General features: G+C 45.4%; 34 protein-coding genes and 4 tRNA genes. 23 read left to right on the top strand and 15 right to left on the bottom strand.

Features of this window, described 5'->3' with window-relative positions; genetic code table 11:
• The first annotated feature begins 72 nt into the window (after positions 1–72).
• The 4 genes from ACFQ1C_RS12420 to nadA all read left to right on the top strand — a co-directional run bounded on the left by ACFQ1C_RS12420 (position 73) and on the right by nadA (position 1,948).
• A tRNA-Val gene (locus ACFQ1C_RS12420) sits at positions 73–148 on the top strand.
• A 53-nt stretch (positions 149–201) separates the two neighbouring features.
• Positions 202–277 (top strand) — tRNA-Val (locus ACFQ1C_RS12415).
• A 38-nt stretch (positions 278–315) separates the two neighbouring features.
• Positions 316–391: transfer RNA gene (locus ACFQ1C_RS12410), tRNA-Lys, on the top strand.
• A 495-nt stretch (positions 392–886) separates the two neighbouring features.
• Complete coding sequence (nadA, locus tag ACFQ1C_RS12405; protein WP_379558932.1) at positions 887–1,948, top strand: quinolinate synthase NadA; 1,062 nt, start codon at positions 887–889, stop codon at positions 1,946–1,948.
• A gap of 133 nt (positions 1,949–2,081) precedes the next feature.
• Here the strand turns inward: nadA and rdgC are convergent, their stop codons facing one another.
• On the bottom strand, positions 2,082–2,990 hold the full coding sequence (gene rdgC / locus ACFQ1C_RS12400; RefSeq protein ID WP_379558931.1) for a recombination-associated protein RdgC: 909 nt from the start codon (positions 2,988–2,990) through the stop codon (positions 2,082–2,084).
• A gap of 169 nt (positions 2,991–3,159) precedes the next feature.
• Here rdgC and ACFQ1C_RS12395 point away from each other — a divergent pair, with 169 nt between their 5' ends.
• From ACFQ1C_RS12395 to ACFQ1C_RS12370, 6 genes are all read left to right on the top strand, one after another.
• Positions 3,160–3,642 carry an N-acetyltransferase gene (locus tag ACFQ1C_RS12395; protein WP_379558930.1) on the top strand — a complete coding sequence of 161 codons (483 nt, stop codon included), beginning with the start codon at positions 3,160–3,162 and terminating at the stop codon, positions 3,640–3,642.
• 60 nt (positions 3,643–3,702) lie between these two features.
• Positions 3,703–4,392 (top strand): phosphate regulon transcriptional regulator PhoB, encoded by a 690-nt coding sequence (gene phoB / locus ACFQ1C_RS12390; RefSeq protein WP_379558929.1) that lies wholly within the window; start codon positions 3,703–3,705, stop codon positions 4,390–4,392.
• A gap of 13 nt (positions 4,393–4,405) precedes the next feature.
• Positions 4,406–5,734, top strand: coding sequence for a phosphate regulon sensor histidine kinase PhoR (phoR, locus tag ACFQ1C_RS12385; RefSeq protein WP_379558928.1), 1,329 nt, complete (start codon positions 4,406–4,408; stop codon positions 5,732–5,734).
• A gap of 186 nt (positions 5,735–5,920) precedes the next feature.
• Positions 5,921–6,892, top strand: coding sequence for a PstS family phosphate ABC transporter substrate-binding protein (locus ACFQ1C_RS12380; protein ID WP_379558927.1), 972 nt, complete (start codon positions 5,921–5,923; stop codon positions 6,890–6,892).
• Between the two features lie 274 nt (positions 6,893–7,166).
• Entirely contained in the window at positions 7,167–7,628 is a 462-nt protein-coding gene (locus tag ACFQ1C_RS12375; protein WP_379558926.1) for a GNAT family N-acetyltransferase, read from the top strand.
• 904 nt (positions 7,629–8,532) lie between these two features.
• The gene (locus ACFQ1C_RS12370) at positions 8,533–9,852 is read left to right on the top strand and encodes a tyrosine-type recombinase/integrase (protein ID WP_379558925.1); all 1,320 of its coding nucleotides are present in this window, start codon (positions 8,533–8,535) and stop codon (positions 9,850–9,852) included.
• 304 nt (positions 9,853–10,156) lie between these two features.
• On the opposite strand, the gene ACFQ1C_RS12365 is transcribed toward ACFQ1C_RS12370, so the two are convergent.
• Positions 10,157–11,107 carry a hypothetical protein gene (locus ACFQ1C_RS12365; protein WP_379558924.1) on the bottom strand — a complete coding sequence of 317 codons (951 nt, stop codon included), beginning with the start codon at positions 11,105–11,107 and terminating at the stop codon, positions 10,157–10,159.
• A gap of 414 nt (positions 11,108–11,521) precedes the next feature.
• On the opposite strand from ACFQ1C_RS12365, the gene ACFQ1C_RS12360 reads away from it, so the two are divergent.
• From ACFQ1C_RS12360 to ACFQ1C_RS12335, 6 genes are all read left to right on the top strand, one after another.
• Positions 11,522–12,139, top strand: a complete 618-nt coding sequence (locus ACFQ1C_RS12360) for an inovirus Gp2 family protein (RefSeq protein ID WP_379558923.1) — start codon at positions 11,522–11,524, stop codon at positions 12,137–12,139.
• A 111-nt stretch (positions 12,140–12,250) separates the two neighbouring features.
• Positions 12,251–12,454: a helix-turn-helix transcriptional regulator gene (locus tag ACFQ1C_RS12355; protein ID WP_379558922.1), complete on the top strand. Its 204-nt coding sequence runs from the start codon at positions 12,251–12,253 to the stop codon at positions 12,452–12,454.
• Between the two features lie 128 nt (positions 12,455–12,582).
• Entirely contained in the window at positions 12,583–13,536 is a 954-nt protein-coding gene (locus tag ACFQ1C_RS12350; RefSeq protein ID WP_379558921.1) for a DUF932 domain-containing protein, read from the top strand.
• A gap of 264 nt (positions 13,537–13,800) precedes the next feature.
• Positions 13,801–14,325 carry a lecithin retinol acyltransferase family protein gene (locus ACFQ1C_RS12345; protein ID WP_379558920.1) on the top strand — a complete coding sequence of 175 codons (525 nt, stop codon included), beginning with the start codon at positions 13,801–13,803 and terminating at the stop codon, positions 14,323–14,325.
• A gap of 46 nt (positions 14,326–14,371) precedes the next feature.
• Positions 14,372–14,869, top strand: coding sequence for a RadC family protein (gene radC, locus ACFQ1C_RS12340; protein WP_379558919.1), 498 nt, complete (start codon positions 14,372–14,374; stop codon positions 14,867–14,869).
• A 4-nt stretch (positions 14,870–14,873) separates the two neighbouring features.
• On the top strand, positions 14,874–15,125 hold the full coding sequence (locus tag ACFQ1C_RS12335) for a DUF7249 family protein (RefSeq protein WP_379558918.1): 252 nt from the start codon (positions 14,874–14,876) through the stop codon (positions 15,123–15,125).
• 45 nt (positions 15,126–15,170) lie between these two features.
• Here ACFQ1C_RS12335 and ACFQ1C_RS12330 read toward each other — a convergent pair whose 3' ends face one another.
• Positions 15,171–15,572: a hypothetical protein gene (locus ACFQ1C_RS12330; protein ID WP_379558917.1), complete on the bottom strand. Its 402-nt coding sequence runs from the start codon at positions 15,570–15,572 to the stop codon at positions 15,171–15,173.
• Positions 15,573–15,842: 270 nt separating this feature from the next.
• On the bottom strand, positions 15,843–17,759 hold the full coding sequence (locus ACFQ1C_RS12325) for a DNA/RNA helicase domain-containing protein (RefSeq protein WP_379558916.1): 1,917 nt from the start codon (positions 17,757–17,759) through the stop codon (positions 15,843–15,845).
• Positions 17,760–17,957: 198 nt separating this feature from the next.
• Between ACFQ1C_RS12325 and ACFQ1C_RS12320 the strand changes: the two genes are divergently transcribed.
• Both ACFQ1C_RS12320 and ACFQ1C_RS12315 read left to right on the top strand, forming a co-directional pair.
• Complete coding sequence (locus tag ACFQ1C_RS12320; RefSeq protein ID WP_379558915.1) at positions 17,958–19,952, top strand: DEAD/DEAH box helicase family protein; 1,995 nt, start codon at positions 17,958–17,960, stop codon at positions 19,950–19,952.
• The gene (locus tag ACFQ1C_RS12315; protein ID WP_379558914.1) at positions 19,912–21,846 is read left to right on the top strand and encodes a DEAD/DEAH box helicase family protein; all 1,935 of its coding nucleotides are present in this window, start codon (positions 19,912–19,914) and stop codon (positions 21,844–21,846) included. The genes ACFQ1C_RS12320 and ACFQ1C_RS12315 overlap by 41 nt, the downstream gene beginning before the upstream one ends.
• A 42-nt stretch (positions 21,847–21,888) precedes the next feature.
• Here the strand turns inward: ACFQ1C_RS12315 and ACFQ1C_RS12310 are convergent, their stop codons facing one another.
• The 9 genes from ACFQ1C_RS12310 to ACFQ1C_RS12270 all read right to left on the bottom strand — a co-directional run bounded on the left by ACFQ1C_RS12310 (position 21,889) and on the right by ACFQ1C_RS12270 (position 34,898).
• Complete coding sequence (locus ACFQ1C_RS12310) at positions 21,889–22,056, bottom strand: hypothetical protein (RefSeq protein ID WP_379558913.1); 168 nt, start codon at positions 22,054–22,056, stop codon at positions 21,889–21,891.
• Between the two features lie 14 nt (positions 22,057–22,070).
• Positions 22,071–22,778 (bottom strand): zeta toxin family protein, encoded by a 708-nt coding sequence (locus tag ACFQ1C_RS12305; protein WP_379558912.1) that lies wholly within the window; start codon positions 22,776–22,778, stop codon positions 22,071–22,073.
• 5 nt (positions 22,779–22,783) lie between these two features.
• Positions 22,784–24,832, bottom strand: coding sequence for a BREX-1 system phosphatase PglZ type B (pglZ, locus tag ACFQ1C_RS12300; protein ID WP_379558911.1), 2,049 nt, complete (start codon positions 24,830–24,832; stop codon positions 22,784–22,786).
• 1 nt (position 24,833) lies between these two features.
• Positions 24,834–25,490, bottom strand: coding sequence for a DUF4276 family protein (locus tag ACFQ1C_RS12295; RefSeq protein ID WP_379558934.1), 657 nt, complete (start codon positions 25,488–25,490; stop codon positions 24,834–24,836).
• A 41-nt stretch (positions 25,491–25,531) separates the two neighbouring features.
• Positions 25,532–26,620 (bottom strand): AAA family ATPase, encoded by a 1,089-nt coding sequence (locus ACFQ1C_RS12290; RefSeq protein WP_379558910.1) that lies wholly within the window; start codon positions 26,618–26,620, stop codon positions 25,532–25,534.
• Positions 26,613–29,816: an Eco57I restriction-modification methylase domain-containing protein gene (locus ACFQ1C_RS12285; RefSeq protein ID WP_379558909.1), complete on the bottom strand. Its 3,204-nt coding sequence runs from the start codon at positions 29,814–29,816 to the stop codon at positions 26,613–26,615. Before ACFQ1C_RS12285 ends, ACFQ1C_RS12290 begins: the two co-directional genes overlap by 8 nt.
• Positions 29,817–30,106: 290 nt before the next feature.
• Positions 30,107–33,580: a BREX system P-loop protein BrxC gene (gene brxC, locus ACFQ1C_RS12280; protein WP_379558908.1), complete on the bottom strand. Its 3,474-nt coding sequence runs from the start codon at positions 33,578–33,580 to the stop codon at positions 30,107–30,109.
• A gap of 9 nt (positions 33,581–33,589) precedes the next feature.
• Positions 33,590–34,135 (bottom strand): DUF1788 domain-containing protein, encoded by a 546-nt coding sequence (locus ACFQ1C_RS12275; RefSeq protein ID WP_379558907.1) that lies wholly within the window; start codon positions 34,133–34,135, stop codon positions 33,590–33,592.
• A gap of 1 nt (position 34,136) precedes the next feature.
• Positions 34,137–34,898: a hypothetical protein gene (locus ACFQ1C_RS12270; RefSeq protein WP_379558906.1), complete on the bottom strand. Its 762-nt coding sequence runs from the start codon at positions 34,896–34,898 to the stop codon at positions 34,137–34,139.
• A 323-nt stretch (positions 34,899–35,221) separates the two neighbouring features.
• Here ACFQ1C_RS12270 and ACFQ1C_RS12265 point away from each other — a divergent pair, with 323 nt between their 5' ends.
• Positions 35,222–36,874 carry a hypothetical protein gene (locus ACFQ1C_RS12265; RefSeq protein ID WP_379558905.1) on the top strand — a complete coding sequence of 551 codons (1,653 nt, stop codon included), beginning with the start codon at positions 35,222–35,224 and terminating at the stop codon, positions 36,872–36,874.
• On the top strand, positions 36,874–38,382 hold the full coding sequence (locus tag ACFQ1C_RS12260) for a hypothetical protein (protein WP_379558904.1): 1,509 nt from the start codon (positions 36,874–36,876) through the stop codon (positions 38,380–38,382). Before ACFQ1C_RS12265 ends, ACFQ1C_RS12260 begins: the two co-directional genes overlap by 1 nt.
• Positions 38,383–38,897: 515 nt before the next feature.
• On the opposite strand, the gene ACFQ1C_RS12255 is transcribed toward ACFQ1C_RS12260, so the two are convergent.
• Positions 38,898–38,974, bottom strand: a tRNA-Pro gene (locus ACFQ1C_RS12255).
• A gap of 185 nt (positions 38,975–39,159) precedes the next feature.
• On the opposite strand from ACFQ1C_RS12255, the gene tadA reads away from it, so the two are divergent.
• Complete coding sequence (gene tadA, locus ACFQ1C_RS12250) at positions 39,160–39,654, top strand: tRNA adenosine(34) deaminase TadA (RefSeq protein ID WP_379558933.1); 495 nt, start codon at positions 39,160–39,162, stop codon at positions 39,652–39,654.
• 367 nt (positions 39,655–40,021) lie between these two features.
• Here the strand turns inward: tadA and ACFQ1C_RS12245 are convergent, their stop codons facing one another.
• A complete protein-coding gene (locus ACFQ1C_RS12245; protein ID WP_379558903.1) occupies positions 40,022–40,531 on the bottom strand; it encodes a glycine cleavage system protein R in 510 nt (169 codons plus the stop codon).
• A 245-nt stretch (positions 40,532–40,776) separates the two neighbouring features.
• Between ACFQ1C_RS12245 and pdxH the strand changes: the two genes are divergently transcribed.
• Together pdxH and ACFQ1C_RS12235 are read left to right on the top strand one after the other, a co-directional pair.
• Positions 40,777–41,412 carry a pyridoxamine 5'-phosphate oxidase gene (pdxH, locus tag ACFQ1C_RS12240; protein ID WP_379558902.1) on the top strand — a complete coding sequence of 212 codons (636 nt, stop codon included), beginning with the start codon at positions 40,777–40,779 and terminating at the stop codon, positions 41,410–41,412.
• Between the two features lie 225 nt (positions 41,413–41,637).
• A complete protein-coding gene (locus ACFQ1C_RS12235; protein ID WP_379558901.1) occupies positions 41,638–42,138 on the top strand; it encodes a GNAT family N-acetyltransferase in 501 nt (166 codons plus the stop codon).
• The last annotated feature ends 98 nt before the right edge of the window (positions 42,139–42,236 follow it).

The raw sequence follows: 42,236 nt of genomic DNA, 5'->3' as shown, positions 1-42,236 counted from the left end.
AATCAATTGGTCGCAGGTTCGAATCCCGCATGCCCCACCATCTTTAGCGATAAAGAGTAAGAAGAAGTCCCAGGGTGATTAGCTCAGCTGGGAGAGCACCTCCCTTACAAGGAGGGGGTCACTGGTTCGAGCCCAGTATCACCCACCACTCTTTTTGAGTAGAAAGTGAAGTAAATAGTAGTGAGTAGTAGAGAAGTCCCAGGGTGATTAGCTCAGCTGGGAGAGCACCTCCCTTACAAGGAGGGGGTCACTGGTTCGAGCCCAGTATCACCCACCAGATTATTTTTGAATAGACAGTGTAGTAACCGATTTATCGGGGCATTAGCTCAGTTGGTAGAGCAGTTGACTTTTAATCAATTGGTCGCAGGTTCGAATCCCGCATGCCCCACCATCTTCTTTAGTTTTATCTCCCCCTGTTTTATACTTCTTTGTTTATAAATATCTTTATACCCAAGCCGCGCTGCGGATTTTTGCGTTTCCTGCATTTGATCACACTCTTTTGTAGGCGAACGCTTGCTCTCGCATTTTGCCGCAGACGGAATTCTTTAAAAAGATAACCCCACCGGAAGGGCTAAGTAGGCTGCCGCTTTAGCTGGCAGTCCCGCCTCAGCGGGATTTTAAAACATTTTTCGCAACGGAAGAACGCGGAACCCACGGAAAAATAGGGATCAGATCTGAAAGGGAGCTTGATGGTAAGGGCTAAAACAAAGTTTTAAGCCGTACGTTACGTTCCAAAAACAACCTAAACCAGAGCGCTGTCTATCTTTAGCTGATCGCTTAAAGCTGAGAGCTTCCGGCTTTGTTCCTACTAGATTTGGGTTACGGCGCTAGGGGGGCTATAATGTTTGCCCTTGACGCTATCCGGACGGATTACTGGAACCAAGTTATGACTGAAGCTGTTGATATTTACGAATTCGATTATCCTTTCCCCGCCAAGCCGGCAGCGCTGACGGTTGATCAGCAGCTGGTGTTGAGAGATGAAATTAAAGGCCTGCTACAGGCGCGCAATGCCGTGCTGGTTGCGCATTACTATACTGACCCCATTATTCAAGCGCTGGCCGAAGAAACCGGCGGTTGCGTGTCTGACTCGTTAGAAATGGCCCGTTTTGGCAAAGAGCATGAGGCCCAAACTTTGATTGTGGCTGGGGTGCGCTTTATGGGCGAAACCTCAAAAATACTGAGCCCAGAAAAAACCGTACTAATGCCAACACTTGAGGCCGAATGTTCACTCGACTTAGGCTGCCCGGCAGACGAGTTTAGCCAGTTTTGTGACAATCACCCCGATCATACAGTCGTGGTTTACGCCAACACCTCTGCCGCAGTAAAGGCCCGCGCCGACTGGGTAGTGACCTCGAGCATAGCGCTAGAAATAGTGGAACATCTCGACAGCGAAGGCCATAAAATTATTTGGGCCCCAGATCGTCATTTAGGTGCCTACATTGAAAAAGAGACCGGCACCAAAATGTTGCGCTGGCAGGCTGCGTGCATTGTGCACGACGAATTTCGGGCTAAGGCGCTTAAAGAGCTAAAAGCACAAAACCCCGATGCTGCCGTATTAGTGCACCCAGAGTCACCTGCGGCAGTGATTGCGTTGGCCGATGCGGTAGGCTCGACCAGTCAGTTAATTAAAGCGGCGCAAACCTTGCCGCAAAACAAGCTGATTGTTGCTACCGATCAAGGTATTTTCTATAAAATGCAGCAAGCCTGCCCCGATAAAGAAATGGTAGCAGCTCCTACTGGCGGTAATGGTGCTACCTGTCGTAGCTGCGCCAGCTGTCCTTGGATGGGCATGAATGGCCTAGTCGCCATTCGAGATGCGCTAAAACATGGCGGTAAAACCCATGAAATTCAAGTAGACGAAGCCACCCGTATTAAAGCCATGATTCCCTTAGAGCGGATGCTTAACTTTGCTGCCGAGCTAAAAATGAAAGTGCAGGGAAACGCCTAACGGCGAGCTTTCAGCAATAAGCGGTCAGCTCAAATAAAACCGGCGCCGAGAGTTATCTCGGCGCCGGTTTTATTAGTGTTGGTTTTCACTTTTTGTCAGTTTTTAACTGATAGCTTAAAGCTGACCGCTGTGGTTAGCGGTTTTCTTCCCCACCTAAAGCTTCTAATAAGTCGGGTACAAAGCGGGACAGTTCGCCGGTGACCAGCGCAAAGTCGGCATCAAAGCGGGCGGCGGCATCTTCACTGGTGACGTCGTCGTTTTGCTCGCGTAACTCTTCCGAAAACTTCAGACGTTTAACGCTCATGTCGTCGCTAAGGATAAAGCTGATGGTCTCGGCCCAGTTAAGGGCTAACTTGGTAACCAGTTTATCTGCTTCTAAATGCACTTTAATCTCTTCGCTGAGCAAGTCTTGCTGCTTGGCGCGAATAATACCGCCATGCTCAAGTGCCGAACGCAGCTCTGCTTCGTCTTCCAGAGCAAAGCCTTTGGGGGCCGCGCCTTCTTTTAACCATTCGGTAAGCGTGAGCTCGGGCGGAGTGGTCATGGCCAGAGGCACGACGGGCAGCGAGCCAATACTCTTGCGCAGCAAGGCTAATAGGTCTTCTGCGCGCTTGGCTGAGCTGGCGTCTACGGCAATAAAGCCGTCTTTAGGATTGATCCAGGCAAAGGTTTGCTGAAAGCGACTAAAAGCACGGGGCAGTAGGTCGACGATAATTTCTTCTTTAATGGACTCTTTTTCTTTTTTCTTCAGTGCCCGACCGTATTCTATTTCCAGCATTTCTGCTTTTTCGGCCACCATGTCGTTAATGACCGAGCCTGGCAGCATCTTTTCTTCTTTTTTTGCACAGATCAAAATTTGATCGTCGGCGATATGAGTCAGTGCCTGGCCTTGCTTGCCTAAAGGCGAAACCCAGCCAAATTTGGCCTGTTCTTGGCTACCACAAGGGGTAAAAGGCAGAGCCTCAAGCTGCTTTTCCAAGTCTTCAAGAGAAACATCAAAAGGGCGGGTAAAACGATAAATCTGCAGGTTCTTAAACCACATAGCATCCTCGATAACGAGCCACAAAAACGCATTGTACTGCAAAGCCGCTTTGTGATCAGGCAGTCATTATCAATCAACACTCACGATCTGGCTCACAGAGCGATATTAAAGCCAAGGTGCGCCGGATTAAGCTATGTACACTCAAATAAACGGCAGCCGGAGAAATGTGATGATACGACACGCTATGCCCAACGATGCCGATGCCATTTTGAATGTATGGTTGTTAGCATCGTTGCAGGCACACGACTTTATACCTGCAGCTTTTTGGTGGCAGCAGCAAGAAGCTATGCGTGCTCGTTATTTGCCGCTGGCTGAAATATGGGTATACGAGCGCCAAAACGAAGTACAGGGTTTTGTGGCGTTGGTGGATAATTATTTGGCGGCCTTATTTGTGCGGCCAGATTGTCAGCAAAGCGGCATTGGACGAGCTTTGCTCGACAGGGCTAAACAGCAACGAAACCAGCTGTCGCTTAAGGTATTTTGTGAAAATGACATTGCGGTTAACTTTTATCGCACCCAAGGGTTTAGCGTGATTGCCGAGGGCACAGACGCGGCCACCAGCCAGCCAGAGTTATATATGGAGTACAAGTCATCCGCGAATAAACAGCAATTAGACTATTTATGCCAACATACAAGTGCTATCAATTCATAAAACTGTCACACTTACTGCCAATAATGGTCATACACAAGTAAGGCCGTAAGGACGTAAACAATGACACGGAAAATACTGGTAGTAGAAGACGAAGTCGCCATTCGCGATATGTTATGCCTGGTGTTAGAGCAAAAAGGGTTTACTACAGACTCGGCAGAAGATTATCAAGAAGCGCTGGCGCTGATCAAAGAACCCTATCCCGAGCTGATTTTAATGGACTGGATGTTACCCGGTGGTAGCGGTATTCAGTTAATTAAGTATTTAAAGCAAAATGAATTAACGCGCCAAATCCCGGTGATTATGCTGACCGCTCGCGCCGAAGAAGAAGATAAGATCAAAGGCCTAGACGTGGGTGCCGACGATTATATTACTAAGCCTTTCTCTCCCAAAGAGCTTACCTCTCGCCTTAATGCCGTGTTGCGTCGAGTTGCACCTACTGCAGTCGATGATGTGATAGAAGTGCAAGGCTTGAGGCTGGATCCGGTTAGCCACAGAGTGAGCGCTCATGAGCAACAGCTTGAGTTAGGCCCTACCGAATTCAAATTATTACACTTTTTTATGACCCACCCCGAGCGGGTATATAGTCGCGAGCAGCTGCTGAACAATGTGTGGGGCACCAACGTGTATGTTGAAGACAGAACCGTTGATGTGCACATTAGGCGATTGCGCAATGCCGTATCTGGTGCGGGGCACGATAAATTGATTCAAACAGTGCGTGGCGCCGGTTACCGTTTCTCAACACGCCTTTGAGGCTAGCCCTAGTATGCAATTACAAGAATCGAGTCGTGGCTTGTGGTGGCGTTTAGTTTTGTATTACTGCAGCTTTTTTCTGCTTGGCTTGAGTGTTGGAAAAATAACACTGGGGTTGCTGTGCGCCACCGTGCTGCATTTGTTATGGCATTATCGTTTTCAGCATAAATTAAAAATTTGGCTATGGCGGGATCGCAGCCTGATCCCGCCGCACGGCAAGGGCAGTTGGGAAGCCATTTTCAACGGCCTGTATCGATTACAGCAACGCCAGCGTTCACGCCGGCGTGAGCTGGCTCGGTTGATCCGCCGGTTTCGCCAAGGTGCAGAGGCGCTACCCGATGCGGCAGTGGTGATCCGTCGAGACGGTAATATTGTGTGGTGTAACAAGCTGGCTCAGCAGCTATTGGGATTTCGTTGGCCCGATGATGCAGGCCAGCACATTGGTAACCTGATCCGCACCCCGTTGTTTATTGCCTATATGGAGCGAGGTGAATTTCTAGAACCTCTAGAGCTATCTGCCCCGCAGCGCGAGCAAACACTGCTGGAGTTTCGCGTAATGAATTATGTCGAAGACCAACTGTTGCTGGTGGTGCGTGATATCACGCGCCTGCGGGGCCTTGAGCAAATGCGCAAAACGTTTGTGGCCAATGTGTCTCACGAGCTACGTACACCACTCACGGTACTTAAAGGCTACCTCGAACTATTAGAAGAGCCCCCCGAACCGGCTATGTGGCATAAAACCCAAGCGGTGATGTTAGATCAAACCCTGCGTATGGAGGCACTGGTAAAGCAGCTGATGACGCTAACGCGCATCGAAGCTTCTGGCTCGCAAGATATCCATCAAGTGGTTGATATTCCGACCATGCTGAACATGCTAGAGCAAGAAGCACTGGCGTTAAATGGCGAAAAAAGCCATGAGCTTTGTTTTAGTGTTGATAGCCACCTTAAGGTGCTGGGCGATGAAGAGCAGCTGCGCAGCATCTTATCTAACTTGGTATTTAACGCCATTCGTCATACCGCTGCTGGCGCGCGGATTACGGTGGAATGGACGATGGAAGGACAAAATGCCCGTTTTGCGGTGACCGACACCGGAGAGGGTATATCACAACAGCACCTCACCCGCCTAACCGAGCGTTTTTATCGTGTCGATAAGGCACGTAGCCGCGATACTGGGGGCTCGGGCTTGGGATTAGCGATTGTTAAACATGCACTGGGCCACCACGACACGCAATTAAATATCGCCAGCCAGCTCGGCGAAGGCAGCTGCTTTAGCTTTATCGTGCCTGAACATCGGGTGATTACCGAACAAAGAGCAGGGGAAAGTATTAAGCGTGAAGAGTGAAGTGGCCAACATAAAGACTGTGCTGTGGGGGAAGTCTGTGCCACTTTACTCTTTCCCCATTCCCCATTCCCCATTCCCCATTCCCCAATGCCTGTCACTGGTTTGTCATGTTCATTTCATCTCATTGTCATCTAAGTCGGTAATACTGACATCGTCTTAAGGAAGCTAACTCAGATGGAGAAAAGTATGAAACTGAATACCCTGGTTACCGCTCTTGGTTTAACGGCCGCGTTAGCGTCTGCCAATGTGCTGGCTGCGGTGGATAGCACCTTGGCCGATTATGAAAAAGTAAGTGGTATTTCTGGCAACCTGTCTTCGGTTGGCTCAGACACCTTGGCTAATATGGCCACGCTATGGGGTGAAGCTTTTACCCGTCATTATCCTAGCGTTAATATTCAAATTCAGGCGGCAGGATCATCTACCGCACCAGCAGCGCTTACCGAGGGTACCGCGCAGTTTGGGCCCATGAGCCGCGCCATGAAAAGCAATGAAGTAGAATCATTTGAAAAACGTTATGGCTATAAGCCGACACCCGTGCGCGTTGCCATTGATGCCTTGGCGGTATTTGTTCATAAAGACAACCCTATTGAAGGTCTGAGTATCGATCAGGTAGACGCTATTTTCTCTAGCACCTTAAGCTGTGGTAATGCCGAGCAAATTACCCAATGGGGTAAAACCGGTCTAACAGGTGATTGGAGTCAGCGCGATATTCAGCTTTATGGCCGCAACTCAGTATCGGGTACTTATGGCTACTTTAAAGATAAAGCACTGTGCAAAGGTGACTTTAAAAATAATGTGAATGAACAGCCAGGATCTGCCTCTGTAGTGCAATCAGTATCTTCTTCACTTAATGCTATTGGTTACTCAGGCTTAGGTTACAGCACCTCTAGTGTGCGCGCAGTGCCGCTGGCCGACGTTGGTTCAAGCGATTATGTCGCGGCCAATGCAGATAATGCCATTAGTGGTGATTATCCATTATCACGCTTCCTCTATGTCTATGTTAATAAGCACCCCAACAAACCATTGGGACCAATGGAAGCCGAATTTGTTAAATTAATGCTGTCTAAGCAAGGACAAGACATAGTTAATAAAGACGGTTATGTGCCCGTTCCGACTAGTGTGATTGATGCGGATTTGAAAAAGTTAGGTTTGAAGTAACTCGTTAACGTATCCACCGTCATTTTTTATTTCCCGAGCCTTGGCTCGGGTTTTTTCGTTTTAGCAAAGTGGTTTTCACTATACTTTTTTGCCTTGCAAAGTGATGCACCCCTACTGAGGTCTATTTTCTCTTTAGGCGCGAATAAGCGGCTAAATATGAGTAAAGTTACCTATATAAGTAATAAATATGGCTAAGTAGCAGTTATGCTACTTTTTTATTATGGATAAGTGTGGCTATATAGAGGGTAGGTATTGGGTATCGGCAGGAGTTAGAATGGAAATCAGAAAAATCCGCAGTGGTGAGGCTGGCAGCATTTGGCGTTTGCTCCACGATACCGTGCATCGCATCAACCAGGCGGACTATAGCCACGAAGAACTCGTGGTGTGGGCACCCGATGAATATGATGCTCCCCATTGGGTCAGTCGCTTCATTCGTACTCATCCGTTGGTGGCGACCGAGGGGCGTGATCTATTAGGGTTTGCAGAATTAGCAGAAGATGGACGCATCGACTTGTTCTATGTACATCATGCCCATCAGGGGCAAGGTATTGGCCGCGCCTTGATGCAAAGACTAAGAGCCGAAGCCGCCTCTCGTGGCCTACATCAGCTGTATTGCGAAGCGAGTATTACTGCTCGGCCATTTTTTGAGAACATGGGCTTTGAGTATGTAGAACAGCGTGAATTAGAACGCAAAGGCGAGAAAGTGCCGGTGCTATTGATGAAGAGTAAGTTGTAAGCAGCAGGAATGAATGCGTGAAGAGAACGAAATAACACCCGCCCCGAGCTAAGCATAAAGCACAGCCCCAAGCTGTCAGAAAACCACCTAACCCAGCAATAGAAAGATACCTGCATGACGGACAATGCGGTGTTTGTCTGTAAGTAATCATGCATAACTGATGTGGTGGATTCTGTAGATAGCTTCGGCTTACTTTAAAGCTAAAGACCTTTCGCAACGGAATCCACGGAAAAATAAAGATAAGATCGGAAAAATTGATTTGTAAGATCTTAATCAAAGCAGTGCCAAGCTACCCTGGCTGCTAGATTTTGCTCTTACCAATAAGATTTTTTGGACTTTTTCGTTCTTATCTCAGCTTAATATTTCCGTGTTCTTCCGTGGGTTCCGTTGCAAAAATTATTGGTGTAAGGCCTTTAAGGGGCAGCAGTAACCCTGATCTATGTTTCCACATTAGTTACGACGAGCTACTTAGCTGACGGCTTATACCTATTACACTAAACAAATGGTCTGATTTTATTTCATGTAGATGTACTCGTAGCGTGTCATGGGAGACGGCTGTGTTACCTCAGACGTTCCGACCCAACACCTGACCAAATACTTAATGTGATTGGTATTATAGCTATGTTTGGGCTGGTTTTCAGGCAACAAAAAAACCACCAAAGGTGGGTTTTTTTGATTTGGTCGGCGTGAGAGGATTCGAACCTCCGACCCCTAACACCCCATAAAGGTTGAGTAGAGTCCATCCTAGTCTATTGCGGTTTACTACCGTCCACGATTTAATTATAAGTCTTTGTAATGTAAGGTTTTATTTCGATGACTCTTCCATTCCCGTCTACAGCTGTCTATTATTAGCTACGTCCAATTCACTACCAATTCACTACCAGGATCTAGGCGGTTATCATTTATGGCTAATATCACAGATAAATCACTAAGAGCTAAACCTACTGAAAAAAACCAATGGCTACGCGAGTCTATGATCTGGGGACATGGTTCTCTACTAGCAAGAATCACCCCTGCAGGAGAGCGGCTTTTCTATTTTGAATACACAAACTCCAACAAGAAAAGAGTGACCTTACCTATTGGTACGTTTGGATCTCAAGAGGGTTTAATTAGCTTGGCAGTTGCCAGACAGAAAGCCATGCAGTTGGCATCACTTCACAAAGATGGATACGTTGACCTTAAAGAGCACCTTGAACAGGAAGAGCAGCTTCAAGCCATTGCTCGTGAATCACAACTTGCCCAAGAAAGGGCAGAACGAGCTGCCTCTGAGGCACAGGTCACTGTTAATGAGCTGTTCGAGCATTGGTCTCAGATTGTGTTGGTCAATCGTAAAGATGGCGGTGCAGAAATACGCCGGATGTTTGATAAGGATGTGTTACCCATCATAGGTGACATATATGTCGCTGACGTTAAAAAGGGCCACATCACTTTAGTAACCGATAAGCTACTAGCCAGGCAAGTAAACAATACTGCCAAGAGGGCTTTGGCCTTAATGAGGCAAATGTTTCGGTTTGCGGTTGATAGAGACATCATCGAGCACGATCCTACGGCTAGCCTTCGTAAAGCGAGTATTGGTGGGAAGACGGTAGAGCGAGACCGTATTTTAAGTGAAGATGAGATCCAGCTCTTAGCTATGAAGCTACCCAAAGCTAACCTCTTACTGACTTCTCAAACTGCAGTTTGGCTTAGCCTATCTACTTGCTGCAGGATTGGTGAATTACTATCAGCCAAGTGGGAGCATGTAGACTTTGATAAGGGTACCTGGACCATTCCTCCTGAGAATAGTAAGAACGGCAAGCTGCACACAGTTTACCTATCAGAATTCAGTAAGCAGCAGTTTCTAGAGTTAAAGCGTATCAATGGCGGCTTTGTTTATTGCTATCCAAACCGTGCTGGCGATAACCATATCTGCACTAAGACGGTGACCAGACAGTTAAGTGATAGACAAAAGCAAGGCGACCAGGAAGCTTATTCAAACCGCAGCCAGCATAAAGATGCATTGGTTTTATCACATGGTGGCAAGTGGACACCGCATGATCTAAGACGTACTGGTGCAACGCTAATGACTGCTTTAGGTGTATTGCCAGAAGTAGCAGAACGCTGCCTTAATCATACCGATGACAATAAAGTTAGACGTATTTACCAGCGCTATAGTTACCAAGATGAGATGGCCGCCGCTTGGCGGTTGTTAGGTGAACATATTAGTAAATTAATTCATACGTAACTAATTTAAGCAGATGTACTGTTAATTTTTTATTTGTAAATTTACATCCGTAATGTTTATTTTATTTTAAATAGTATTTTTAAATCTACATAATCAATTAATTATAACAGATGTGGAAACCTAAATATCAACGTCAACGCTGCGGGATCAGCACAGACCGATCCTTGTCACGGAAGTTATGTGCCAATACTTATGTAGAATTAAAGTTTAGATCACAACTTAAATATAATTACTCACTTCACACCTATGCAATGTGGGTGTTGAGTGAATGTTTCCACACCTGTTTTAATAGGTGTTTTAGTAATTATTTGTTTTTGAATTTTTTATATTCATTTCTAATGGCTAGTTCAATTACTTTAGTTATTGTTGAGCTATAACTCACAGCAAGCTCTTCTAATTGTTTCCCTACTTCTGGGGCAACACTTACATTAATTCCTCTTAAGTTTTTCTTTACCTTATTCAATCTACTTTTTTTCTGTGCCCAGGAGTTTTTCATCTGTAAGAAAAATAGTTTCTTACTTGAATCTGTGTCGAGCCAAAACACATAAAATCCAAAGAACATAATGTACTTCTCCTGCGGTGAGACTACTCCTTTTGTTATGTTTTTAAATGCAGCTAGGGCTCCTTTTTCAATAACCTCCTTGTTGAAATAATTCCAAACCCATTCGCACTGAGTTTCATCTTCCTTTTTTAGCCATTTTACTATAGGGGTTAAGTTTTCACTGTTATCCCAGACATTGTTCATTATTTTTATAATTTCAAGTTTCGCGTATATATCGAGGCAGAACCGATCTAAGTATTGTTGTATTACGTATAATCTTTCCTTGTGATTTGACGGTGTAAATCCTAGATCTAAGTTAAGTTCGTTATAGCTCTTTAGTGTTATATGGTTGGTGTTAAATTCGCAAGATTCTAGTAGTTGTAATAAATCACTATTTTTTATGCCGTCAGATATTATTATTAACCATAGCCAAGTACATGCAATATTGTCATCTAACCAAGATAAGTAACCATCAGCGACATACTGACCTGAACATTCAGCGTGCATGTTGTTAATGAATTTTATCCGTTCATCTAGCGAAGGTATATTATTTATAAGTGCGTTGTTTATCTGGCTTTCTAGATAATCCACATCATTAGAAATGGGTGTGTTATTTATTATATTAAAGGCTTCAGATAAATAATGCTGGTAAAGATGTAAGTATCTTGGGTTGTTATTATTAACTTTGCCGTCTGGCGGAATGTGAGCTGCCACTTAGACTCTCCTAAAAAATTGATACATAAGGCTTCTCCAGCACAATGATTTCATAACTTTTATGGCGTAAATTGTATAGCATTAACAAGGCGCTTACAAAAAGTTTTTTGATGTTTTTTAGGGGGTTTACCTAAGTTTTACAAGTGTTATATTCACGCTTAGATCCAGTTTTATGCCCTGTAGGGTGCCATATTCAAGGTTTATAGGAGCGTGATAGGTCGACTAACTCCAGAGTGACGTCTCTGGTAATCTTGCAGGGCCTTGGCATCATCGCAACGATTTCTGCCTGCTAGCAGCGTGTTCGCAGCTGCGGTCATTGTCGGTTTGTCTAATATAGTACTAATCAAAACAATCTCAGATCTATATTACTACATAGAGCACCACTCCTATGGATAACAACCATAGGAGATAATAATGACACATTTAATAAATCACAGGGGGCCTCTTGTTGAGGCCTATCTAAAAGGAATTAATAAAGTAATAGATAATGCTTTGCGTGAGCACGCAAGAACTATCGCCATCAGAGTTGATTTAAGGTTGCCAGACAAGAGTGGTTATAGCCCTTCTCATTTAGCAGATTTAGATCACAAGGTGATCTCTAGATTCTTTGCGTCGATAAAGTCTCAGGTAGCTAGCAATATTAAAAAGAGGCGAAATGCAGGGGCAAGAGTGCACCCTTGCACCTTGCGATATATATGGGTTAGGGAGTTTAACAAAGATCATAAAGAGCATTACCATGTGCTGCTTCTACTTAACAAAGACACTTATCTGTTTTTCGGAAGTTATGAAAGTGATAAGAACGCAATTGTTAACATGACTAGGAAGGCATGGGCTAGTGCACTGGGAGTTGATGTAAAGTTGTCTCGTTACCTAGTACACATCCCCAAGAACCCTTTTTATATTTTAGATGTAAATGACGAAAGCTTCAGTTCTGTATATAGCGATTTGCTATATCGTGCTAGTTATTTTGCTAAGCTAGAAAGCAAGGACTGTAGCGATGGGAATCGAAGCTTTGGATGTTCTCAGCGTTAAGCTGATATGGCGCGGTGTATTTGTTCAGGTGATTGTTAAGCGGCAGGGTAAGTAATAATGTTTTTAAATATGTAGCTGACCAATGTCATGACAGCAACTATGGAGTTCATCATGAGATTAATAAAGTTAAAAGAAGTAATGGGTTCTACTGGGTTGGCTCGCTCAACTATATACAAGTACATTTCTAATGATACCTTTCCTAAGCCAGTCAATTTAGGTGCTAGGGCTGTAGCATGGGTTGAGGAGGAAATACAAGATTGGATTTTAGAGCGTATAGCGCAAAGAGATGAGAGCACTTTTATTAACCTTAGCTAACAGTTAGTTATTCCTGCCGATAGTACTAATGAAAATAATCTTAGATACATATTACTAAGCTGATGTCGGCAGGGTTTAACTTGTAATAATTTATTAAGCCTGCACGCCAGGCGTTAACAGGAGTCACCATGTTCCACTTAATTGAATCTATGGCTTATATGGGCCAAACGCCTTGGCATGGCCTGGGTAACCAACTGACGAGTAAACAACCATTATCAATTTGGCTTAAAGAAGCAGGTATGAATTGGTCTATTAAACAAAGTGATGTGATGTTTAATGCCACTGAAGAAGGGCTGTATTTACGCAGCCATGATAGCGCTCAAGTATTGTATCGCTCAGATACCTTAGCGCCGCTCTCGGTCGTGTCCAATCGGTACAAGGTAGTGCAGCCAAAAGAGGTGCTGCACTTTTATAAAGACCTAGTAGAAGTAGGAGGCTTTGAATTAGAAACGGCAGGCGTACTCAAAGGAGGCAAAAAGCTATGGGCACTCGCTAAGACCGGCCAGAGCATGATGCTGAAGGGGAACGATAATGTGGAGGGGTATCTACTGTTAGCAACCAGCTGCGACGGCACCCTATGTACAACTGCTCAGTTTACTTCTGTACGAGTGGTGTGTAACAACACTCTAAGAATTGCCGTCAATAACAAAACAGGAGCTATTAAGGTCCCACACTCTACTGTGTTTGACCCCAAACAAGTGAAAGAGGCATTGGGATTAAGCTTATCTAGTTGGGACGGCTTCATACAGGACATCAAAGAACTGTCTAAGCGGCCTGTAAGCCCCGAGGAAGCTCACCGCTTCTTTGCTGAGGTACTAGACGACCCTTGCATGGAACAAACAGATCTAACGCCATCTAAGCCGATGAGACAGCTGCTGCAGCTATACGACGGCGCAGGATTAGGCTCAGAGCTCGCATCCAGTAAAAATACAGCCTGGGGACTTGTGAATTCAATGACCGAGTTCGTGGACCATCATCGCCGAGCTCGTAACCAAGACTACCGTCTCGACTCTGCCTGGTTTGGTAACGGGGCCCAACTTAAACAGAAAGCCTTTAGCCAGGCTATCACCTTACTTAACTAACCCTTACCAACAAACATACCAAAGAGCCCTGCTGGTTTACGCCAGCAGGGCCTTTATGCGTCTAGGAGATTCATCTTACAAACAAGTTATGGGAATCAAAAAATCCTGACTAGCTTCGGCTCCAGTCAAAAAAGCACTTCTCATCTAGTGACTCTGACGCACATTGCCAACTTAAGCGCCAGCCGGGCAATTACACTAAACAAACACTAACTCAAAGGCCAATAGCGGGCCTTTTTGCTATCAGCCGTCTAAGGACTATTAAATATGGATACAGGCACCCATCTTATTTCGTATCGATTTGGTTATAGCCACCACGGGTTGTACGTAGGAGACAACCAAGTGATCCACTATGCGGGCTCTTTGTCAGGCGAAGAAACCGGTAGGGTAGAAATGAGCACACTAGAAGACTTTACCCAAGGCAATGGCTTTCATATCAAACACCACCCCGTTCGTTATTACGATGCTTATGAAAGCGTAGACAGAGCCTACGCCAGGCTGGGAGAAGAGCATTACAACTTGCTGCTTAATAACTGCGAACACTTTGTAACCTGGTGTATCCAGGGCTTTTCTTACAGCCATCAAATTACCAGAGCGATCAACGCAGGCATGTCTATTAAGAAGTTAGTGTCTGGTGCGCCAGCAAAGCTGCAAAAGGCATCCTCTCATGTGCTGATAGGCCAGCAATCACCACTATCAAACAGCGTACTGCAAGCCACTACGGTGACTCTCTCAGGCACGCTTATCAACTACGGTATCAATCAACTATTCCAGTGGCTAAAGCATAGGTAATGCCTGGCACTCATCCCATATTGTTTAGTTAAGTAGGAGATCTAATATGCGTTATCACAAATTAAAGTCAGGTGAGTTACCAGGCACGTACATTGTGGAGGAGCTAGTGACTGAAGCTGATATTTTACTGATGGCACAACAGCTATCCAGAAAGCGTTTAGCCAAGGGCCGTAAAATTGAGCGACCCGAGATAGCATTTGAGTACTTACAAACGCTACTACAAAGCTACGAGCATGAAGTTTTCGCGGCCATCTTTCTTGATAACCAGCATCGCATTCTTGGATTTGAGGAGTTATTCAAAGGCACCATAGATGCGGCCAGCGTCTACCCACGTGAAGTAGTAAAGCGTGCACTACAACTGAATGCCGCGGCTCTTATCTTTGTACATAATCATCCCTCTGGCGATCCTGAGCCCAGTAAAGCCGATATCGCTATCACCCTGCGTCTGCGCGAAGCGCTCAACACGGTCGATATCCGAACTTTAGATCATGTGGTTGTGGGGCTAGAAGGCTGTGTATCACTGGCCGGAAGAGGGGAGATATAAATAAATGTCTGATTACAATGGCTGGCGCAACTGGGAAACCTGGAACCTGTATAATTGGATTTCTAACGAAGTGAATTTGTGGTGCTATTGGACCGACGTGGCGAAAGATGAAGCAGTAGATATATTTGCACACTCTTTACGCGAAGCCATGGAACAGCCGATAGACTTAATGGTTCATGGCTGGCACCGGGATGTAGTAACCAGCAATTTAGCGCGTGTTGATTGGGATCAGTTAGCCAAAGCACTTAAAGAGTAAAAGACGGGCCTATCACTTGATAGGCCCTGGTCAGTAGCTAGCTTTTTAACCAGCGCACTCACCTTCCCACTCTTCAATCATGTCATAACGCACAACAGCGTCTTGGCCAACTTCGTCGCGATACGCTTCTATTTTTTTATCTAAGCATGCGTCTGCACCGCCGTCGTTACACTCACCTTCCCATTCTTCAATCATGTCGTGACGGACGACCGCGTCTGGACCAACTTCATCACGATAAGCTTCAATTTTGTTGTCCAAGCATGCGTTAGTAGCGCCGCCGTTACACTCTTCTTCCCACTCTTCAAGCATGTCATACCGAACAACAGCTTCTTGACCCACTTCCGCACGGTAAGCGTTTACCTTATCTTCTACGCACGCATCTACATTAGCAATAGCGTTAGATGTGAGAAAAAACAGAGTCACAGCTAGTAGTGATTTCATCTTCATTTTTTTGCTCTCTTTTATTGAGTAGTTGTTATAGCGCCTATCGCCAGAAAGTTGCTGCAGTAACTCAGTTTCATCCCTGTGTTCTAGGTTTAGGCAGTAACTCTGTTTCCTATTACGCCGACTGTTTAAAAGCAATCATGGCATGCTTGTTAAATGCCGCGTCAGTGATTCCTGTCTGTTCACTGCCGCAGTAGTCACACACTGCATAATGACTTTCAATTTGGCCTTGTTCGCATTCGTTTGGTATAGCAATCATCTAATCTAAGGCTGTTAAGGCGAGATTGGCTTCATGCCACAAGCCTGTAAAAAGCGATACGTTTCACTGTCGTCGCATTTAATAATTAAACCGCTTCGACCGCGACTAAGTAGTACGCGATAACTACCAAATGTGTAATGGTCTTGCTTTCTCTTAAAGGCTCTTTGTGTCGAGAGAGCTAATTTTCCATTCTGATACAAAAGGTCTTGTCCCCAGTTAAACATCGCAATAGATAGCTCAAGGCCCTGGCTAGAGAACTCAGTGCATGCAGCATCAAGCTGACAGCATGAATTTTTAGAGCCTGGCGGTTCAACATACCAAGGTCCAACCTGTTTTCCGCCATGGCGAGGGTCAGCTTTAACCTCATTAATAAAGCTGCCTCCTTTACTCGACATCAACCAACCTACTCTAAATGCATCTGGCCTTTTATTATCCTCATGTAAGGTCTGTTGCAGCGCTTGTACATAAGCATCTGCATCGTTTTTGGTTTGAGCAAGCAGTAAGGGATAGTCGCAATGGATAGATTCAGAGACGCGCCTTGCTTCACTGCTATCACCTATTAATACAGCCTCAATCCAGCGATCTAACTCTTCAGTATAAGCCTGGCGTATTGGTGTTTTTAAATTAAAAACTTCACGCTTTATAGGGTTAGCATATGTAAGGTAATGAGCATGAAGCGATGGCATAATGGTAGTTATATGGTTGCTGTAAGTGGCTAATGTTTGATTAAGCGATGCGAACATCTTATCTAGTGACATTTCGTTGTTGTGAATAGCCTGACCGTCGCCAACGAGTAAAACTAGCACCCCATACTCTTTGTGAGCTAGCCACCTGCAAAACACTTCTAATTCTGATGGAGAGCTGGAATCTCTTGAATTAGCTTTTTCCCATGCACGCTGTGCCTCATCAAAAACGATGAAGTTTTCCTTACGAGCTAAGTGCTGAGGGCTTTCCATCAAAGATCGTTTAAAGACTATTAGGTCTTGAATTAGGCTGCGGCTATCAAAGTGTGCTTCATGATGGCTTATCTGCTTGCCATAGAAATCGAGAGTATGTTGGAGCACCTTTACCAGTGGGCGGTTACCTGATAAGAACATGGGCTTGCACTGTTCAGCACCATGCTCCTTAACCAAGTCGGCAACAGTGCTAATACCAAGCAAGGTTTTACCGGCGCCAGGCCTACCATTTACAACGACTAGATACCTTTTTTTATTCTGCTTAGCATCAGCATAAAGCTTGTTTAATTGATGACGAGCTTCAACTATATTTTCTCCAGCGCTGGTTTTAAGGGTAGGAATTTCTCCCTTAAAAAACACTTGCACAGTGCCATGTAAAATACTGGGTTGTCGATAAAAAACACCTTTTTGCCACTGGGTGACATCGTAAATATATGGCCGTGTCAGCGCTGTTATTAACAGATCTGCAAGCCGAGGCAAGATGTCATTGTTTTGTACGTCACTGATAACTACATTATCGTCAAAATGACTAACGCCCGGTTTAGTGAGCGCCATAAAGCAATGTCCAGTTAAGCCAATAGACTCACTGTGAAAATGCAACATGGTCTTTAAATCAAAATTAGCTCGCCATATCTCATGCTCGCTCACGCTAAGCTTATGCTTAAATTCAATAACAATAAGATCGCCAGTAGGTAAAACCAGGTTCACATCTGCCGCACGCTTTCCACCTTCACCCACTAGCTCTTGTTCAAATGCAATCCAGCAAAGAGCAGGGTCTACGCCGCTCTGCTGGCACACCTGCCTCAAGGTATTACACATTACGCCATACTCGATCTTCCAGGCGTTAAGCTGGCTATCTGAAAGAGCTCGGGTCCACTCCAACCTTGAGTAAAAAACTTCTAACTGTTTAAGAAAAGCTGTCTTGTCTGTATTCAGAAAATGAGCCCAAGTGCTCGACCAACCAGTTTCCAGCATTATTTACCTTAGCCATTAGCACGTTTTATAACCAAGAGTCATATCCAAATGATACCAAAACTTGAAAGTAGAGTATCTAGATTGAGTTGGCTTAGTGGTAAAGATTATTGCTAAGAGAAGAAGGACTGTAAGCACGGTATTAATGATAAGCTCAATAAAATCTACGTTTTAGTGCCCGCTTTATATAAAGGATAAATAATGACCCAAGCAGAAAAATTACGGCAAAAGGTTCTGGATGTGCTCAACGGTAATGAGCTTCACGATCACCAACGAGCAGCCGCAGACAAAACCTTTTCTGCTTTGAATGAAGGGGCACGAGCGGTAGTGACGGCAGCAGAGATGCAAGCCGGTAAGTCTGGTATAGCGCTGGCGCTGTGTTGCCTGCAGCGTATTAGCTTAAGTGATGAGGCGATCACTAATAGGCGCCAGCTTAAAGACACGTTGTACCTGGTCACCATGCCTGATACTGCTTTAAAAGAGCAGGCAGAAGAAGACTTAAAACTTGCGAAAAACGTAGTGGTGAGCAACTTTTTAAACTTTGAAAAAGCGCTAGAGGGTGACTTTAAAGGTAATCCGCCCAAGTTGATTATCATAGATGAGTGCCACTATGGCTCAAACGTAACCGGCATTCGCTACAGTAAAATATTTGATTACCTGGAGCAGGAAAATGACGCCTGTAAGGTGGTCTTTATATCTGCCACTCCTTTTGGTGCACTCTATGGCGCAGAAAGTGCGTACGAGGCAGCGATAGACCTACAAGCCGCGGCAGAAGTAGATCAAGATAATGCGCTATTAATCCAAGCCAGTGAAATAGCTACTGAAGCGCTTAAAGATTCCATCTTGCGTCGTGATCTTAATGCTCGCTTAGTGTTCCATAAAACCAGTGATGAGTATTATGGTGTTCGTGAAATGCTTGAAAATAATAAGATCAAAGCACTCGAAGATGACTCCCGAAACTTTACACTGCCATCGGAAAATCGAGATGCCTTTATTGAGCAGTTTAAGCAACACGAGGGCATGGGTTGGTCTCTGGTGCGTGTTCCTGCCGGTACTGCTATGGCTGCCAAGGATTTTCTAATTGCCCAGGGCATAGAAGAAAATGCGATTTACATCTTAGGTAACTCACTAACTGGGGTGCCTGAAGATGAACACTGCAGCATAGATCGCTTCAAGAAAGAGTTTGATGATGCCCACTTGTTTGATGACAAGCTTATCGCTATCACGGTAGCGGGCGCCCGGGCTGGCATTAACTTTGGCGCCATGATGAAAGATAACCTGATCTCAACCTGGGACAGCACTGTGGCCAGTGTTGCGGCTGTGGTGCAAGCCAACATAGGTCGAGCCTGTGGTTATCATGACAATACTCTCTCTACGCATTACACCAACATTAACGCCGTAGAAGCCTACGCTGCCATCTTAGATCATCTTGAAAACACTTGCTCTGACGAAGCCGCATCAGATTTTGAAGGGTTAAAAGAGTTCTTTGAAGATGTATGTGAAGAGTTTCAGGTGAATGGCTTAGATGTAGGCCTGACGATTAAATACAAACGCCGTCGTCCGATAGGTGATGTAGAAACCTATCGAGCGCACAGCTATGTAGCCGTGCCAGCCAAGCTGCTTGAAGACGATGTAGATTTTACCGTTTATACCAAAGACGCAATGTTGCTCTCAGCCATTGAGCTGATAAGAAAAGAGTTTACAGCCAAAGGCGCACCGAGCGTTAAAGGCAACCGGGCAATGCGCGGTAAAACAAAGAACTGGATCAAAGCACACTGGATAAACGGTGACAGTTACGATAATCCAGAAAAGGCCCGGGCAGACGGTACCCAAAAGCATAAAACTAAGCTTTATACCGAGATGCTGGATAACGGTGAATACCTGGAGTTCAACCGAGTCGTGGCCCCAGGCTCCGGTGAGCTGTCAGAAGATAAAGCGGTAACGGCAGCCATCTTTAGCGTCTACAACATCTCGCGTCGTAAAGTTGATAAGAAAATTATGACCGAGCAAGACGTGTGGGAGATGTGCGATCACTTTGGTATTGAGCGAGATGACACCATGCTGGTGCTCTATAAGCGTGGCGACTACGACATCGACCGCAGCCTGGCCAAAAAAGAACATAACAAGCTACCCGCTAAATCGGGTGAGCTGAGTGATGAGTCGCACTTTTCTGATACCGCAGAGCAAAGCTATTAGTAGGAGTGGGGGCGCCAGCGCCTCTTTATCGATTATGACCAATGCACAAAAACACCGGCAGTATGTTGAGCATGCAGTAGCAGAGCATACCTTTGCGCACCAGCGAGCCGCCGCCCACAAAACATTCTCAAAGTTTGTAGCAGGCTCAAGGGCAGTCGTAGTGGCAGCCGAGATGCAATCAGGTAAGTCGGGTATCGCATTGGCGCTAGCGGGCTTACAGCGGCTCTCACTGCCGGATGAACAGATCAGTAGCAGGAAGTATTTAAAAGATACCCTGTACCTGGTCACTATGGCGGATACGGCGTTACAAGAACAAGCAAAGCAAGACCTGGCGCCCAGTAAAAATGTGGTAGTAAGTAACTTTACTCACTTTGATACCGCGCTAAAAAGTGAGTTTAAGCAGGCGCCGCCACAGCTCATCATCATAGATGAATGTCATTACGGCTCCAGTAGTGACAGCGTTAGATACGATAAAGTATTTAACTACTTAGAAAATGATAATCCTGAGTGCCGAGTTGCCTTTGTGTCTGCCACTCCCTTTAGTGCGCTTTATGCAGCTGGCGCCGACTCTATACTGCGGCATAATTTTAATACGGCGCTGGTGTTCCATAAAACCAGTGACGAGTACCACGGCATTCGCCAAATGCACAAGCACAACCAAATCATCAAGCTGGATGAAAGCCATCGCGATTTTTGTGAAGAGTCATTGCTAAGAAAGCGCTTTATCCGCCAGTTTAAAGAACACGAAGGTGCCGGTTGGTCTTTGCTCAGGGTGCCCAGTAGCCAAGCCAAGCTGGCGCAACAAATACTACTTGAAGCCGGTATAGCTGCAGAGCAAATTCACATTATCGGTCAAAAGTTAGTAGGCCTCGAAGATCACGAATTGTGCTCTATAGATGACTTTAAACGAGAGTACGAAACGGCCACCTTGTTTGATGACAAGCTCATTGCCATTACCGTGGCAGGCTTTAGGGCAGGGGTAAACTTTGGTCAAACAATGAAAGAAACTTTGATCAATACCTGGGATAGCACGATTGCCAATATAGCCGCAGTGGTACAAGCCAACATTGGCCGAGCTTGTGGCTATCATCAAAACACCCAAGCCAAGCATTACACTAATCTAGATGCGGTACGAGCTTATAGTGAGCTGCTAGAGCACTTAGAGTCCAAAGATGACAGTAGTGAGTTTGAAGGCTTACAGGAGGTGTTTGAACGCATCTGCGAACGCTATGAGGTGCGTGGCTTTGACCGGGGCACAACCATAGCGCCTAGTGTTGAATATAAAGTGACAAAAAAGCTTGATGACTCTAGTACCTACTTAACCCAGCGCTACTTAGCTGTGCCTGGCAAGCTGACAGAGCCAGACTTTGATTTTAGCGTTTATACCGATGACCAAGAGTTGCTGTCTGCTATTGGGCTGATCCGCCAAGAGTTGCTTAACGACGATGGTCCTTATAAAAAGAAAGGTCGGGCCTTGCGTGGTGATCATCAAAACTGGATCAAGGCGCAATGGGTAAACGGCGCAACCTACGACACCGCCACTGCTAGTTCAGCAAAGGCCAGAGCCCTACATTTTACTGCTCTGTTAGATGCAGGCGCAGCGGTGGAGTTTAATGACATTGTAAACCCGGGCGGTGGTGAAAAAACCGCAGATAAAAAAGTGATGGCCAGTATCTTTAGTACCTACAACTTGTCGGCACAGATGGATGCGTTTAAACGCGCCATGGACAGTGAAGATATGGCTGAGATCTGTGAGGCTTTTGCGATAGCACACGACGATACGCTTATCTTGCTTTACCAAAGAGGTGAGTTCTCTCAAGTGCTCTCAGATGAGAAAGCCCAGCGGGGTGATGAGATCAGAGCTTCAAGAATTAGACACAGCAGCGTATTTTAACAATGCCGCATAAAGTAAAGCCGCTAACTTAGCGGCTTTTGTTCAAGAATTTGTGCTCATGCTTTGTGCTTTAGCAATCATCTGGCGCTGCTCTTCAGTTGCAGCTTGCACCACCTTAGCAAAAAACTCGTTTTTCTCTTGAGTCGATGCGCTCTGCATGAAAGCAGTAAAAGGTGCTGATTTAACCTTTTCATGTTTAGGTGCGCTCATGGCTCCTCCTTTACCTATCTTAAGCCAACGATGGCTTCTAATGATTCACGATTGTACTTTTTGCTTAATAAAGCGTCAATGTCACTGACGTTAGCGTGATGTGCTTCATTGTGGCCGTCAATATTTTTCTCGATAAACATTATATTTATCTGATCTTTAAAGATCTTCTTGAGCTCACTCACTACTCTTTGAGACTCAATAAACTGCTCAACAAAAACTTCTTTAGGCACTCTTCTGCCTTCTACCGTTTCTCTAGCCTTAACCAGCTGCCAGGCTTGAGTTGGCTCTTGATAAACAAAAATAATATACACATTACGCCCACGTTTTAGTGAGCGCTCTATGTTGCTTTTTGCTTTCTCAAAGCTCGACAGCGTAGAGTCTAAAATAAAGCTCACGTTGCGCCGTAGCGCACGGTCATGGATAGCTTCAACCAAGAGCGTCGCCGGCGTCTGGAATAGCGGCGAGTTAAGGCCGTCGTAGTCTTCAAACTCTTTTCTCAATTCATCATTTTCAATATGCACGAACTCAACACCGTCACGCTCCTGGAAGCTTGTTATTAGAAATCGTGCGGTTTCTGTTTTACCGGCACCAGGAGATCCCGCCATAAAGATAGAATCTGCAGGATCTTCTTTAGGAAGATGATCCACCATTTTCTTGGCGATAACCTTCTTCATCTTTTTAGCGGCAACAATCGCCTTTTCTGTTATCTGTTGATCATTCATAGCCGTTAGCTCTTGCGCGTAAGATTCATCTCGGGTGTTAAGCACTCTTGTAACGATAGGCCACCGTGATTGTAATGATCCCCGGCTATATAACCGGCAATGCCGGGTGCCATGGCTACGGTCACGCTAGGGTTCCAGTGCCAAGGTACCACTAACCCTTCGGGCTGAACGTTATCTTTAAGAATGGCACAGCGAGTAAGGCGTTTTTTAACTAAGGCCTTATTAATGCTGGCGCCAGCGAGTTTGTCGGGCACCCATAGCCAGCCATGATCGGTCACTATTCTGATCCGTTGCCAGCCTTCATCAAACAGACTGCGAATACGCGCTACTACATCGTCCAGGATCTTATCAATGAACTGCGGCATCTTACGCTGTTGCTCATGGCCCATGTTATCCAGGTCACCAGTCTGCACCCAGGCAAAGCCTTTAGGATCACCGGCTTCTAACCCTTCTAAGTATTGCCAGCCTTTTTCATGCAATAGCTTTTGTAAGTAGTGCGAACTAAAGCTGGCATGGCCGTCTGCTAGTGCCGGAATAAAGTCTTCATTATTCGCTAAGCCGGTCAGCATATCAGCCACCGGTGTCACCGCCGCTTTTGCCGTAGCAGTGAGCGAGGGCAGGGCAGACCAGCGTGATTGTAAATCTACGGCGATATTAAACTGGGCCAGCTTAGCTTGTAACATGTTAGCTGTGTCATAGCGTAGACCATCTACAAAAAATACCACCTGGCTGCTCGCCGTATATGAAGCGGCATTTTCTTTAATTTGTCCTTCACCCGGGTAGCCACTACTTGCTACTAACTGCTGAAAGTTCAGCGTGGTTTGTTCAAGCCAAGGGGTATAGATAATCGCGAGCACGCCAGCAATCAGCTCTTGCTGATAAATATCGCGCGCTTTAGCCATGCTGTTTAACACGGCTGCATCTGCTTGCCAAAAGCGCTGAGTGTAATGCTCTGCCATGGCCTGGGGATTAGGGCCACTAAAGGCAATCTCGGTATGCGCTAGCACCTCGATACATTGCTCAAGTATCTCTAACCAGGGCGATAGGCTTAAGCGATACCATAACCAGTCTTTACGTGTCTGCTGGGCTTGCCATAAGCTTCGTAACTCGGGTGCGAGTTGAGCTCGGGTCTTGCCGCTAGCGGCTTTAAAAGAAGACTCAATTTGTTGTTCGTCCGCTTGGTTTTCAAAGGCGTAGTTTTCAGGGTTCACAATCGCCATGGCTGCCGGTTGCAGTTGCTTTAGCTTTTCGACCAGCAAGGGCAGGTTAGTCGCCGTATCAGCAAAGCGCGCCCAAATGGCTTGCCACTCCCCCTCGGCTTCGCATAACAGCTGTAGGGCTTGTTGTTCATTGCTCACTTCAGGTGTAAAACCAAACTGCGATTGGCAAGATTGGCTAAAGATATCCCACTTGCTGCCTTGCCACTGTTGGGCTTTATCTTCAGGGTTGTTTAGCCAACCTAAAATATCTTTAGCCGGATCGTTAAGCACAATCGCGTAAAAATCTTCTGCGATTAGTTTCTTATCTTTTAAGTTAGCAATCGGTGTTTCTAGCAGGTCAGGTAGCACCTGCAAGATGGCTTCTTGGGTCTTTTTGTCTTTACCTACATCAAGCTGCATGCCGACGGTGGGATTTGTTAAAAAAGAGCTTACCGTCCAATCTCGACCAGCCGAGTTATAAGCCCACCAACAACCGCGGTATTGCAACTCAGCTAGTGGCTGTAAGAACTCGGGGCACTGCTCAATGGCCCGCAAGTCTTTGCGGCTCACACCAGGTAAGTAAATAATCGGCGTTTTATCTGCAGGGATCGGGCACTCTTCGAGCAAACCAGCAATCACGCACTTCACCCAAATAGCCGGGCCAATGCGTTGTTTTGGTTGATACTCCCCCAGCTCTATTAGCTCTGGCAACTGCTGCTTGATAAATGGCATCGCTGACTGCCATTCGCGATTTACGTCAGTCCACAAAATGGCGGCTGGCGCCACTTGTACGGCTGAATTATATTGCGCAGAGGCTCTTAGCTGCTGCACTAAAAAATCAATGATTGTTGTCATATTACTCTACAGCCAAGGTTTCTATCTGTTGTAACCATGCATTAAACAGCGCGCATTTTTCACGCATGGCATCTAAGCCAATCTCTAATGCCGCTAAGGTACCCATCAGTGGTTTTTCGTAATCATAAATCAAGTCTTCAATACGCTTGCTGGGTGCGGTTTGAGGGCTGTCGTTAATATGCTCCGGTGACTCAAACGCATCGGCGATACTTTGAAAGCTACCGACTAGCTCGGGTTTATCCATCCCCACAGCCATTTTTTGTGGATCACTAAACAGTAGCGCTTCAAACTCATACATTTGTACGAAAGGGATAAAGCGGCGCACAACGTCTTCGCCTAAGCTTGCTGTTAGCTTTTCAACTAACGCATTTTGTAAGGCTCCGGCTTTAGTGCTCATTTGAGATCCAGGATCCAAAGCTGTTTTACCTGGGAATGATGTCGGTAGTCCGTAGAAGTCAAAAAATGTAGTGCAGTAGCAGTTTTTATCCGCAGTGAGACGATTGCGGATATCTGGTAATAGCCGCTCAAATTTAAAATTGCCGCCTTTGTGCCCGGGCTTGCCTATTAATGCCGGTCTGAGGTAAATACCTTTAAGCGCAAAGGGCTCAACCAGGAGGTTATTCACAAACGCTTCTTCGGTTTGTCCCTCACAAATCACGTGCACTAATATTGGTTTTTTTAGGGGCGCTGTTATTGAGGTCACTTAGACGGCCTCCCACCAAGAATGTTTTTCTGCCATAGCTCACCAATGGAATAATCTTCAAGCCAACTTTCAAGTTGATCGGCATCAAGGCGCTTAAAGATAGAGGCGCCGTCTTCACGCTCCACCACAATTAAGTCGTCTAATTCAAACTCATTGAGTAACGCCACAGACTGAGTAGAGACAATCACTTGCATCCGTTTTGAAGCAGAGCGCAGCAGTGCACCCAGCAAGGTAATGGCATAAGGGTGCAAACCTAGCTCAGGCTCATCAATAATGATGGTGGAAGGCGGATTAGGTTGCAGTAAGGCGGTAACTAAGCAGATAAAACGCAGCGAACCATCCGAGAGTTGACTTGGCCACAACGGATAGTCACTGTCTGCCTGTTGCCACAGCAAGCGAATCTGCTCTTCGCCAGAAGCCAACATAATTGGCTTAAGTACAAAGTCGCCAAAAAAGGGCACCGCAAGCTTGATGGTGCGGCAAATTTTGTTATAAACATTTGGACTATCGCGCTGCAGTTTAAAGAGATAAGCGGCTAAGTTAGCCGCATCATTACGCAGATACTCATTATCGTGTGCGGCACCGAGTCGCTTAACCGCTGCAGTGTCACTGGTGTCGTGAAAGTGGAACACCTTCCAGCCAGAAATCGCCGCATAGCAAAACTTAGCAACACTCGAGGTTCTACCTTTAAGTTTAGATTCATTATGGCCCGAGCCTAAATCGGGCCGTGTTTTACCAAAGTAGGGCCCATCAAAATAAAGCTGCTCTTTTGCAAAGGTGAAGCCCCCATCCACTGTAGGCTCAAGATCTGCCAGGTAGCCATTATCACCAAAGCGGATCACCGTTTGCAGGTTCTGGGTTTCTTTTAGCCCGTAGCACAATACGCGATCTGCACCGCCTTGTTTGCTGGTCCACACTTGCAAACGGCCTTCAACGAGTTCGTGAAGCATTCGAAAGTAGCTGATAAAGTTACTTTTACCCACGCCGTTGGCACCAATCAATACGTTTAGGTCATTGAGGGCGAGTTTGTCTAACTGACGAATAGACTTAAAACCTCGGATGGTTAAGGTGTCTATCTTACTCATTGGCTTCATCTCTTGCTGCCCGCTTTACCGCCAAGCTTAAGTGATGTTCGTTAATTCTGTCACCTAGCTTGCCGTCATATTCAAGGCCGAGGGTGTACCAGGGGGCTGACTCTACGTCTGTGCCGCGGTCTTTCTTCCAGTGAACATTAGGCTTGGCACGCAGTATACCGGCGCCTTTTTTACCTACCTCTTTGCTTAACATAAAGGGACGAATGTTTAGACGTACGCCATCGTTAAGATCCGGGTTCCAGCCGATAGGCTGCTCTGCCAGTGGCTTCCAGCGAACGAAGATATCGAGCCCGTTTTCACCCTTAAGAATGTCTTCCAGTTGCTTTCTCAAGTTTTCGGCAGCGGTTAAGCGAATATCGGCGCCGTCTTTGCCTTCGGCAAGGTCGCGTTTTTGGGTGCCAATCCAGTCATCCAGGTAGGTATAAATTAGGCGCTCTAGACCTGAGTAATCTAGGCGATGATAATTCACTAACACCGAGAAGCCGTCTTTTAGACCATCCCAAATCTGCCAAATAAAAGGTCTGTGCTGGAACAGCTTACAATGTTGCTCGAAGAATTTATCACGCAGCCAGCTTTCTAGATCTTTAGCCCCGACGGCTTTCAGCAAGTTAGCTTCTACCGTGCTAGACCAGGCTGTGCCATAAGCTTTATGCAATATTGCCTCTAAGCGGCTGACGGCATTCTTTTCGCCACGCACTGCGGGCAAGCAAACTATACCATCGTCATCTTCTAGGCCGTTGAAATCTGCGTTAAGTAGCATGACTTCGCGCATTTCAGGTGCTAGTTCCATTTCAGTGTCTAGTTCTGCAGGCCATTTGTAGTCCAGCAAACGAGCTATCGCTACTTGCAGTACGGTATCGTCTTGTTGGCGTAGGGCACCGACTGCTGTAGTTTTGGTTTCTTCATGCCAAATTACTGAGGCGCAAGGATGGCCGTGGAATATCCATTGGCTTGGGTCATCTGAATATGGCTGTGGCAGAAAGTTAAGATTATTACTTAAAGACCATTTATCATAATCAAAAGCAGGTTTCACAAGAGTTGCTGGAGTTACCCCTACCTTGCTGTCAATTTTTCTTATCTCAAGTCGAAAATCACTTGAACTAATAAAATTCCATATCGCTGTAGCGTATTCACGTTTTTTGGGGATTAAGATTGCGCCGTTTTGGTCATATAACTCAGCAGAGGCAATAGTACTGTATAAATCTCCCATACGATGGACAACGAAGCCTATACCTACATCATCTAAGCTACTCTTAATTTTTTTCGATAATCGATCTCGGAAACCAGACTGTTTTGACATTTCGCCAATGCCACTTTCCCAATATACAACTTGCTGTAGACCATCAAAGAAAGAAATTGAGGACGGAGTTCTTTGTTGCAAAACCCAATTTTCGCTCCAGACTTTAGATTCCCAATATTTATTTACAAATTTATCATTATCTCCCGTTTGAATACCACAATAAAAATCACAATAATGAGATAAAGGTACCCCTGAATTTAGAGGTTGAATAATTAGCCTAAAATCTTGATTACAATTTATTTCATTATTATATATTCTTGAAATCTCTGTGTTTACTACCTGTGAGGATCGAACTTCAACTCCACGTTCTTCTTTCGCAATTACAGTGTAATATTCAAAGGTGTTTTTATTTTTTATTTTACCTGTCAATAGTAAAGTAAAGTTGAAATCATAAAGAATTGAATCAAAAGATCCCGGGCCAAGCTCTGCGACAAGATATGGAGAGTTTTTGGAAAAGTAGTCTTGCCTAAAGTTTTTATAAGTTTTAAGGGAAGTCCAATTCTGGGGGCCTACAATGCAACTTATTCCATTGTCACCTAAAAAGTATTGGATACGATCAATGAATGTTGAAGCTAAATCTTGAGCGGATTTTTTATATTCAAAGTCAGAGAAGTTCCTTAATAAATCAGGCTGCTTTGCTCTTCCTAGATAAGGTACGTTTGTTGTTACTAAGGAATATTTCCCACTTAAAATTATTGTTAATTTTATTAATTCATTTGTCGTTGATTTTGTTTCAAGGCTGACAGTGCACTTATTTTTTATAATATTATTTAGTAGTTCCCAAGGTGCAGGGAAATTACTTTTAATATCTTTAGTTGGATCAATCAAACTGCCTAAAACTGGCGCATTCTTAAAGGTGTCCTGCATCCAGCTAATTGCCTCAGACAGGGTTTCATCACCTTTAGCTAAGTCCTTCCATTCTTTTTGTGCTTCAGTAATAGATAGTCCTGAGCAAGCTATATTGAGTTCTGGTAATACGCGGTAACCACCTGAATTCGGATAACGCCAGGCTTCCAGTGCCAAGGCAAAGGCCGCTAGCTCAAGACAGCGCTGGTCTAGCTCTAAGCCGTGAATGTTGTCGCGTAATACTGCATCAACGGCGGCTTGTTCCGTTAGGTCTTCTAGCTGCATGCGTAGCGGCACTAGCATCAAGAATACGGCAACTAAGAAGTGCCCTGAACCGCAGCAAGGATCCAGTACTTTAAATTCACTTAAATGCTCTGGCCATTTCTCAAAGCCGCCGGCGGCGGGCGTCCATTGCTGAGTGTCTTCGTCTTTAACAAAGCGCAGATACTCTAACGGCACACCATCTATAGCAGCTAGCTCGCGTAGCTCTTGCTCGTTGTTGGCGCGTACTAAATCATCTTGTGTTAGCTGTTTATTCGCCCACCAGGCGCCTAAGGCATTATCGAGCAAAAAGCTCACCATGTAGGGTTCAGTAAACAGCTGAGTTACTGGGCCCAGTTCTTCGGCGCCAATTTTAACGCCAGAGTCGTTTACTTGTTGTTTCTTTTTATTCTGCCAAAACTGATAACACCAACCCAAGCTGTCTTGTGCCTGGTAGGTGCTTACATCCAGAGCTGCGATCAGTTCTTCTAAGGCACTGATGTGGTTAATCGAAAACTTAATGGCAAACACCGGCGAGTCGGTACGAAATATTTGCGGCAGCATTTTTTGCGCTAAACGACCGGCTAACTCCCAGCCGTCTTTACAATCTGGCTCTTCTTCTGCCAATTCGCTGCATTCTTCTAAGGTTACCGCTGTGTATTGGTCATACATCAATAAGTTGTTTTGTTCCAAGAAGCGGGCAAACAACATGCGGTGCCAGTGGCCATAAGCCACTTCATGGCTAAGCCGTTCAATTTGTTGGCTGCCGTCTTGCAACACGTCGCCTAGCTGGCGGGCATGAGCACGCAGTTCATTACGCAGTTTACGTTCAGCTTCTGTTAGATAACTGGGTGCTTGGCTGGCGGCAACGCCTAAGCGTTGTAAGGCTTCAAAGGTAGCGTTTTCGGCTATCTCACGCGCCTTTATGACTGTATTTTCTAGTTGGCTGCGTAATTTTCTATCGAGTGGCTGTCTCATTGCTGTTCCTACTGAATGCATAAAACCCGCCGGTGCAGGGCGGGTTTAAAATATTATTTTTATCAAGTACTTATCAAGCGCTTATAAAACACTTAGCTTGGTACTACTGGCCCCTTAGCCAACTCGGCTCGCAGCTCTGTGGCTATGGTGGTTAGCCAGCTATCTAGCTCTTGCTCGTTATTCAAGATTGGCTTATTGAGTCGGTAGTATTGTGTTTTGGGCTGTAGCTCACTGATGGCATCTTTTAGCACTTGGTCAAAAATACTGGGCAAGGCTGAAGTTTTATCTCGCCACTGATCAAAGCTAATGTCATCCAGCGAGTTAAAGGCGGCATCTATATCGCTAATGCTAATCTCTGGAATCTTGTCTAAATTACGTTTCGCTAAAAAAGTGCAGCGCTTGGCTTCGTCTAACTTTTGCCAGTTTTCATCCACTTCTAAATCCAATTGGCACGCCTGGTGCTCAGCTTCATACTCGCCTCTGTGGGCAGTTAGGGCATCACTTAGCGTGCTGGTTGCCTTTTGTAACAAGGGATTCACCGGACAGGGATCGGCTAACAAGCTGCGATTAGCAATCATGGCGTCACGTTCTTGTTCTAGCTCGGCGTATATGGACAAGTCTTTGCAGTACTTAATGGCTTCTTCAAACTTGGCCCACTGCTTGTTGCGCACAGCGGCTTTCTCTGCCAGCTTTTGCCAGCTATCAAACTCACTCTCAATAGCATCTTTATTAGCGTGGGCTTGTTGTAACTGATCGTTACCCGAGTAGATTTCTAGATCAGAGAGTAAAGCCGTGCTAGGTGCCATAGGCAGCGGCGGCTTACCACCGGCGCTATTTGCTACCTGCTTGGCTCGGCTAATGGCTTGCGGCAGTAAGCTGGCTTCTTGCCCCGCATTACAAGCTTGCCCTAATAATGTAGAGACTAAGCTGCGCACTTTAATTAGCTGTACTTTAGATAAGGTGACGTTCTCTGGTCGAAACTTGGTTTGGGTGACCGAAGAGCGATCCAGGCTTTTTACATCAATGGCTTTGCTTTGTGCATCCGTGGCTTTTAGTAAGCCTGCCGCCAGCATGGCGTATAAGGCTCCATCAATAACGTCTTTGCTCCAGCCATAAGGCGCCAGCCGAAAGTGATCATGGATCTCTTTACCGGTTTTCATGATGCCAATAAAGCGATTCATTTCTACACACACCGGATGCTTGCCAGGCTCGTCTTTAAAGCCTAGCTTTTCTAAAGCATTAGCATCAGCAAACTTGCTGGCAGAGTCATATACCTTTGCCCAGCCACGGTCGTCAGCTATTTTAAATTTGTTGTACAAGCGTAGGCAAGCTATCTCTCCGGCACTTTCAATTTGCTGCGTTAGTGTATCGCCAGCAACTTCTTGGCCACCGGCAAGGCACACTTGAATGTCAGAGAAAATCTCTTTCAAATATTGGCCTTTGGCTCGTTCTGCTTCTCGCAGGCGAGTTTCCATGGCTTGCTGTGCATCACGACCGGCATCTGTGGTGGCGCGACCTCTTACCTCTAAGGTGTTTTCTGCGGCCTTTAAGGTAACAATGGCTTTATTAAGCTCACTGCGATGGGTGGTAGGGATATAAATATAAATAGTGGCACTGTCCGGATCCGCACCACGGGATAATGTATTAAAGCCATTTTCAGTTTGTTCTGGCGCCCAGGCATAAATACGCTTATCCGCATCTGCCGGTAAGGTAGACTCAAACTCTACTATTACCTGGCGCGACTCGGCCATGGCACCTTGAGTGATCCTGGCCTGGGCCACTTGTTTACGAACATAACTTTGAATTTCTTTACTGCGATAGGTTTCTAAGGTTTGTGGATTGCCCATTAAGTCGTTTTCTTGACGACGTAGCTCATCGTACCAAGCCTGGCTTTCTACGGTTTGTAGGCTGTATTCCTGACCTTGTGCGGTTTCACGAGCCATCACTAGGTGCTCGCTTTCTAGCACTTTTAGCATTTCAGGCACTAATGGTCGTAGCTTATGTTTATCGTTATATAAATCTTCAAGTAGCAGGTCTGCCAGGATATCTATGGTGGCATGAATGCCGTGCTCTGTGTCTGTGGGCAGCTTGCTGATTAAGAGGATCAGAGATAACAAGCGGCCTTGCAGTTGTTCTTCTTCATTACCTGCACCTTTACGGCTAATGGTTTCGTAGATGTCTCTACCAATCACACCAGTTTGTAGCAAGTTAGTGGCAATTTGCTCGTATAAGAAGTCAGCGGGTACCACATAACCCAGTTTTTTATCTGCTGTGCTCTTTAGAGCCTCGTGCACCACTCTTAACTGGTTGCGTAGCTGTGAGCCGGTACCTGTTTTATCAAGGGCGGGTAATACACGCTCCCAAAAACGACGGCGTACTGGCAGCAAGGGATAGTCTGGTACCATCCATTGTTCGTCATCTTTGTTGTTCTCTATGGTACTGCCACGCAAATGGCGCGAGATTTCACCAAAGTTATCGTCGATCACCGTTTGTACTGCAGGCTTAGCGGATTCTTTTTTCTGCAATATCACTTTACGGATCACCGCATCAACATCGGTATCTTCTAATTGTACTGGCACCTGAAAGCGGCCCATTAAGCGCTGCAAGTTAGCCATGCCCGTTAGTGCACTTTGCCCTGTAGCTACAAACAGTAACTTAGATTTAAGGGCACTAGCGCCACTGCAAGTTTCAACTACCTCTTGCACATCTTGCGCTTTTTGGATGTTGTCGCCAATGTATTGCTGTACTTCATCCAGCACGATTAATGTTAGAGGTAGCTCACCATCATTAGAGATAGCATCAACCAGCGCAGTTACCATTTCATCGTTAGTGACATCATCAACAATAACGTATTGAGCACGTAGCATTTCGCGTACTTCTTTGTTGTCTGACGCAAAACCAGGAATAGCTTCTAATACGGCATTGTGCAGAATAGGGGAGACGTGCAGGTTTTTAAGCTCTTTATCCCAGGTATTAGTGCCAGGTTTAGCTTTGGCGTTTGCTTCTACATAAGCTTGTACTTGCTCTAGTACGCCTTGAGACTTTAACCACATTACAAAACGCGCCAGGTGATACTGTTCTGGCAATCCCGCTGACTCAAACACAATCCCCAATAAGGCTAAGCGTACTCTGTTGCCAGCCCCCGCACCTAAGGTACCCGAGGCGGCATAAAGGCCACCGTTGCCGGCGGCCAGAGAAGACAGTTCATCAAACAGGCCGGCAATGTTGGCAGGAAGATCAGTAATAGAGCGGGCATCTGAGCCATCGTTCAGCGTTTGGTTCGTCCAAAGTGTACGCAGCATTTTAGCTAAGTGAGACTTACCTGAGCCAAAGAAGCCACTGATCCAAACACTGGGCTGCTCACCGCTGGCTTTAAAAGCAGAGAGATAGTTGCTTAGAATATTGTGCATACCTTTAGCATAAGCACCATCACACACGAAGGTTTTTAACTCATATTCCAGAGTTTCTAGCGCACCTTTAGATAAGTCATCTTTTACTTTTGCTACGCCGTTATTAGCTAAGCGGCTATTTACCGGATCATTGACAAATACTTCACGATTAAGCATTGAACTTCCTTATGACGTAGCAGAAATGGCGGTAGCGTGATAGCCCCAGCCGTCTTTGGCATCGAGTAATTGATAATTGTTGTTTTGTACTTCACCGGGGAAGAATACGACTAAACGCCCTGTTATTTTTTCAGCTAACGATTCCACCAGGCCCGATACAGAAGCAAAGCCAAATAAGGTGCCGCAGCCCAATAATGCGATCACACTATCGGCACTTTGATTTTCTAGCACGCTTTCACTAAGTGTTTCTACTAGCTCATCGGAAAAATCGTCATAGATCCCTCTTAAATATTCAGGATCTTCAAAATAGGTTTCTTTGTAGTCTTGATCTACCATCCATCGTTCAAAGCTGTGGCTAATATCGAGCAGCAGCCAGGGGTGATGATTATTAGTACAGGCGAGTTCAAACTCTTCAGTGCGAGCACGTAGTTTTAGCTCATCTTCTTTGTGATAAACCAAAAAAATAGTACGTTCATCAGAAGACACGGCAGAGGGCCAAGGGATGCTAATGTGGCTTTCAAAGCTGGTAAGTAGTTTAGTGAGCCGGTCTGACATTTTATACCTCAGAAAAATCAATGTGCGGGAAGGTCACTTCCACGACATCACTGGCATGCTTAAAGTTAATTAAGCCTCTTAATGAAGCTCTGTGTGCTAATTCAAATAGTCTTTCTTTATCCTGGTCCAGCATACGGCACCAAAAGCTCTCGAATAAGCGTTGCCCGCTTAACCCATGGCAGTGGGCGAGAAACAGCGCATACGCGACATTGACGTAGCTTACCTTTGGCTGCTCCCGATACTTTTTGGCCTTGCCAGATAGATAGCCAGCTTGAGTCCAGGTGCCATTAATATTTTGTGAAAACGATTTTAAAGAGGCGGCACTAAAGCGATCGGGATCATCATGCGCTAAACAGGCTTCCATGGTTTCTCTGGCCAAATGCTCACCAGTCTCTAGCTGTAAGATAAGCTCAGCTGAACCGCGCAGTAGTGGGTCACGCGCGATGGCAAGTTGCAGCGCCAGTATGGCTTGAGTGTCTTCATTCAACTCCCACCACTGACGTAACACCTTAAACAACAGGACGTTATTATCAAGCGCATAAAGGTCGATAAGGTGGCGGTAGGTCAACTTTCGCGAGTTTTCTGTCGGTTTATGCAAGATGTTAAAGTTGATAATGTCGCTTTCGAAATCCGCTCTGCTGGCACTTTCGTCACGAGAGAACAGCAAATGCTTAAGATCTTCAATCATCATGCTACGCGCAGAGTGCGCACCATTCTTACCGAACTTAAAACCTAACTCTTCTAACTTATTGTTTTCTATCATAATTTAAATCGGTAGACACCGCCGTCCGTTCTTTAATGCTTATAGCCGCATTATACCCTGATATGACGTTGGTCTCACGGGGTTGGGGGACGTTGGTGATTAATTAGCACAATTTATTTAAAAAAACGCTTTATCCGAGTTTAAATCTTCTCATTAATATCTTCTTATAGCTCATTAAAGCAACAAGTTTGTTCAAGTTAAGTAAATTTTTTAGTCTTTAGTTCATAATCTTGATCTGTTTCCGTATAAGTAGAAGAAGTATGTGGGAAGCTATATGATAAAATAAATGTTGATAAAAATATATTTATAAAAAAGGGATGATCATGTCTGGAATTAATCAATTTCTCAAAGAAAAATTAAGTGAGATGGGTAACCGTACCTATATAGCACCAGAAATAGATGGTAAAAAACTAAGCAATGCAGTTAATGCTTTCAAACTGGATAGTGATCCAGCCACAGTGATTGGGATTTGTGATAACACATTATTCGGCAGCGCCAAGGAAGGCTTTCTTCTGACAGGGCTAAAGGTGTTTTTCAAACCAGCCTTTGAGAGTCCGATTGAAATTTCTTATGAAGATCTTGAGACAGTCGAGCATGTTGAGCTAGTTAGTACTAACGCGAAGGGGAAAGAAACAAAGAAAAGCTTCTTACTTTTCACGAAAAAAGATGGCAAAGAGATAAAAGCAGAGAGCGTTTCTTTAGTAAATATTATTAAATTAGCGGAGATCCTCAGTAGCGTCATAACTGAATTCGAAGATTATGAAGAGCAAAGTCAGCTGCAACCTATCGAAGAGTTATCAGAGAGCCTTAAAGTAGCCTATATAAAGGTGGTTGTTAATATGGCTTTTGATAATGATGGCGAAGTTGATGATGGTGAGTTTGCTGAAATATTGCAATTAATGACCAGGTTGCGGCTAAGCGTAGAGTCGCGCTACTCAATAAGACAGTACATAGGCAGCGCGGACAACATAGAGCCTTTGGATGAACTGGTTAAAGCTATTCACTCTCAAGCACCTGATGGTATGGCAAAGTCATTACAAATCTCTCTAGTAAAAGACCTCATTAGTGTAAATTCCTCTCTTACTAAGAGCGATTCTAGCGACTTCGGATTTCTGCAAAAGAACCGCGATATTTTTCAAGTAAGTGATGCAGAGATAGAACTGGCTCAAATGGCGATTGTCAACGATAGAAAAATCCTTGACCGGGCTTATACAGACACTGCTATTACTAAGAGTCTCAAAGAGCTAAGTGCTAAAGCTGGCGCTGTCGGAGTGCCTTTAGGGGCTGTGTATCTCTCGGGTTCTGTAATGGGTCTGTCTGCTGCAGGTATGACTTCAGGGCTTGCCACATTGGGTATGGGCGGAGCGCTTGGATTATCAAGCATGGCAACCGGTATAGGTGCGGCAGTTATTCTAGGCGTTGTGGCGTATAAGGGTATTAAGCACTTAACAGGCACCGGAGCTGAGGAAGGCGATAAGCGTCGTGAGCTTATGCTGCAAGAAGTTATCCGTCAAAGCCAACGCACTATTAATATAGTTATTGAGGATATCAATTTCCTTACTAATGAATTGTCATCTGCACTGTCGGCTGAACACGTTACTAAGGAGAAGCTAAACCAGTTAGCTTCCAAGCTCTCCCAGTATATTCGTGCATCTAGAGTTATTGGAACCAAAACGGAACAGGCTGAAGCAGACAAAGAACGCCTTAAATCTCCAGAGTTTCTTGATATTACTCGTTTAAAAACACTGACCAAGGATCATGATAAGAGTAAGTATTTCGATTTTGTAATGCGTTTTTATCAGGAACATATTGTAGAAGAAGAAAAAGATGGCGTTATGGTTGAAACTAAGTTAGCGCGACTAATTGAAAGTGAAGACTCAAGAGAGATGGAGCAGCTTGGCCAAGTCTTTGAACTCCTAGATTATTCAAGCACCCAGGCTGCAATTAAAGGTAAGTTGAAAGGAATGTTTTCTTAATGGAAAGGTTTAAGGATGCAACTGATGCTTTGCTGGTGCAGCAGCATCAGCAATCAGGTGCGCAGCGAAAGTTAGGAGAGGTCAGAAGTGGTATTGAAAGCCTGACTGATCTCCGTAGCGATAACTTAGATGCCTTAGACGATTTGGATGCTCAGTTAGAGGCTTTAATGGCGGGTGAGGGGATAGATTTTGACATCGGTAATCTAACTTTAGAGCGAGAGGTCGAGGCTGCCTTACAGGTTGATACCGGTAGTATTGAGGCTAGCCATCAGATATCGCTCTTAGAGGTAATAGAAGGGGATAGTGCAGACTGGGCTCACTATATGCTTTCAGTACGCGGTTATGCAGAACAAAACGGTGTGGATTTAAATGGTGATCCTTTTATACGCTTGATGACTGAATCACAGCGTATTGTAGTAGAGAAGCGTATCGATGAAGACCTAACCTATAAAGCAGCTAATTGCGATAAGTACGATTACATGCTGGCTGGAACTTGCGGCATGATCGCAGGACTTGTTGATGTCTTATTTGTTGGCCTCCCTGGTACCGGTTCTATCGGGAAAGGTGCAGACCAGGCCGTTGATAATGCAGTGATGGGTTTAGCTAAGATATTGGGATGGAAGGGGGGGCTAAAAGCGAGTAATAAAAAAGCAAGTGCTATCGCTTTTTTAGAAGGAAAGTTTAAAGTTAATTATGATCAGACACACACTAACAAGACGGGCTCGACTGGTACTGATGGTAAAGTCAGGAATTTATTACCAACCAACCATCACATTAAAAACTTAGCTCACTCTCCAGATCTTATTGGCTTGTTTTTCTCGATAGTTAACCAGTTCAATAGTACGTCTACATTTGTTAGTGATGGACGACTGATCACGATTGATACGGAGACATTTGAGTTAAAGGGCGGAAGTTTTCCCGCAAAGATTTTTGCGGGGTTCTGTAACTGGTTGGGACACTTAGCTTCGGATATGGCTGGCTCTAGTGGATCAGCTGGTAATAGTAGACGCGGTACTGGTATACCTATGCCGTTTTACTCAATGTTACAGTTTTTGGATTTCGGTTCCTTTGGTCAGCATAGAGATACCTTTGCTAAGGTAGCTGTCAAAGTATTTGAGCAAGGATATGACATGAGGCATGGGATTGCGCTCGCTGTGCCCGTGCTAATTGCAGAGCTACTAACTCGCCTAACATGGACTTTTAAGCAGAGGGTCTATCACAAGAAGGAGTGGAAGGACTGTGTACCTACGGCCAATAATCCAGAGTTACGACGTATGCTGCTTGTCGCACATGGAACATTATGTGTAGTTGACGGCGTAGATGCAGGGCTACGGTCAGGTGGCGACATCGTACAGTTTATGTTGCGCTCAAACGTACTAGCTTGGGCGAGATTTGGTACCTTAGCTGTAAAAGAGTTGCGGGTCTGGTATAAGGCTGGTGGTCTTGACATTGATGCCGCTAACGAACATCTGGATGCTGAGTATAAAAGGTTACTCAAGAGTGGTTAGCTAGCTGAGCCTTCTACTAGGTGTGTGATAGCTCTCTTCAGCTATAAAAGCCGTAAGTTGTTAACTTGCGGTTTTTTGGATCAATTCAATACAGTTACTTAAGCCGGGTGATTAACCCTGATATTACGTTTGCAATTTTATCCGTGAAATCTCCTTAAGTGAGATTGAGTTTTATTTTCATTTATGGTGGAGCTAGTTGAGTATGAGTACGAGGCATAACGGAAAGAGTTCTGAAGTGGTTATCAGCTTGCTTGAGCTTTGATGTATTTCAGCTTTGGTTGGTTATGACGGCGAGGAACGTTCAGAAGTAGCTTTGTAGCCGGAGAATGATTGCGTAAGCTTACTTGCTTAGTAGAAGGCAGCGCTGGGGCTGAAAGAAGAATACTGAAGCTTGAGTCTGGTTTAGTGAGGATTTAAGCCTTGGCCATTTCACTACCAATTCACTACCAGAAATGACTGTGCGCTAGAAATGAAAAAGCCTACTTTATAAAAGTAGGCTAAGTCATTGATTGATTTGGTCGGCGTGAGAGGATTCGAACCTCCGACCCCTAACACCCCATGCTAGTGCGCTACCAAGCTGCGCTACACGCCGAATCGAAAGTAACTATATAGAGCGGCCGATAGAGCTGCAAGCCCCTTTTGATTATTTGTGTTCGTTTGCTGTTTTCTTGCTCAAAGTGGAGCACTTTCAACGATTAACCAATCGTATTGGCGCTGAGTGTGTCTTTTGACATAATACTCAGCGAACAGGCCCTCGCTAACAAAAGCGGTATATTGATGAATGAACAAGACGAATACTGGATGCGCCAAGCTATGTTGCTGGCAGCCAAGGCAGAGGCGGAAGATGAAGTCCCTGTAGGTGCCTTAGTGGTGTTGAATGGTGAGTGCATAGGGCAGGGGTGGAACAAGTCGATTGGCAGTCACGATGCGACGGCTCATGCCGAAATAATGGCGTTACGCCAGGCAGGACAAGTAGTTGGCAATTATCGACTGTTAGACTGCACACTGTATGTAACACTAGAGCCGTGCATGATGTGCGCAGGCGCCATGGTACACAGCCGCATTCAACGTGTTGTATATGGCGCGGCTGATGCTAAAACCGGTGCGCTAGACTCGGTGTTACAGCTGCTGGCCACACCTGGGCTTAATCACTTAGTCGCGTGGCAGTCGGGATTATTGGCCGACGAATGCGCCACTCAACTTAGTGCCTTTTTTAAACGCCGCAGAGCAGAGAAAAAAGCCGCCCGCAAACAAGCGACAGACCGAGAATAGAGCTTTATTTGCCACGAAAACAGTGGGTGAAGGGTGAAGAGGGTGCAATAACACTAAATCTATCTTTGCCACGGAATCCACGAAACCAGCGGAAAAATAGAGCTCAAATCTGAAAACTCCTTAACTAGCCAGACTCGGCCTTTTGGGCTGCGGTTTTGTCGGGTTGAATTCATTCGACCATTTTCAGCTTTTGGTCCAATGAATTGGACCCTACAAGGGCCTTGCTCTTACCGATTAGATGGCTTAGCACTTTTCGCTATTATCTTATGTTAATTTTTCCGTGGGTTCTGTGGGTTCTGTGGGTTCTGTGGATTCCGTGGCAAAATGGTTTTGACTTGGCTTTGTTACCTATATCGTCTGTTTTATGCTATAGCGTGGCGATCAGGTCGATATCTACCACTAAATCATCACTTAGTGCTTCTAATTTTTCTTTCAAGTTATGTAAGGTTTGGTCGTGGGGCAGAGTTAGCATACTCTTGGCTTCAAATAGCATCGTGCCCGTTGTGGGGGCAGAATAGCTGTCGGTTTTAAGGGTGTTAACGCTAATATTGAGCTGATTTAGTACCTCTGTTACTTCATCTATGATACCAATTCGGTCGTTTGCCGTTACCGTTAATGCTAGTTTTTGACCCGCCTGCGCGGATTGTTTAGCGTCAAGCAGCTGGATCTGAAAGTCGGGCAGTTGCTGTAATGCGTCGCTCAGTGCCTGACTGTGTTCTTGCGGCACGCTAATTTCTATAATACCGGCAAAGTAACCGGCCAGTTCGCTCATAGCACTGGCTTGCCAGCTGCCGTGATGTTGCTTAATTAAAGTGGCTAACTGCTTAACCAAACCAGCTTTATCGGGACCTATAATGGTGGCGACCAGCGTTTTCATCAAATGTACTCCTAATGGTATAAATAACTGTGTTTTCTCAGTTATTACATCCTATTAAAAGTAGGCGAGTATTTAGACTGTGTAAACTCCAAGTGTAAACCCAATGTTTGATAAGTAAGAGGCAACACTCCCCCTGGCGGTAGGCTCAATAATCACGTTTATGTTCTCACTAAAGATTGGCGTGCCTTGCCAATTGCCGATGTGCCGAGCACAATAAGCTATCGCGAACTACGAGACACAAGTCTATGGAACTGGCCCACTATCGGCGTGAATATTTGCAAGGCGGCCTGCGCCGCAAGAGCTTGCCTGATAATCCGCTCGCTTTATTTGAAACTTGGATGCAACAGGCCGTTGCCGCCGAGCTCGGTGATCCCACTGCCATGGTAGTGGGCACGGTAGACGATCGAGGACAACCTTATCAGCGCATCGTGCTGCTTAAGCATGTAGATGAACAAGGTTTTATTTTTTATACCAACATGGGTAGTCGCAAGGCCAGCCAGCTTGCTCAAAATCCTCGCATTAGCTTGTTGTTCCCTTGGCATGGATTAGAGCGACAAGTACACGTTACTGGTCAAGTTGAGCGCCTATCGACGCTCGAGGTAATGAAATATTTTAGTAGCCGGCCCAAAGATAGCCAAATTGGTGCTTGGGTATCACCACAGTCGTCACGCATTTCGGCTCGCGGCGTGCTAGAAGGCAAGTTTTTAGAAATGAAGCAAAAATTTGCTAATGGCGAAGTGCCATTGCCGAGCTTCTGGGGTGGCTTTAGGGTGAAGTTTGACTCTGTGGAGTTTTGGCAGGGCGGTGCCAATCGTTTACACGATCGTTTTTTATACCAGCGTGAACAAGACGGCTGGTCGGTAGATCGTTTAGCACCTTAAAGGTAATCGCGGTCAGCAAGTCGTACAGACGAAGAACGCACGACATAATTAACATGCTATAAGAGTGAAAGTTGTCTTTATCGGCAAAGCAAAGATCTTGGGAAAGTGGCTGCCTTAACGCCTCTGTTTGAGATCTTAACAATAAGATATGTACTTTCAGATTTGATCTCTATTTTTCCGTGGGTTTTGTGGATTCCGTGGCGAAAATAGCTGTAAAGGTAATTTATGCTAATTTGCAGAACAGAACGACCAGGTGACGGTGACGAGATAGACGAAGTAGTGTGCACGGCATTTGATCGTGAAGATGAAGCCGATTTAGTGTGGGCATTGCGTGAGCAAGCTGCCATTAGCCTAAGCCAAGTGGCCGAATACGAGGGTGCCATTATTGGTCATCTGGCTATGAGCCCGGTGTTTATTAATGGTGAAGACATCGGCTGGCTGGCGTTGGCTCCCATTAGTGTGTGGCCAGATTGCCAGCGCCAAGGGGTGGCTACTGCCATGATCCAATCTGTGCTAGACAGCGCTAATGAGCTGGATTGGGCCGGCGTGGTGTTATTAGGTGATCCACGATTTTACAGCCGCTTTGGCTTTAAGCCAGCTCTTGAGCTTGGTCTAGAGTATGCAGCATCCGATACGGGTGAGCAGCTGATGGCGATGGCATTTAAACAACCGGCCCCAAGCGGGCTAGTAACTTACCATCCTGCATTTGAAAAATGTGAAGGGTGAAGGGTGAAGGGGGGAGAGTGGAATGGCCCGACTGGAATGGCCCGACTAAAGTAGACACCAGTTTAAGCAGCATTAAGTTGCTGTGCATATGCGTTGGG

This window comes from Oceanisphaera ostreae (genome assembly GCF_042676125.1).
GTDB classification, from domain to species: Bacteria; Pseudomonadota; Gammaproteobacteria; order Enterobacterales; family Aeromonadaceae; genus Oceanimonas; species Oceanimonas ostreae.
This window is presented reverse-complemented; position numbering and strand designations above follow the sequence as displayed.

What these genes read in the sequence shown, in the direction of transcription:
- ACFQ1C_RS12380 (WP_379558927.1), top strand. Translation starts at nt 5,921, where the DNA reads ATGAAACTGAATACCCTGGTTACCGCTCTTGGTTTAACGGCCGCGTTA.
- ACFQ1C_RS12270 (WP_379558906.1), bottom strand. Translation starts at nt 34,898, where the DNA reads ATGATAGAAAACAATAAGTTAGAAGAGTTAGGTTTTAAGTTCGGTAAG.
- phoB (WP_379558929.1), top strand. Translation starts at nt 3,703, where the DNA reads ATGACACGGAAAATACTGGTAGTAGAAGACGAAGTCGCCATTCGCGAT.
- ACFQ1C_RS12360 (WP_379558923.1), top strand. Translation starts at nt 11,522, where the DNA reads ATGACACATTTAATAAATCACAGGGGGCCTCTTGTTGAGGCCTATCTA.
- ACFQ1C_RS12320 (WP_379558915.1), top strand. Translation starts at nt 17,958, where the DNA reads ATGACCCAAGCAGAAAAATTACGGCAAAAGGTTCTGGATGTGCTCAAC.
- ACFQ1C_RS12335 (WP_379558918.1), top strand. Translation starts at nt 14,874, where the DNA reads ATGTCTGATTACAATGGCTGGCGCAACTGGGAAACCTGGAACCTGTAT.
- ACFQ1C_RS12375 (WP_379558926.1), top strand. Translation starts at nt 7,167, where the DNA reads ATGGAAATCAGAAAAATCCGCAGTGGTGAGGCTGGCAGCATTTGGCGT.
- ACFQ1C_RS12355 (WP_379558922.1), top strand. Translation starts at nt 12,251, where the DNA reads ATGAGATTAATAAAGTTAAAAGAAGTAATGGGTTCTACTGGGTTGGCT.
- nadA (WP_379558932.1), top strand. Translation starts at nt 887, where the DNA reads ATGACTGAAGCTGTTGATATTTACGAATTCGATTATCCTTTCCCCGCC.
- ACFQ1C_RS12265 (WP_379558905.1), top strand. Translation starts at nt 35,222, where the DNA reads ATGTCTGGAATTAATCAATTTCTCAAAGAAAAATTAAGTGAGATGGGT.
- ACFQ1C_RS12310 (WP_379558913.1), bottom strand. Translation starts at nt 22,056, where the DNA reads ATGAGCGCACCTAAACATGAAAAGGTTAAATCAGCACCTTTTACTGCT.
- ACFQ1C_RS12345 (WP_379558920.1), top strand. Translation starts at nt 13,801, where the DNA reads ATGGATACAGGCACCCATCTTATTTCGTATCGATTTGGTTATAGCCAC.
- ACFQ1C_RS12305 (WP_379558912.1), bottom strand. Translation starts at nt 22,778, where the DNA reads ATGAATGATCAACAGATAACAGAAAAGGCGATTGTTGCCGCTAAAAAG.
- brxC (WP_379558908.1), bottom strand. Translation starts at nt 33,580, where the DNA reads ATGCTTAATCGTGAAGTATTTGTCAATGATCCGGTAAATAGCCGCTTA.
- ACFQ1C_RS12260 (WP_379558904.1), top strand. Translation starts at nt 36,874, where the DNA reads ATGGAAAGGTTTAAGGATGCAACTGATGCTTTGCTGGTGCAGCAGCAT.
- ACFQ1C_RS12325 (WP_379558916.1), bottom strand. Translation starts at nt 17,759, where the DNA reads ATGCTGGAAACTGGTTGGTCGAGCACTTGGGCTCATTTTCTGAATACA.
- radC (WP_379558919.1), top strand. Translation starts at nt 14,372, where the DNA reads ATGCGTTATCACAAATTAAAGTCAGGTGAGTTACCAGGCACGTACATT.
- rdgC (WP_379558931.1), bottom strand. Translation starts at nt 2,990, where the DNA reads ATGTGGTTTAAGAACCTGCAGATTTATCGTTTTACCCGCCCTTTTGAT.
- ACFQ1C_RS12330 (WP_379558917.1), bottom strand. Translation starts at nt 15,572, where the DNA reads ATGAAGATGAAATCACTACTAGCTGTGACTCTGTTTTTTCTCACATCT.
- ACFQ1C_RS12290 (WP_379558910.1), bottom strand. Translation starts at nt 26,620, where the DNA reads ATGAGTAAGATAGACACCTTAACCATCCGAGGTTTTAAGTCTATTCGT.
- pglZ (WP_379558911.1), bottom strand. Translation starts at nt 24,832, where the DNA reads ATGACAACAATCATTGATTTTTTAGTGCAGCAGCTAAGAGCCTCTGCG.
- ACFQ1C_RS12395 (WP_379558930.1), top strand. Translation starts at nt 3,160, where the DNA reads ATGATACGACACGCTATGCCCAACGATGCCGATGCCATTTTGAATGTA.
- phoR (WP_379558928.1), top strand. Translation starts at nt 4,406, where the DNA reads ATGCAATTACAAGAATCGAGTCGTGGCTTGTGGTGGCGTTTAGTTTTG.
- ACFQ1C_RS12350 (WP_379558921.1), top strand. Translation starts at nt 12,583, where the DNA reads ATGTTCCACTTAATTGAATCTATGGCTTATATGGGCCAAACGCCTTGG.
- tadA (WP_379558933.1), top strand. Translation starts at nt 39,160, where the DNA reads ATGAATGAACAAGACGAATACTGGATGCGCCAAGCTATGTTGCTGGCA.
- pdxH (WP_379558902.1), top strand. Translation starts at nt 40,777, where the DNA reads ATGGAACTGGCCCACTATCGGCGTGAATATTTGCAAGGCGGCCTGCGC.
- ACFQ1C_RS12275 (WP_379558907.1), bottom strand. Translation starts at nt 34,135, where the DNA reads ATGTCAGACCGGCTCACTAAACTACTTACCAGCTTTGAAAGCCACATT.
- ACFQ1C_RS12245 (WP_379558903.1), bottom strand. Translation starts at nt 40,531, where the DNA reads ATGAAAACGCTGGTCGCCACCATTATAGGTCCCGATAAAGCTGGTTTG.
- ACFQ1C_RS12235 (WP_379558901.1), top strand. Translation starts at nt 41,638, where the DNA reads ATGCTAATTTGCAGAACAGAACGACCAGGTGACGGTGACGAGATAGAC.
- ACFQ1C_RS12370 (WP_379558925.1), top strand. Translation starts at nt 8,533, where the DNA reads ATGGCTAATATCACAGATAAATCACTAAGAGCTAAACCTACTGAAAAA.
- ACFQ1C_RS12315 (WP_379558914.1), top strand. Translation starts at nt 19,912, where the DNA reads ATGAGTCGCACTTTTCTGATACCGCAGAGCAAAGCTATTAGTAGGAGT.